General features: G+C 68.4%; 47 protein-coding genes and 13 pseudogenes (2 of these 60 running past the window's edge). 26 read left to right on the top strand and 34 right to left on the bottom strand.

The window, feature by feature from the left end; all coding sequences use genetic code 11:
- From OHO83_RS46080 to OHO83_RS46070, 3 genes are all read left to right on the top strand, one after another.
- Positions 1-631, top strand: the 3' portion of a protein-coding gene (locus tag OHO83_RS46080; protein ID WP_266681740.1) for a type III effector protein. Its footprint begins 11 nt before the window's first position; the window shows 631 of its 642 coding nt (coding positions 12-642); its start codon lies beyond the left edge, outside the window; the stop codon is at positions 629-631.
- A gap of 533 nt (positions 632-1,164) precedes the next feature.
- Positions 1,165-1,992, top strand: a complete 828-nt coding sequence (locus OHO83_RS46075; RefSeq protein WP_266681738.1) for an LLM class F420-dependent oxidoreductase — start codon at positions 1,165-1,167, stop codon at positions 1,990-1,992.
- 42 nt (positions 1,993-2,034) lie between these two features.
- The gene (locus OHO83_RS46070; RefSeq protein ID WP_100597887.1) at positions 2,035-2,460 is read left to right on the top strand and encodes a TIGR03668 family PPOX class F420-dependent oxidoreductase; all 426 of its coding nucleotides are present in this window, start codon (positions 2,035-2,037) and stop codon (positions 2,458-2,460) included.
- A gap of 1,249 nt (positions 2,461-3,709) precedes the next feature.
- On the opposite strand, the pseudogene OHO83_RS46065 reads toward OHO83_RS46070, so the two are convergent.
- Positions 3,710-4,292, bottom strand: a pseudogene (locus OHO83_RS46065) (transposase family protein); the annotation flags it as partial.
- Positions 4,293-4,624: 332 nt separating this feature from the next.
- Between OHO83_RS46065 and OHO83_RS46060 the strand changes: the two are divergent.
- A protein-coding gene (locus OHO83_RS46060; protein ID WP_266681736.1) for an IS5 family transposase occupies positions 4,625-5,475 on the top strand; the annotation gives its coding sequence in 2 pieces (ribosomal slippage) (positions 4,625-4,982 and positions 4,982-5,475; 852 coding nt in all).
- A gap of 35 nt (positions 5,476-5,510) precedes the next feature.
- On the opposite strand, the pseudogene OHO83_RS46055 reads toward OHO83_RS46060, so the two are convergent.
- Positions 5,511-5,695 (bottom strand): annotated as a pseudogene (locus tag OHO83_RS46055) (DJ-1/PfpI family protein); the annotation flags it as partial.
- 265 nt (positions 5,696-5,960) lie between these two features.
- Here OHO83_RS46055 and OHO83_RS46050 point away from each other — a divergent pair.
- Both OHO83_RS46050 and OHO83_RS46045 read left to right on the top strand, forming a co-directional pair.
- Entirely contained in the window at positions 5,961-6,347 is a 387-nt protein-coding gene (locus tag OHO83_RS46050; protein ID WP_266681734.1) for a VOC family protein, read from the top strand.
- Positions 6,348-7,660: 1,313 nt separating this feature from the next.
- A pseudogene (locus OHO83_RS46045) lies at positions 7,661-7,795 on the top strand (TerC family protein); the annotation flags it as partial.
- A gap of 2 nt (positions 7,796-7,797) precedes the next feature.
- Here the strand turns inward: OHO83_RS46045 and OHO83_RS46040 are convergent.
- Positions 7,798-7,968 (bottom strand): annotated as a pseudogene (locus tag OHO83_RS46040) (TerC family protein); the annotation flags it as partial.
- 355 nt (positions 7,969-8,323) lie between these two features.
- Here OHO83_RS46040 and OHO83_RS46035 point away from each other — a divergent pair.
- Positions 8,324-8,704: pseudogene (locus OHO83_RS46035) on the top strand (amidinotransferase); the annotation flags it as partial.
- A gap of 133 nt (positions 8,705-8,837) precedes the next feature.
- On the opposite strand, the gene OHO83_RS46030 reads toward OHO83_RS46035, so the two are convergent.
- Positions 8,838-9,206 (bottom strand): hypothetical protein, encoded by a 369-nt coding sequence (locus tag OHO83_RS46030; protein WP_266681732.1) that lies wholly within the window; start codon positions 9,204-9,206, stop codon positions 8,838-8,840.
- 152 nt (positions 9,207-9,358) lie between these two features.
- Here OHO83_RS46030 and OHO83_RS47210 point away from each other — a divergent pair.
- A pseudogene (locus OHO83_RS47210) lies at positions 9,359-9,942 on the top strand (integrase core domain-containing protein); the annotation flags it as partial.
- A gap of 438 nt (positions 9,943-10,380) precedes the next feature.
- On the opposite strand, the gene OHO83_RS46020 reads toward OHO83_RS47210, so the two are convergent.
- Positions 10,381-11,361 (bottom strand): LysR family transcriptional regulator, encoded by a 981-nt coding sequence (locus OHO83_RS46020; RefSeq protein WP_266681728.1) that lies wholly within the window; start codon positions 11,359-11,361, stop codon positions 10,381-10,383.
- A 127-nt stretch (positions 11,362-11,488) separates the two neighbouring features.
- Here OHO83_RS46020 and OHO83_RS46015 point away from each other — a divergent pair, with 127 nt between their 5' ends.
- Together OHO83_RS46015 and OHO83_RS46010 are read left to right on the top strand one after the other, a co-directional pair.
- Positions 11,489-12,631 carry a PrpF domain-containing protein gene (locus OHO83_RS46015; protein ID WP_266681726.1) on the top strand — a complete coding sequence of 381 codons (1,143 nt, stop codon included), beginning with the start codon at positions 11,489-11,491 and terminating at the stop codon, positions 12,629-12,631.
- A 153-nt stretch (positions 12,632-12,784) separates the two neighbouring features.
- A complete protein-coding gene (locus tag OHO83_RS46010) occupies positions 12,785-14,041 on the top strand; it encodes an SLC13 family permease (protein WP_389574652.1) in 1,257 nt (418 codons plus the stop codon).
- Between the two features lie 111 nt (positions 14,042-14,152).
- Here OHO83_RS46010 and OHO83_RS46005 read toward each other — a convergent pair.
- Positions 14,153-14,374, bottom strand: a pseudogene (locus tag OHO83_RS46005) (IS110 family transposase); the annotation flags it as partial.
- A gap of 363 nt (positions 14,375-14,737) precedes the next feature.
- Here OHO83_RS46005 and OHO83_RS46000 point away from each other — a divergent pair.
- From OHO83_RS46000 to OHO83_RS45990, 3 genes are all read left to right on the top strand, one after another.
- The gene (locus tag OHO83_RS46000) at positions 14,738-15,430 is read left to right on the top strand and encodes an IS110 family transposase (RefSeq protein ID WP_266681722.1); all 693 of its coding nucleotides are present in this window, start codon (positions 14,738-14,740) and stop codon (positions 15,428-15,430) included.
- A complete protein-coding gene (locus OHO83_RS45995; RefSeq protein WP_266681720.1) occupies positions 15,394-15,798 on the top strand; it encodes an IS110 family transposase in 405 nt (134 codons plus the stop codon). The genes OHO83_RS46000 and OHO83_RS45995 overlap by 37 nt, the downstream gene beginning before the upstream one ends.
- Before the next feature lie 625 nt (positions 15,799-16,423).
- Positions 16,424-17,425: a GNAT family N-acetyltransferase gene (locus tag OHO83_RS45990; protein ID WP_266681718.1), complete on the top strand. Its 1,002-nt coding sequence runs from the start codon at positions 16,424-16,426 to the stop codon at positions 17,423-17,425.
- A 53-nt stretch (positions 17,426-17,478) separates the two neighbouring features.
- Here the strand turns inward: OHO83_RS45990 and OHO83_RS45985 are convergent.
- From OHO83_RS45985 to OHO83_RS45960, 6 genes and pseudogenes are all read right to left on the bottom strand, one after another.
- Positions 17,479-17,695: pseudogene (locus tag OHO83_RS45985) on the bottom strand (M4 family metallopeptidase); the annotation flags it as partial.
- Positions 17,696-18,119: 424 nt separating this feature from the next.
- Entirely contained in the window at positions 18,120-18,926 is an 807-nt protein-coding gene (locus OHO83_RS45980) for a SigB/SigF/SigG family RNA polymerase sigma factor (protein WP_266681716.1), read from the bottom strand.
- Between the two features lie 183 nt (positions 18,927-19,109).
- Positions 19,110-19,379 carry a DUF5133 domain-containing protein gene (locus OHO83_RS45975; RefSeq protein WP_266681714.1) on the bottom strand — a complete coding sequence of 90 codons (270 nt, stop codon included), beginning with the start codon at positions 19,377-19,379 and terminating at the stop codon, positions 19,110-19,112.
- 276 nt (positions 19,380-19,655) lie between these two features.
- Positions 19,656-20,147 carry a DUF2267 domain-containing protein gene (locus tag OHO83_RS45970; protein WP_389574948.1) on the bottom strand — a complete coding sequence of 164 codons (492 nt, stop codon included), beginning with the start codon at positions 20,145-20,147 and terminating at the stop codon, positions 19,656-19,658.
- Positions 20,148-20,194: 47 nt separating this feature from the next.
- Entirely contained in the window at positions 20,195-20,584 is a 390-nt protein-coding gene (locus OHO83_RS45965; RefSeq protein WP_405638151.1) for a DUF2267 domain-containing protein, read from the bottom strand.
- A 116-nt stretch (positions 20,585-20,700) separates the two neighbouring features.
- Complete coding sequence (locus tag OHO83_RS45960; RefSeq protein WP_266681708.1) at positions 20,701-21,135, bottom strand: Hsp20/alpha crystallin family protein; 435 nt, start codon at positions 21,133-21,135, stop codon at positions 20,701-20,703.
- A gap of 127 nt (positions 21,136-21,262) precedes the next feature.
- Here OHO83_RS45960 and OHO83_RS45955 point away from each other — a divergent pair, with 127 nt between their 5' ends.
- Positions 21,263-21,910, top strand: coding sequence for a type III effector protein (locus tag OHO83_RS45955; protein ID WP_266681706.1), 648 nt, complete (start codon positions 21,263-21,265; stop codon positions 21,908-21,910).
- A 403-nt stretch (positions 21,911-22,313) separates the two neighbouring features.
- Here OHO83_RS45955 and OHO83_RS45950 read toward each other — a convergent pair whose 3' ends face one another.
- From OHO83_RS45950 to OHO83_RS45940, 3 genes are all read right to left on the bottom strand, one after another.
- Positions 22,314-22,517, bottom strand: a complete 204-nt coding sequence (locus tag OHO83_RS45950; RefSeq protein WP_266681704.1) for a cold-shock protein — start codon at positions 22,515-22,517, stop codon at positions 22,314-22,316.
- Positions 22,518-22,765: 248 nt separating this feature from the next.
- The gene (locus OHO83_RS45945) at positions 22,766-23,101 is read right to left on the bottom strand and encodes a MerR family transcriptional regulator (RefSeq protein WP_227291612.1); all 336 of its coding nucleotides are present in this window, start codon (positions 23,099-23,101) and stop codon (positions 22,766-22,768) included.
- 1,084 nt (positions 23,102-24,185) lie between these two features.
- Entirely contained in the window at positions 24,186-25,097 is a 912-nt protein-coding gene (locus OHO83_RS45940) for a LysR family transcriptional regulator (protein WP_266681698.1), read from the bottom strand.
- Between the two features lie 70 nt (positions 25,098-25,167).
- On the opposite strand from OHO83_RS45940, the gene OHO83_RS45935 reads away from it, so the two are divergent.
- The 3 genes from OHO83_RS45935 to OHO83_RS45925 all read left to right on the top strand — a co-directional run bounded on the left by OHO83_RS45935 (position 25,168) and on the right by OHO83_RS45925 (position 28,006).
- Positions 25,168-26,106, top strand: coding sequence for an NAD-dependent epimerase/dehydratase family protein (locus tag OHO83_RS45935; protein WP_266681696.1), 939 nt, complete (start codon positions 25,168-25,170; stop codon positions 26,104-26,106).
- A gap of 14 nt (positions 26,107-26,120) precedes the next feature.
- Entirely contained in the window at positions 26,121-27,005 is an 885-nt protein-coding gene (locus OHO83_RS45930; RefSeq protein WP_266681694.1) for an aldo/keto reductase, read from the top strand.
- A 518-nt stretch (positions 27,006-27,523) separates the two neighbouring features.
- A complete protein-coding gene (locus OHO83_RS45925) occupies positions 27,524-28,006 on the top strand; it encodes an SAM-dependent methyltransferase (RefSeq protein ID WP_330280690.1) in 483 nt (160 codons plus the stop codon).
- Here the strand turns inward: OHO83_RS45925 and OHO83_RS45920 are convergent.
- The 8 genes from OHO83_RS45920 to OHO83_RS45885 all read right to left on the bottom strand — a co-directional run bounded on the left by OHO83_RS45920 (position 27,999) and on the right by OHO83_RS45885 (position 40,329).
- Complete coding sequence (locus OHO83_RS45920; RefSeq protein ID WP_266681690.1) at positions 27,999-29,957, bottom strand: acyl-CoA dehydrogenase family protein; 1,959 nt, start codon at positions 29,955-29,957, stop codon at positions 27,999-28,001. The two genes, OHO83_RS45925 and OHO83_RS45920, sit on opposite strands and share 8 nt — an antisense overlap.
- Positions 29,958-29,986: 29 nt before the next feature.
- Entirely contained in the window at positions 29,987-30,313 is a 327-nt protein-coding gene (locus OHO83_RS45915) for a substrate-binding domain-containing protein (protein ID WP_266681688.1), read from the bottom strand.
- 120 nt (positions 30,314-30,433) lie between these two features.
- Complete coding sequence (locus OHO83_RS45910) at positions 30,434-31,798, bottom strand: glutamate decarboxylase (RefSeq protein ID WP_266681686.1); 1,365 nt, start codon at positions 31,796-31,798, stop codon at positions 30,434-30,436.
- Positions 31,799-32,885: 1,087 nt separating this feature from the next.
- Positions 32,886-34,910 (bottom strand): RICIN domain-containing protein, encoded by a 2,025-nt coding sequence (locus OHO83_RS45905; protein WP_266681684.1) that lies wholly within the window; start codon positions 34,908-34,910, stop codon positions 32,886-32,888.
- Between the two features lie 68 nt (positions 34,911-34,978).
- Positions 34,979-37,027: a beta-galactosidase gene (locus OHO83_RS45900; protein WP_266681682.1), complete on the bottom strand. Its 2,049-nt coding sequence runs from the start codon at positions 37,025-37,027 to the stop codon at positions 34,979-34,981.
- A gap of 39 nt (positions 37,028-37,066) precedes the next feature.
- On the bottom strand, positions 37,067-38,404 hold the full coding sequence (locus tag OHO83_RS45895; protein ID WP_266681680.1) for an ABC transporter substrate-binding protein: 1,338 nt from the start codon (positions 38,402-38,404) through the stop codon (positions 37,067-37,069).
- A gap of 90 nt (positions 38,405-38,494) precedes the next feature.
- Positions 38,495-39,427, bottom strand: coding sequence for a carbohydrate ABC transporter permease (locus OHO83_RS45890; RefSeq protein ID WP_266681678.1), 933 nt, complete (start codon positions 39,425-39,427; stop codon positions 38,495-38,497).
- Between the two features lie 5 nt (positions 39,428-39,432).
- Positions 39,433-40,329 (bottom strand): carbohydrate ABC transporter permease, encoded by an 897-nt coding sequence (locus tag OHO83_RS45885; protein ID WP_266681677.1) that lies wholly within the window; start codon positions 40,327-40,329, stop codon positions 39,433-39,435.
- A gap of 214 nt (positions 40,330-40,543) precedes the next feature.
- On the opposite strand from OHO83_RS45885, the gene OHO83_RS45880 reads away from it, so the two are divergent.
- The 3 genes from OHO83_RS45880 (at position 40,544) to OHO83_RS45870 (ending at position 45,907) form a co-directional block, all read left to right on the top strand.
- A complete protein-coding gene (locus OHO83_RS45880) occupies positions 40,544-41,548 on the top strand; it encodes a LacI family DNA-binding transcriptional regulator (RefSeq protein ID WP_266681827.1) in 1,005 nt (334 codons plus the stop codon).
- A gap of 326 nt (positions 41,549-41,874) precedes the next feature.
- Positions 41,875-44,718 carry a family 43 glycosylhydrolase gene (locus OHO83_RS45875; protein ID WP_266681676.1) on the top strand — a complete coding sequence of 948 codons (2,844 nt, stop codon included), beginning with the start codon at positions 41,875-41,877 and terminating at the stop codon, positions 44,716-44,718.
- Between the two features lie 403 nt (positions 44,719-45,121).
- The gene (locus OHO83_RS45870) at positions 45,122-45,907 is read left to right on the top strand and encodes a GNAT family N-acetyltransferase (RefSeq protein WP_266681675.1); all 786 of its coding nucleotides are present in this window, start codon (positions 45,122-45,124) and stop codon (positions 45,905-45,907) included.
- 36 nt (positions 45,908-45,943) lie between these two features.
- Here OHO83_RS45870 and OHO83_RS45865 read toward each other — a convergent pair.
- Positions 45,944-46,081 (bottom strand): annotated as a pseudogene (locus OHO83_RS45865) (ATP-binding protein); the annotation flags it as partial.
- 34 nt (positions 46,082-46,115) lie between these two features.
- A pseudogene (locus OHO83_RS45860) lies at positions 46,116-46,510 on the bottom strand (IS21 family transposase); the annotation flags it as partial.
- Between the two features lie 141 nt (positions 46,511-46,651).
- Here OHO83_RS45860 and OHO83_RS45855 point away from each other — a divergent pair.
- Together OHO83_RS45855 and OHO83_RS45850 are read left to right on the top strand one after the other, a co-directional pair.
- Positions 46,652-46,858 (top strand): hypothetical protein, encoded by a 207-nt coding sequence (locus OHO83_RS45855; protein WP_266681674.1) that lies wholly within the window; start codon positions 46,652-46,654, stop codon positions 46,856-46,858.
- A gap of 230 nt (positions 46,859-47,088) precedes the next feature.
- A pseudogene (locus tag OHO83_RS45850) lies at positions 47,089-47,451 on the top strand (SUKH-4 family immunity protein); the annotation flags it as partial.
- Positions 47,452-47,504: 53 nt separating this feature from the next.
- Here the strand turns inward: OHO83_RS45850 and OHO83_RS45845 are convergent.
- Together OHO83_RS45845 and OHO83_RS45840 are read right to left on the bottom strand one after the other, a co-directional pair.
- Positions 47,505-47,834 (bottom strand): annotated as a pseudogene (locus OHO83_RS45845) (transposase); the annotation flags it as partial.
- 353 nt (positions 47,835-48,187) lie between these two features.
- Positions 48,188-48,331, bottom strand: a pseudogene (locus tag OHO83_RS45840) (IS701 family transposase); the annotation flags it as partial.
- 304 nt (positions 48,332-48,635) lie between these two features.
- Here OHO83_RS45840 and OHO83_RS45835 point away from each other — a divergent pair.
- Positions 48,636-49,190, top strand: coding sequence for a DUF5994 family protein (locus OHO83_RS45835; protein WP_266681673.1), 555 nt, complete (start codon positions 48,636-48,638; stop codon positions 49,188-49,190).
- 211 nt (positions 49,191-49,401) lie between these two features.
- Here the strand turns inward: OHO83_RS45835 and OHO83_RS45830 are convergent, their stop codons facing one another.
- Complete coding sequence (locus OHO83_RS45830) at positions 49,402-49,650, bottom strand: hypothetical protein (protein WP_266569722.1); 249 nt, start codon at positions 49,648-49,650, stop codon at positions 49,402-49,404.
- Positions 49,651-49,738: 88 nt separating this feature from the next.
- Positions 49,739-50,944, bottom strand: a complete 1,206-nt coding sequence (locus OHO83_RS45825) for a PP2C family protein-serine/threonine phosphatase (RefSeq protein WP_443066090.1) — start codon at positions 50,942-50,944, stop codon at positions 49,739-49,741.
- 290 nt (positions 50,945-51,234) lie between these two features.
- Between OHO83_RS45825 and OHO83_RS45820 the strand changes: the two genes are divergently transcribed.
- On the top strand, positions 51,235-51,423 hold the full coding sequence (locus tag OHO83_RS45820; protein WP_266681669.1) for a hypothetical protein: 189 nt from the start codon (positions 51,235-51,237) through the stop codon (positions 51,421-51,423).
- A gap of 193 nt (positions 51,424-51,616) precedes the next feature.
- Here the strand turns inward: OHO83_RS45820 and OHO83_RS45815 are convergent, their stop codons facing one another.
- The 3 genes from OHO83_RS45815 to OHO83_RS45805 all read right to left on the bottom strand — a co-directional run bounded on the left by OHO83_RS45815 (position 51,617) and on the right by OHO83_RS45805 (position 53,530).
- Entirely contained in the window at positions 51,617-51,763 is a 147-nt protein-coding gene (locus OHO83_RS45815; RefSeq protein ID WP_330280689.1) for a hypothetical protein, read from the bottom strand.
- Positions 51,764-51,980: 217 nt separating this feature from the next.
- Positions 51,981-52,439: a hypothetical protein gene (locus OHO83_RS45810; RefSeq protein ID WP_323187171.1), complete on the bottom strand. Its 459-nt coding sequence runs from the start codon at positions 52,437-52,439 to the stop codon at positions 51,981-51,983.
- Positions 52,440-52,933: 494 nt separating this feature from the next.
- Positions 52,934-53,530, bottom strand: a complete 597-nt coding sequence (locus OHO83_RS45805) for a TetR/AcrR family transcriptional regulator (protein ID WP_266681663.1) — start codon at positions 53,528-53,530, stop codon at positions 52,934-52,936.
- 223 nt (positions 53,531-53,753) lie between these two features.
- On the opposite strand from OHO83_RS45805, the gene OHO83_RS45800 reads away from it, so the two are divergent.
- Positions 53,754-54,371, top strand: coding sequence for an ATP-binding protein (locus OHO83_RS45800; RefSeq protein WP_266681661.1), 618 nt, complete (start codon positions 53,754-53,756; stop codon positions 54,369-54,371).
- Between the two features lie 254 nt (positions 54,372-54,625).
- Here OHO83_RS45800 and OHO83_RS45795 read toward each other — a convergent pair whose 3' ends face one another.
- Positions 54,626-54,811, bottom strand: coding sequence for a DUF6381 family protein (locus tag OHO83_RS45795; protein ID WP_266681659.1), 186 nt, complete (start codon positions 54,809-54,811; stop codon positions 54,626-54,628).
- Positions 54,812-55,625: 814 nt separating this feature from the next.
- On the opposite strand from OHO83_RS45795, the gene OHO83_RS45790 reads away from it, so the two are divergent.
- Positions 55,626-55,898, top strand: a complete 273-nt coding sequence (locus OHO83_RS45790; protein ID WP_116501785.1) for an HPr family phosphocarrier protein — start codon at positions 55,626-55,628, stop codon at positions 55,896-55,898.
- 154 nt (positions 55,899-56,052) lie between these two features.
- Here OHO83_RS45790 and OHO83_RS45785 read toward each other — a convergent pair whose 3' ends face one another.
- Positions 56,053-56,060: the 3' end of a TetR/AcrR family transcriptional regulator gene (locus tag OHO83_RS45785; protein ID WP_266681654.1), read on the bottom strand. The gene runs 478 nt beyond the window's last position; only the last 8 of its 486 coding nucleotides appear in the window; its start codon lies beyond the right edge, outside the window; its stop codon occupies positions 56,053-56,055.

Here is a 56,060-nt window from a genome sequence, read left to right as displayed (position 1 = left end):
TCCCAAGCGCCGTGCCCCCACCTCGTTCCCCGCCGCCGCGGAAGCGCTGAGCACGATCGATACAGCCGTCCGCGCCGCCCAGACCGGCAAACACCCGCAGGACGGGCAAGCCAGTGCGGACCAGGCCCTGGCCGCGCTCCTCCTCCTGCGCGAACTGCGCGACCAGCTCGCCGGATGGGAACCCGGGCTGATCGAGGCAGCCCGGGCAGCAGGATCCAGCTGGGCCGACCTCGCACACCCCCTGGGCGTCGCCAGCCGCCAGGCCGCGGAGCGGCGCTACCTGCGCGTACGCCCCGGAGCTCCCGGCGCCACCGGTGAACAACGCGTACAAGCCACCCGCAGCCGCCGCGCCGCCGACCGCACGATCGCCACCTGGGCCCGGACCAACGCCGCCGAACTACGCCAGCTCGCCGGCCAGATCACCGCCCTCACCGACCTCCCCGCCCAGGCCCACGCCCCCCTGGCCCGCCTCACCGAAGCCCTCGCCGACAACGACGCCGCCAACCTCCTCAACCCACTCGCCGACACCCACACCCACCTCAGAGCCAACCACCCTGACCTCGCAGCGCGCATCGACACCATCAACCGCAAGGACGACCGACCTCGCCAGGCCGGCAGCGATCACGGCTGAACCACACGCCCCCCAGACAGCACGCTGATCCCCACAGCGCCGGGGAAGTCACCTCGCGCTCCCGACCGTTGGCAAGCGCACTGCCTCGGCTGTGCTGCCGCTCCGCCTTCTTCCGCTGGTCCCCGAGGACGCGGACGCCTGTCCTGATGACGGTCGACGAGCGGCGCAGCGTGTGCGGAGGCCGGCTCTGTGAGGAACTGCGCAACGTCGAGGACCAGGTGGCCGCCACCGGCCGCGCCCGGGCCACCATCCAGCTGGTGCTGGGGCAGGTGCCACACGGTCGCGAGGGCCGGGCGCGGATGCTCGACATCGTCTACGAGCTCCGTGACGACCCGCGTGCGATCGCCGGCGTTCTCGCCTCACCACTGCGGCGCTGCGCGAGGTGGCCCTGCAGCGGCCGGCGGACGCGTGGGTCGGGCAGTGACGGTGGGCATAGGGTCCGGACGCCACGCCGCGGGAGGTCATGCCCGACGAGGAGCGACCGACCGCGTCACACTGACAGCAGGTGCGCCGACGAGACGAGGTGGTCGCGGATGAAGTTCGGAGTATCGACTTTTGTCACCGATGAGGGCATCGGCCCCAAGGCGTTGGGACCCGCCCTGGAGGAGCGTGGGTTCGACTCCCTGCTGCTGGCCGAGCACTCGCACATTCCGGTCAAGCGGGAGTCCCCGTACCCGGGGGGCGGTGAGCTGCCGCGGATCTACTACCGGACGCTCGACCCGTTCGTGGCGCTCGCCGCGGCCGCCTCGGTGACCCGTGACCTGCTCCTGGGCACCGGCATCGCTCTGGTGATCCAGCGCGATCCGATCCACACCGCGAAGGAGGTCGCCTCCCTCGATCTGATCTCCGGCGGCCGGGCCGTGTTCGGGGTCGGCGCGGGCTGGAACCGCGAGGAGATGCGCAACCACGGGACGGATCCGGCCGTCCGCGGGCGGCTCATGGACGAACGCATCCGCGCGATGATCGAGCTGTGGACGAAGGAGGAGGCCGAGTTCCATGGCGACTTCGTCGACTTCGATCCCGTCTACGCCTGGCCCAAGCCGGTCCAGAAGCCCCATCCGCCCATCTGGGTCGGGGGCGACAGCGAGCGCGCATTCGAACGCGTCGCCGCGTACGGTGCGGCGTGGATGCCGAGCGCCCTGCCGCTCGAGAAGCTGGGTGAACGCATCGCGCGTATGCGGCGGACGGCCGGTGACCGTCCGTCCGTCGTGGTGTACGCGGGCCTGCACGACCGGAAGGCGCTCGACACCTACGCCGAACTCGGCGTCGAACGCGTCCTGCTGTATCTGCCGACCCTGCCGGAGAACGAGACGCTGCGCACCCTGGACGAACTGGCCGAGGCCACGTCCGGCCACCGGTGACAGCTCGCGGCTGCCGCTGAATAGGAGCTGACCGTGGCGGACATGGCCGGGGACGAGGCGCGTCGCCGGTTCATGACCGCGCGGGTGGCGCGCCTGGCGACGGTGGACGCGGGCCTGCGCCCGCATCTGGTGCCGGTCGTCTTCGCGGCCCACGGCGAGGAGATCGTCACCGCCGTCGACTGGAAGCCGAAGCGGTCGCAGCAGCTGAAACGGTTGGACAACATCGCGGCCCACCCGGCTGTCTGCCTGCTCGTCGACGCGTACGACGAGGACTGGGAGCGGCTGTGGTGGGTCCGCGCGGACGGTGACGCGCGCGTGCTGCCGCCCGGCACCCAGGGCGAGTACCCGGCGGCCGTCGCCCTGTTGCGGGAGAAGTACGCGCCGTACCGGCAGCGACCGCCGACCGGTCCGGCGCTCGTGATCGCCGTCCGCCGGTGGCACGGCTGGCGTGCCGCGTCGGGGGGGTGACCGTAGGGCAGGAGACACGCCGCCCCCGGCATCACCAGTACCGGCACCATCGCGGCTCGTCGTCACCGTTATTCGACTACCCGACACCGCCGTTGCCCCGGAGGAGCTGGGTGCCCATCCGCCCGCCGTCCCGACACCGCTCGTCTCCCCCGGCGCGCGGCGAACGCCGCAGCTCAGCCAGGCCCGCTCGTGCTGCTCCGTCTCACCTACCTGACCGCTGCTCACCTCTTCGCCGCTCTGGGCCTGCCGCGCACGAGTGACCACGCCAAGCCCGCAGAAATCCTCGCCCTACGCCACCAGCTCTCTCTCCTCGAGCGCCAACTCGACTCGCAGAAAGTAAAGTTCAGCCCCCGTAGACCGGGTCGTCCTCGCCGCGCTCCTGGCCCCGCTCCCCCGTGCGGTGCTGCGCGGCTACTGCTACTCGTCCCTCCGGACACCATCTTGCGAAGGCATCACGACCTGCTCCGGCGGCGCCACGCGAGAGCCTCCTGCAACAAGCAGCCCGGGCGCCCCGCACCGTCCGCTCCATCCGAGCCCTCGTCCTGCACCTGGCCCGCGAGACACGAGATTGGGCAGCGGATGTTCAGTTACTCGGGAGTCGCCGAGTAACTGGCGTGTTCGATGTTCACGAGATTGGGTTCTGGCTCAACTTCTGTGAAGCGACGCCATGTGGTCGTCATCGCTGCCGTGTTCGCCCTCTTCCACGGCAGCGCCGAGGCGCCGCGGACAACACGGGTCCAACCTCCTGACGCGGCGGTTTCTGCGTCATCACGCACCGAGCCAAGCCGACGACCACGGCCATATCGAGCCGCGAGACCCGGCGAGCTCTGCATGTCAACTGGAGACTGAGGTTTTCTCAGCGGTGATCTTCGTGCCGCACGACCCGGGGAGCCCGGACAAGCTGTAGCCCGTCCGTCCGCGGCTGTCCGCACAGCCGGGGCTGACCCAACCCCCAGCCCACACACACCCCGGACGGCGTACTCATGCTGCCCGGGGTGCGATGTTTTGTCAGTGGCCCACTGCGAGGGCATGACCGTGATCCCCGCGTTCGACGCCGAACTGCACGACCGGGTACTGCGCGATCAAAGCGCAGCCGGACGCTCGGACGTTCTCCGGCCACGCCTGGTTCGGATAGGCGACGTTCTCCGGCGTGGCCTCGTTTTGCTGGGCGACGTTCGAGACGGCCTCGCGGCTGGGTCCTCTCGTTTGCCAGGGATTCCTCAGCCTGTCCGGCACACAGTGAACTCATTCAAAGTTGCCGCTCCAGGGTGAGTACGGCCGCGGCGATTGACGACATTCGATTCAGTCTGCACCGGGCTATGCGGAAGACCCGCCAGGACTTCGGCGGGCCACTCCGCTCCACCGGTGCCCGCGCCCCCGAGAGAGCGCGGTTGATCGTTCGATGGGTTGGCGTGAGGTCGCGGCCCGGCTGGCGTCTGAGGGGTGTCATCCCCCACGGGCCAGTTGCCATGTAGGCGCGGTCGGCGAGGACGGGGACACCGTGGCGTTCGCAGATCCGGATGATCCGGTGGGTCGGGCCGCGGTCAGGTCGTGGGCACGGCTGGGCAGTTCAGGCGAGATCCAAGGCAGCCGCTTGGCAGGATCGCTCACTACCTGCACGTTCTCCCCGTGCCGATGATGCTTTTGGGAGTAGTCGGCCCGGCCGTCACCAGGGCGGTCGCCCTCCGCCAGGTGGTCGATCAGGACCTAGTCCTGCTCGGATTCGCGCAGGGCACGCAGGAGGCCGGGCGCACGGTGGCGAGCAGGTCGACGACGGCTGCCGCGTACGCGTGGGCGGTGCCGACGGAGATACCGAAGCCGGCAGCGAGTTGGCGGACACCGATCCCCTCACCCGATCAGTGGCCACGCTGAAAGAGCTCAGTGGTAGCGCCATGCAACTCGGCGCATCAGCCCGACACATCGCTGGTTGTGGTCGCAGAAAGTCAGCATCGCCAGCTTGCCACGGACCGGGCTTGACGGACGGGGTCTGGCGAAGCTGGTCGATTCGCCAGTGGACGGCGTGATCTGGATCAGAATGTGACGCCCCTGCGGCCCCCGGAGCACCAGGCCAGCCAGCGGCGGTGCAGCCCCCCGGACGGGGCGTCGGGCAGCCAGCCCGCTAGGGCCTGTCTTCAAAGGGAGTTGATGGGGCATCATGTAGTGCATGGTGCGGCGGCATGAGCTCTCGGATGAGGAGTGGGATGTGCTGTCGAGGCTGCTTCCGAGGGCGGAGACGGGGCGGCCTCGGCGGGATGACCGGGTGGTGCTGAACGGGATCGTATGGAAGCTGCGGACCGGTTCGGCCTGGCGTGATGTGCCCGAGAGGTATGGGTCCTGGCGGACGTTGTACACGCGTTTCCGCAGGTGGGCGTTGGATGGGACCTTCTCGCGGATGCTGGAGGCGGCCCAGGCCCGCAAGGATGCAGTCGGGGACATCGACTGGCTGGTGTCGGTGGATTCCACGATTGCCCGCGCTCACCAACACGCGGCAGGTGCTCGTAAAAAAGGGCGGCCCCAGCAGAATCGGCACACTCTCACGCCCTCGGACGATCCCGTGGCGGACTGACCACGAAAATCCACCTCGCCTGCGACGGCCGCGGACGCCCGCTCGGCTTCCTCGTCACGGGTGGCAACGTCAACGATTGCACCCAGTTCGAGCAAGTACTCGCGCGGATCAAAGTCCGGCGCACGGGACCGGGACGACCGCGTACTCGGCCCGAACATCTCCTGGGCGACAAGGGATACAGCACGCGACACATACGCAGCTACCTGCGGAAACACGGAATCCCGCACACCATTCCCGAACGTTCGGACCAGCAGGTCAACCGCCGCCGACGCGGCAGCAACGGCGGTAGACCACCTGCCTTCGACAAGGAACGCTACAAACAGCGCAACGTCGTCGAGCGTTGCTTCAACGCGTTGAAGCAGTACCGGGCCATCGCCACCCGCTACGACAAGACCCGTGAATCGTATGAGGCAGCCCTCACCATCGCATCACTCCTGATGTGGATCTGACTCCTTTGAAGACAGGCTCTAGGCCCGGCACAGCACTAGCGTGACGACCCGGTCTTGGCGAACTGGTCGACGATGGCCCGGCAGAAGGCTGGCAGGTCCGCCGGCGAGCGGCTGGAGATGAATTGTCCGTCGATGACGACTTCCCGTCGACGACCTCGGCCCCGGCGTTGCGCAGGTCAGTGCGCACACTGGACCAGGAGGCGAGTCGGCGTCCGCGCACATGAGCAGCCTTTGCACCTTGGCGAGATCAGCGGCGGGCGGGACGGCCAGGACGACCATGCCGAACCGTTCTATGCCCTCGCCGTTGACTCCGAGTCCTGAAACGCGTTGATCACGTACTGAGGTGCAGCGCCAGGAAGGGCCCTCGCCCTCCTAGTTCTCGGTCGTAGGTCGGAGCTGGACCGGACCAGAGACCGATGGCGCCGGCCCGAACGGTTGCTAGCGTGGAAAGCAGTTCCGGCAGCCAGGGGGAAGGAGGCCGACCGATGGCAGTCGAACTCAACCACACGATCGTCGCCGCGCACGACACGATGGCGTCCGCACGGTTCCTCGCGGATCTGCTGGGTTTGGAGGTGGCACCTGAGTACGGTCCGTTCGTCCCGGTGCAGATGCCGAACGGCGTGACGCTGGACTACATGGACACGGCCGAGGCGATCAGCCCACAGCACTATGCGTTCCTTGTCTCCGAGGACGACTTCGACGCGATCTTCGCCCGTATCGGCGAGGCGGGCTTGACCTACTGGGCGGACCCGTCCCACCACCACCCCGGCGAGATCAACCACAACGATGGCGGCCGCGGGGCGTACTTCGACGACCCCAACGGACACAACCTCGAGATTCTGACCAGGCCGTACGGCAGTGGCGAGGACTGATACCCCGGAACCTGCCGTGAGCCGGAGCCCCCTCGGCGACCGTGTGCCCAGGCGACTGGCCGGGGGACGGCAGCAGGCTCTGGTGGCTGACGGTCGGGGCCCGGCGCCAGGGGCGTATTAGGAGCGCGGCGGCGGTGAGGGGCAGCGTCAGCCAGGCGCCGTCGCCGGGGCGCATCGCGGTGACGAACGCCACGGCGGCACCTGCGAGGAGCAGGGCCCGGTGCCCTGCCGGGGTACCCCGGCAGGGCGGTGCCACCGCCCGAAGGAACCAGCCCGTCGCGGCCAGCGCGCCCAGCGCGCACCACAGGTTGGGCATCGCACGGGGGCCGTAGTAGAGGGTGATCCAGAGTCTGGCGAAGAGCAGGCCCGCGCAGCCGAGGACGGCCGGCGGAAGGAGGCCTCGCCAGGCGCGCAGGGCGATCAGCAGGCCGAGCCCGGACAGGAGGGCGAGGTAGGTCCGCAGGACGGCGGGGTGGGCGGCGGATCCGGCGAGCGCGGCGGCCGGGGCGGCGAGCCAGCTGACGCCACGGGCGCGGGGCGCGGAGAAGTACGCGGTGGGGGTGCCCGGTTCGACCTGGCTGACGTACACGATCTCGTCCCAGCCCAGGCCGGTCCCCGGGATCACCAGCAGAAGCTGGGCCAGGACGAACGCGCCGGCCGCCGCGGCGGGCGCGTACCTGCAGCCCGCCCGCAGCCGGCCGGCAGCCGTGGCCGGCTCGGTCGCCGGGGCGCCGCCCCCTCGCTGGGGGCCGAGCCGCTGTCCCATGCCGCTCCCGGCCGCTGCCGCGTCCCGCCCGTCGCGGCCCGCTCTTCCGCCACCCTCCGCCGGGGGAGCACGCCCCGCCGTCGGAGGGGGCCGTTCAGGGCAACCGGTGAGGGGGTGTGCGGTCTCGGAGAAGGCACGAACGGCGGCACGGGCCGCCGCCAGGAAGAGGCGGGGAGGGGTGGGCGGCTCCACCGTCTGCGGGCTGCCCACCCGGCGTTGCCGCACCAGACTGCCGGGCCGGTCATACGAGCAGAGTGGGCTTCGGTGCGAACCGGCGGAACGTCGTCGGCCGGAGCCTGTGACCCTTGCTCGGGGTCAGTGGTGGGCCAAGCCGGCGAGAGTACGCCAAGCGGCGCCGCGTACGGAGTCGACGGTCACCTGCTCGGGCACGTACTTCTCGCAGTCAGGGTTGTGGCAGGGCCCCGCCGTCCAGTGGGGAACGTAGACGCCACGGTTCCCGGGATGCGGCGAATCCCCCCAGTCCTTTTGACGAAAGAGATGCTGCGTTCGAGGCGTGCAGGTGCCGCATTACTGGGCGTAGGGCGGGTCGGTGGACAACCTGTTCGTCTTCGCCCTGATCTTCGGCTACTTCCGGGTGCCGCGCGCCTACCAGCATCGGGTGCTCTTCCTCGGCGTCCTCGGCGGCGTCGTCTATCTGGTCGTCGGCATCGACGCCGGCGTCGAGTACACCACCGCGTGGCTGTTGGAGGCCAGCCCGACCCAGACGCCGCTCCAGGCGGCGGCCTCGCGGAACCCGATCACGTGCGCCTGCCGGTGCGCGAGCAGGTCCACCGCCAGCGACGCGATCACGGTGACGGCGAACACCAGCCACAACCACAGCGGAACGTCGTGCACGGCCTGACCTCGCAGACGCGATCGACCGGAACTCCTCCTTCGAGTCTGCGGGACGCGGCGGTGCCTGTCCCCCGCGCCAGGCGCCACGGGGCGGTTCGAAGGCGAGATCGCCGAGGAAACGCGGCGACGCCCCCGCCGGCGTACGAGCAGGGCGGACGGACCGGCTCCACGGGGAATGAGAGCCGGGCCGACCGCACGGCGAAAGTCCCACACGGCGCGGCGTGCGTCGGCAGCGCGGCCCTGTTTTCTACCTGGGCCTGGGGGAACCCGGGCCGTACCCGGCAGGACGGGACAGAGCGGGTACCGGTCGTCCGCCGACCGGACGAAGGACGCCGCGATCACCGCGCATCCGACCCTGCCCGAGCCGGAAGAAACGGCCACCCGCACCCCCGTCGTGTGGTCGCACACCGAATGGGATCCGCTGGAGAAGATCGTCGTGGGCCGCCTCTACGGGGCGGCGATCCCGCCCCGCCCATCCGGTGGTCACCTGCAACATCCCCCGCTGGGCCGCCCGCCTCCAGCACCTGACCGCCGGCCGCCGTTACCCCCGCGCCCTCCTCGACCCAGCCCGGCAGGAACTGGAAGGCCTCATCGCCCTTCTGCGCTCCCTCGGCATCACGGTCACCCGCCCCGACCGGATCGACCACCGCCGACGGTTCGCCACACCCGAGTGGCCCTCCCGCGGCTTCTGCAACACCTGCCCCGGGACAGCCTCCTGATCGTCGGCGACGAGATCACTGGATGCCGATGCGACGTCGTATCCGTGCCGTTGTCCCGCAGCCCGCCGACCAGATCGACCACCGCTTGCGGCGAGGCCGCGCCGGAGCAGGTCACGTTCCTCGATGACGGATGTCCGTGACGCAGCCCCGTTACTGCTTCTCCTCCATGCGGATGACACGCCGTAGCTCGTCGGCCGCTGTATGGCTCGCGCCCTCGCGCTGCTCCAGTATTGCCGCCGCGATGGCGTCCAGCTTGCGCTGAACCGCGTGCGCGTCACGCCGTTCGGTGTTCGTCAGCACAGCGAGCAAGAGCAGGTTGACGGCCGCCACGACATCTCCCGCGAAGATCAGCCAGGGCAGCGGCAGGTGCGCAAGGTGTATGGCGACCATGCCGAGGACCAGGAGCACGCACAGGGCGGAGAACAGCGGCGAGCTGGTGACGTTCGATGCCCGGTCGGAGAAGGCGGCGAACACGTCGCGCCCGGTGCCGCCCCGCTCGGCGGGATGCTCAGTGGTCATGACCTCCATCCTCCCTGCCCGGCACCCCCCGGTACGGGACCCTGGCCGGACTTCCCGACGAAGCCAAGGCACAGATCGAGGCGGCGCAGACGCAGCTCGGGGCAGCTCGGCGTGATGCCGGTCAGGCGGTGACGTCCAGCGCCACCTCGAAGAATCTCAACCGGCTGCCGCCCTCCCAGCGCTACAAGCGCCGATCCACTCGCTGGAAGCGGTACGAGAAGCAGCGCTCCGGCCACCAGCTGCAGGTCGACGTCAGGTTCATCGAGCCCCTCGGCCAGAGGGGCCGCAAGAAGCGCTACTACCAGTACACCGCCATCGAGACTGCACCCGGCCCCGGGTCCTGCGTGCCTACCCGCGCAACGACCAGAAGACGGCGATCCAGTTCATCGACCACGTGCTGGCCAAGCTGCCCTTCGCCGTCGAGCAGGTCCAGACCGACAAAGGCCAGGAATTCGGCTCAGCCTTCCACTGGCGCCTGCTCGACAAGGGGATCGGCCACGTGCACATCAAGCCCCGCACGCCGCGGTTGAACGGCAAGGTCGAACGGTCCCACCGCATCGATTCCGAGGAGTTCTACCGGCTACTGGAGGGCCAAGTCATCGACGACGTCCGCCTCTTCAGCACCAAGCTCCAGGAGTGGGAGGACTACTACAGCCACCATCGCCCCCACGGCGCACTCACCGGCCAGACACCCTACGAACGACTTCGGCAGAAAGCTCAGAACCCACTGTCATAGGCGTCCGTCAGCTGCACAGACCGACATGGCCCGTAGCGAGGACGAGCCCCAGGGACGCCCCGTTCTCTCGTACGGCCCGCCTGTCCACGACGCGATCGCCACCAACGGGAGCCGGTGAAGGCAGTCGCCGAGGCTGCCAGAAAGGCCCTCTACGGGGTAGATTTCACACCTCACAGTGGAGCAGTACGACGAGGTGAAGGGCCGGCCGCCTCCGTGCCGTCGGCCGCGCCGTACCCCTGTTCCCCGACGCGGCCCGCCGGCTCGCAGAGCACACCGCCGCCAGCCCCGGCCATCCATGGACCGGCGCGAAGTTCTCCTCGGCATGCGGCACTCGCGACGTCCTCGACACAATCCTGGTCCGCCCCGACCTCGTCGCGGAGATCAGCGCCGACACCGCCTCTCCCGGCGGAGAGTCGAGTTCGGGTGCGTGCCGACGGTTCAGCTCGACGCGAGTGTGCGCGTTCGCACCGCACCCAGTTGAGAGCGGTCGAGGCCCGGGTCCGTGAAGCCCCGCGCGACAGTGTGCAGCACACGGGCCATCGCCTGGGCCGCCGGCGTGCTGGCGCGCTGGACGGGCCTGGCCAGGAGGATACGGCGGACCGGGGCGCTGTCGCTGGCCGACTGCTCGCTGGACAGGGAGAGAAGGCGTACATCACTTCTCCGGTTGGTCAGAGCCAGCCGAGGGGCAAGGGCCAGGCCGAGGCCGGCGGCGACCATGGCCTGGGCCTCCTGGTAATCATGCGAGGCGTAGGCGATACGCGGTTCGAACCCCGCCTGGCGACAGGCGCGGCGCAACACGTCCGCGACAGGATGGTTCTCCGCGCGGATGATCCACTCCTGGTCCGCCAGGTCGGACAGCCTTACGTGATCGGAGCTGACCAGTGGGGAACTGGTGGGCACGACCAGCACCGTCGGGTCCTCGAGGAGCGGCGTGAGGATCAACTGATCGTCGTCGACACGGTTCCAGTCGTAGTCCCAGAGCAGTGAAAGTTCCACCTCGCCTGTGTGCAGCATCTCCCGCAGCTGAGCGAGGACTCCGGCGCGCACGACCGTACGCACCTGCGGGTGCGCCCGGCGGAAGCGGGTCAGGGCCAGCGGTAGCAGCGAGGCACTGGCCGTCGGGAAGGAGCCGAGGGTCACGACCCCGCGGTCCAGGTGTCCGAAGGCCTCCAGGTCGGCTTCCGCAGCCTGGAGTTCACGGCGGATGGCACGGCCTCGCTCGGCCAGCGCGGCGCCCGCGGCGGTCGTGCGCGCGCCCCGGGGCAGCCGCTCGATCAGTGGCTGTCCGGCCTCGCGCTCGAGCAGGGACATCTGTTGGGAGGCAGCCGAGGTCGTCATGGACAGCGCCTCGGCGGCAGCAGTCAGCGAGCCGCGCTCGGCAACCTCGGCGAGCAGCAACAGTCGGCGAACATTGAGCATGCAGTGAGTTTAGCTCAGCTAAACCCTACTCAAGGAAAGAGACATTGTGCTCAATCCACCGGCTCTGCGAGAGTCGGCGCGACGTAGCGGCCCCGCACCCGTTGTGCTGAGAGAAAGACGCTCTGACATGCACGTTCCCGCAACACTGGTACGAGGTGGGACCAGCAAGTGCTGGCTCTTCCCCCAGGTGCACATGCCTACCGACCGCGACCGGATCGAGCGCATTCTGGTCGACGCGTACGGCGCGGCAGACCCCGTTCAGCTCGACGGAGTCGGCGGCGCCACCCCCACCACGTCCAAGGCGGCCGTGGTGGGGGCCAGTGCCCGCGAGGGCGTCGACATCGACTACCTCTTCGCCCAGGTCGGCATCGGCACCGGCACGGTCGAGTGGGGCAGCAACTGCGGCAACTGCGCGACGGCCATCGCCCTTTACGCCGTGGCCGAGGGCTTGGTGCCGCTCAAGGGCGACCGCACTCCGGTGGTCATGCGCAACATCAACACGGGCGCTGTGCTGGAGGCCGAGGTGGACACGCCGGGCGGCCGGGTCCAGGAGTTCGGTGACCGTACGGTCCCGGGCACGCTGGCCGGCGGCGTACCGGTGGGACTCGCATTCCGCGACCCGGCGGGGGCGACGACGGGCCACTTGCTGCCCACTGGCCTGCCTGCCCAGGAACTACCGGTCGGTGAACTTGCGGGCGGTGTCAGGATCCCGAACTCCGGGGCACCGCTCATCGTGAGCATGGTGGACGCCGGTGCGCCGGTCGTCCTGGTGGACGCTGTGCGAGCCGGCCGGACCGGGGCCGAGACGCTGGACCAGATGCGTGCCGAGGCGTCCTGGCTGCGCGCGACGCGCCATGCCACCGCCGTCCACATGGGGTTGGTACAGCCCCGAGCCGAGCCGGGCGACGCCGTTCCCAAGACGGGCCTCATCGGCCCTCCCGTCGCCTACACGACGACCTTGGGCGAGCATGTGGCCGCGCACGAGTACGACGTGTCGGCACGAATGCTGTCCATGAACTCCCCCCACCCAGCCATCGGCCTCACCTCCGCGGTCGCCGTGGCCGCGGCCAACCTTGTCGAGGGCACCGTGGTGGCCAACGCCTCCACCGCACCCGGCGGCCGCGTCCTGCGCATTGGCACCCCGGCGGGTGTCCTGGCCGTCGAGTCCTCGGGAGCCGGGCCCGAGCGGGTCACCGTCGCCCGGGCCGCACGCATCCTGTGCCAGGCCCGCATCCTCGTACGTGACCTGGCCCTCCCGGCAGCCGCCTGACCCTGCCGCCCCCGGTGAGCCGCATACAGCGGACCCCCGCAGTGTCCCTTCGGGACTGTTCTTCACCATGTTTGTCGTGCTTCCCCATCTGGCACGCCTCAGCCGATCTGGCCCCTGCCCAACTCCCCCTCCCGCAGGACAAAGAGGACAATGATGTCTCCTGAGCTGATCTCCGTCGGCGCGCTGCTCGTCATGTTCGTCGTCGGCACCGTCCTGCCGATCAACATCGGCATCCTGGCCTTCGTTGCGTGCTTCGCGGTCGGTACGACCGCGCTGAACATGACCGAGGACCAGATATTCGAGGGCTTCCCCGTGGAGCTCTTCCTCACCATCGTCGGCGTCACCTATCTGTTCGCCGTGGCCCGCCGCAACGGTACGGTCGATCTGCTGGTCGCCGCCGGAGTCCGCCTGGTGAGGGGGCGGACCGCCCTGATCCCCTGGGTGCTCTTCCTCCTGGCCGGGGTGCTGACCTCGCTGGGCACCTTCACCCCCGCTGCCGTGGCGATCCTGGTGCCCATCGGGATGAACTTCGCCTTCCGCCACAACATCAACCCGCTCATGACCGGGATGATGGTGATCAGCGGCGCCCATGCCGGGGCGTTCTCTCCCGTGGCCGTCTCGGGCGCGCTGGTGCTCGGCATGGTCGACGACACCGATCTGTCCGTCGCGCCGGCGACACTCTTCTTCGCCAGCTTCGCCGTCAATCTCCTGCTGTCCCTGCTCACCTTCGCCGCCCTGCGACGCCGCACGATGGCGGCGGACTCCTCCGCGCAGCCCGAGCAGGAGGCAACGGACGGCGAGACGGGCACGGAGCGAGCCACCTGGCACCAGTGGGCCACGCTGGCCGCCCTCGCCGCACTGGTGGTGTGTGCCCTCGGATTCCAGATGCAGATCGGCGTTCTCGCCCTGGCCGCCGGTGCGCTGCTGGCCCTCCTGGACATGAAGCGCCAGGAGAAGGCGGTGGACGGCATCAGCTGGCACACCCTTCTGCTGGTCGGCGGCATGATGACCTACATCGCGATGCTGGAGCACGCCGGGATCATCGAGAAGATCTCCGAGCACGCGGCCGGTTTCGGCACCCCACTCGTTGTGGCTCTCCTCCTGTGTTTCACGGTCGCCGTCACCTCCGCTTTCGCCTCCTCGACCGCGATCCTCACTGCGATCATCCCGATCGCCGTTCCGCTGCTGCTGTCCAGCCACCTCAGCTCGACCGGCCTGATAGCCGCTCTCGCCGTCTCCACCACGATCGTCGACGTCTCACCGTTCTCCACCAACGGGGCGCTGGTCCTGAGCAACGCGCGGGGCGTGGAGCGCCGCGGCTTCTACCGCCAGGTCCTCGGCTACACCTGCGGCATCGTCGCCGCGGGCCCCGTGGTGGCCTGGGGCGCTCTCGTCCTGCCCTGGTCCTGAGGGGGCACACCCTCGCCCCGACGAATGATCACTCTGAACCAGAGCGTGGTCGATGCGAAGGGCACTCTGTCGAAAGGTGGCTCGGAGGACGGACGATGCTGCGATTCCTGCAGTGAGTTCGCTCTCACCTGGCAGGCGGCGCTGGTCCACGATGACCAGGACGGTGCCGAACTTTTCGCGGAGCTTGTCGAAGACCTGCCGCAACTTCGGTTCGGTGTTGGGCAGTTGCTTGTCGAAGGCCTTCTTGCCGGCAGGGGTGAGTCCATTGCCGTGGTGGGCGCTCTTGCCGACGTCCAGGCCGAGGAAGACGCCTATCTCGACGCTGTCGTTCAAGCCGTCCTCCCGAACGGATTGGTGCGGTGCTGGCCGGGGCGTTGGCGTCGTGCGCGCATCCACGTTATGCAGACCTGCCGCCCACCAGGTGCCGGGCATTACGCTCGGCGGGGCGGTAGTCGGACCTCTGACTTGTTGAATCGGACCCAGACGCGCGGTCTGCAGCCGTAGCGTCCAGGGTGCCGACCGGCACGGGCTCGCGTGACCTCATGCCGCCTCAATTTCGGGCTGGCTCATGATGAGTTTGCCGCCGTCGGTCGGCACCCGCGCGGTGTGGCTCGACAGAGGCGTGACCAATGGACGCTGAGACGTCAAGTCAGAGTGCCCACCGCACCTGTCCCATTCCTCTCCGACCTGGTCAGGGTGCACGTGATCACTATCGGCATCGATCCCCACAAGTCCTCCCACACTGCCGTCGCCGTGGACGCGGCCGGCCACCAGCTTGCCCAGCAACGCTTCGTCGTGAACGCAGGGACCGTCCGGCAGCTGATGCGCTGGTGTGAGCAGTGGCCCGAGCGCCGTTTCGCCGTTGAAGGGGCCAAAGGTCTCGGCCGCAGCCTCGCCCAGCAGCTGGCCCCCGCCGACGAACACGTCGTGGACGTGCCCGACACTCTCTCCGCCCGAGCCCGACTCCTGGCCACCGGCGGGGACCGCAAGACCGACGAAGCCGACGCCCTCCACGTCGCCCAGGTCGCCCTCTTCCGGCACGGCCTGCGCAGGGTGGAGACGGAAGACCAGTCCACGATCCTGCGACTGCTGACCGAACGGCACGATGACCTGGTCAACGAACGCACCCGCATCATCAACCGACTCCTTGCCGTGCTCCGGGACCTGCTGCCGGGCGGCGCCCCTACCCGCTTGTCCGCGGAAAAGGCCGCAGTCCTGATGAAGGGCATCCGCTTTGCAACGGCCACCGACTGCTGCCGCCGTGATCTCTCTCGAGACCTTCTCGCCGACTTCGAGACCTTCTCGCCGACCTGCGACGCGTCGACCGGCAAGTCCGCGACAACGAAGCCCAGATGCGCGACGCGCTGGCAGCCGCCCGCACTGCGCTGACCGAGCTCCCCGGCCTGGGCACCGTGCTCGCTGCCAAACTCCTCGGGCACGTTGGAGACGTCGCACGCTTCCCCACTGAGCACCATTTCGCCAGCTACACCGGCACAGCGCCCCTGGACGCCTCCAGCGGCAAGAACACCCGCCACCGCCTCAACACCGGAGGCAACCGGGCGCTGAACTCCGTGCTGCACATCATCGCCGTCTGCCAAATCCGCGACGGAGGTCGCGGCCAGGACTACTACCTGCGGAAGATCACCGAAGGCAAGACCCCGTCCGAGGCCCGTCGTGCGCTGAAACGACGCCTGTCGAACGTCGTCTACCGCACCCTGAAACGCGACCGCCACACGCCGCTCGCTGCTGTCACTTGACACACAGAGGCACTCATCAGCGTCTCCAACGGCGCCTCTCGAGCCCAGTGGCACCACCCCCCAGGCCATGCCCTCGACAGGGGGGAACAGCCATGCCGGCCCCGGAGGCCAGCGGCCCTCTTGCAGGACCGCGGAAAGCATAACGAGGGGGTTGGTGTTCTCCTCGTTGGTTGGTGGCCTCGGTGCGGGCTGACGGCGGCACCGCCCGCTCTCTGACTGCTCAAAGAGAGCGTTGACCAAGCCCTGGCCGTTGAGATCGAGCGTCAGCGTGCGGGGAGTTCTGTCTGCGGGTAGGCCAGGCCGCCCTGGGCGTGGGCGTAGACCCGGCAGCGGTGTACGGCGAGTTTGCCCGGCTGCAGTCGTCGAGCGCGGCGGACATGCGGCCAGAAGAGAGCCGTATCGACCTTGCGGCCAAGCTGCGCGCCTGCACCTCGAAGAAGGCAGCACTCAGTGCTGTACCGCGAACGGATCAAGACGGAGGCACACGAGTTCGCGCACCCGAAGCACGGCTACCCGCTCCAGGTGCACGAGATCGACCTCCCGGAATACGAAGGCTGATCCACTCGCGGACAACTTCCTTACGCAGAAGGTAACTTGGCCTCACGTCCAGCAACGGAGGCCAGGCATGTCCACGGCGGGAACCGCCACCATCGAGATCGTCCGGGCCGGCGAGGCCCACCTCCAGAGCATCGTCGAACTCGCCGCGGACCGGCGGCTCGACGTCACCGATCCGCAGCGGGCCGGACGCGAAGGATTCCTGGTGTCGAACTACACCCTGGCCGACTACCGGGCGCGGCTCACCACGGCCGAGCACTTCTGGGTGGCCGTCAAGGGCACCGAGGTGCTCGGCTATCTGATGGCGTACAGCGACGGGCAGATCGAGCCCGACGAATGGCTGAACCACCGGATCAAGTCGACGCTCGGCGCGTTCCTCGTCATCAAGCAGATCTGCGTCTCGCGCCGGGCCGCCCGCAGCGGGGTGGCGTCCCGGCTGTACCACCACGTGCTGGAGCAATGGTCGACCAGTCCGGTGATCGCGGCCGTCGTCAGCGAGCCGTACAACGAGGCGTCCACCCTCTTCCACCGCAAGCTCGGCTTCGAGGAGCTGACCCGGCTCACGCCGCCCGACGGCAAGCAGCGGATGGTCTGGGTGTGGCGCAAGCCGCGCGAGGCGATGCTGCAGGCCCAGTACGCAGTGGCCATCGACCTCTACAAGCACGAGGACACCACCAACTGGCACAAGCTGAACAACTTCTTCTACATCACCGCGGGCCTGGCGGCGGCGCTCGGCTTCACTCTCGGCAAGGAGGGCGAGCCGACCCGGTCCATGGAGGAGATCTCGCAGAGCCTCGCGATGGTCATCTGCGTCATCGGGCTCGGCTCCGCGCTCGCCTTCTCGCAGATGCTGCGTTACGGCCGCCGCTACCTCGGTGCCCGTAAGCGCGCCGCGATGGAGCTGGAGGAGTACATGGCCTGGCACGGCGGGCAGCGGATAGTGGGCCGCGAGACCCAGGCCGACGGCAATGCCTGGCTGAAACAGTCGCCGACCGGACTCATCATGATGCTGCTTCCGGTCCTTGTCGCCCTGTGCTGGGCGGCGATGATCGGCATACTGATCGTGAACTGAGAAGTGGCGGCGGCACCCCAAGGTACCGCCCCACAACTACGGTGCTTCAGACGTCACTTGACGTTGACCGCGGCCCACGCCCGGTCGACCGCCTTGCACTCCGCCGAGTCGGCGCCGTACAGATCGGCCGCCGCGCTCAGCGTGCCCTTGCGGGCACTGGCGTAGTCCGTGTTCGTCGTGAAGTACGACGTCAGGGGCCTTGAACCAGATCTGCTCGGCCTTGTCGCGGCCGATGCCTGTGGCCGGCTGGCCCTCCGCGGCCTGGGAGTCGATGCCGGGGCAGACCCCCGGATCAGGCCGAACCCGTACACCACTTCCCTGGACGCAACCCCAGAGTCAGCCAGCCCTCCAGGACGTCCACCCGGCGTCTGAGTTGGTTGTGTCGCCACCGCCAGGTCACCGAGCGACTCTTGACCATCGGTCGACACCCCCTCGTGCATGCCGACGGATAACGCTCGCAGAGCTTGCCAGGTCATTGACGGGGCCTCGACAGGCGCGGCGTCCTGCACGGGGCGTCGGCGTGGCCGCTCAGCGCGCGCTCACGATGTGAAGTTGAGGTGCCTCCGCCCCCGTGCAGATGGAAGCGGAGGCCGGTGGTTCCTCCCGCCCACCGGCGGGAGGAACCTGACCGCTCATGCGTCGGGTGCCCGGCAACGCCGGCCGCAAACGACAGGGCTGCAGGGGCGCCAGAGCTCTAGGCTGCGCGCGTCTTCTCGAACCGCCCCCAGTCGCAGGTGGCGTCGCGTACGCGCCTGCAGCTCTCGCGGATGATGCGCGAGACATGCACCTGGGAGATGCCGAATTTCTCCGCAATCCGGCTCTGCGTCATGTCTTCGAAGAACCGCATGTAGAGGATGGCGCGCTCGCGATCCGAGAGATGCCCAAGGCCGGCCTTGGCTGCTTCGCGGTCGGTGACGACGTCGTAGGCGCCCTCGGTTGCGCCGAGCCCGTCGATGAGGAAGGCGTCCTCGCAGGGCAGCAGCCCTGCGTCGAGGGAGAGCGCGTTGTAGCCGTCGATGGCCTGCAGGCCGTCCCGGACCTCGTCCTCGGTCAGACCGGCGCGCTCCGCGATGCCACCGATGCTGGGTTCGGGCCCGGCCCCGGGCTGCTGGCTAAGGTCGCGGCGGGCGCGTCGCACCCTGTTGCGCAGGTCCTGGACCCGTCGCGGGACGTGTACGTCCCAGGTGTGGTCGCGGAAGTGCCGGCGCAGTTCGCCCCTGATGGTGGGGACGGCGTAGGGCTCGAACGGCCCGCGCTGCGGATCGTAGTTGTTGACGGCCTTGACGAGCCCCATGGCCGCAATCTGCTTGAGGTCTTCAAGGCTTTCGCCCTTGTCGCGGAAGCGTCCGGCGATCCGATGCGCCATCGGCAGCCACGCCTTCACGGCCTCCTCACAAAGAAGGTCCCGCTCGGGTCCTTCCCCCAGGCCGGCGAGGCGGGCGAAGACGGCCGACGTGTCGGGACTGTCGTCAGCGGCCGTACGCTCACAGTCGCAGAGCATGTGAAATCGCTCCTCCACGATCTGCCTGCGGTTCTGTCCGCGAGGAGCGCAGTGCCCGGACGGTCATCGACCAGGGAGCGTTACACCGCTCGCGGGTTGATGCCACTGGTCCGAAGCGAAGGTATGACTTTCCTCCCTGAATTATCTGCCAGAGCAACGAAGACTTCGAGTCGGGCCCGCGGCTCAGGTCGTGTGGTGCGCGGGACGTGCTCGCGTGCCTGCTGAACGCGGGGCGGCGCGCGTAGGCTGCGGAGTTCGTGGGCGCAGATAATTCTCCGCCGTGTCAGCGGCCTCGCGGCCACAGCGCGTGCCCATCAGGACGCACAGTGTGTAGGCGGCGTCCTCGAACCGTTCCCGAGCCCGCAGATCCGCAGGCACCGCGAGCAACCGACGCTCCCACGCCCGGTACGAGGCCAGGTGGCGTGCCACGTCAGTTTCTCTCGGCTTCAACATCGCGCCGAGCTTTCCCCTCTGAGCAGAGCAGCTCGACGGCGTCGGCCTCTCCGTGGAGGCTGCGCGCCAGTCCGAACTCGAGTACTACCGCCTCGTCTGGACCAGTCGGAAGTGAGGCGGACCTTCCGCGAGCAGGTCCCCGGAGGGATACCAGCACCGCACGACCGTCTGGCTGGCCAACTGTGCTCTGTGGTCAAAGAGTTGGCAGGCCGGGCGGGCGCTTCTCGCTCTGTCTCGTCGTCGCGATCCGATTTCGTCCTGACGCGGGCGACACCGCTATGTCACCAACCCGACCGACGCCGAGACCGGTGTGCGGATCGACGTACTGGCCGACTGCTGGGTGAGTTCGGCGCGGCCGAAAAGGAGTGCGTATCCGGGCGGGAGCTGGGTGAGGATGCGGTCCAGGAGGCTGCGACCGGCGAGGTCGCCGATAGTGGTGAGGACGGTTCCGGTGTCCCAACGGGCGGTCGCGGGAGTCGCCTCTGTGCGGGTGGCCAGGTCCTTGACGAAGCCCCAGCCGGTGAGTGGCCGGCGGTCGGGGATCTGGCCGGCGAAGATCCGTGCGGCCTCCGTGGGGAGGCAGGCGGCGAGATCGACGCGCTCGTCGCCGGTGAGCTGACGGCCCAGCGCCGCCAGGACGTCACGTGTGACCTCCTCGGCCCGCTCCCGGGTGGGATAGGCGCCGTCGTAGCGGATTCTTTCCAGCATCTGGTGAAACGTCACGCCGGGCCGGGCAGCGGCCGGCGCCGGTTCACGCAGCGGGAGCATCGGGTGGTTGCCTTTCGTGTCCAAAGGGGGTTGTCGCTCTTTAGGGCTCAGGTGTGCTCGGGACGGCCGAAGAGGAGGTCGTAGCCCGGGGGCAGTTGGAGCAGGATGCGCCGGGTGAGTTCTTCGCCCGCCGCATCGGCGGCCACGCTCAGCACGGCGCTGACGTCCCAGGCCGCGGTCCGTTCGGTGGCTCCCTCGATCCACGCCGCGGTCGCCCGCAGGAACCGCTCCGGCGAGAGGGGCTCGGTGGCCTGCAACGGGTTGAGCAAAATCACCGCGAAGGTCTCCGGAAGCCGGGCGGCCAGCTCGGCCCGGACCTCACCCACCAGATGCGCGCCCAGCAGGGCCAAGACGGTACGCGCGGCCCGCTCGGCTTCCTGGGGTGTGCCGTACTCGCCGCGTTCCTGCACGTTGTCGAGGAATGCTTCCCAACGCATGGCCACCACGGCCCCTTCTGCATCGTGGCGCGAAGGACGGATGGCGGAGGACAGGGCCGGAAGGGGAGATGGATGCCCGCCCTCCGCCGCGTCGTCGCGGTCGAGAAACCGGCTTGTCAGCCGCTGATCTGCTTGTGCTCGGACTCTCCGCCGATCGCGATCTTGCGGGGCTTGGCACGCTCGGCGATCGGGATGCGCAGGGTCAGCACCCCTGCTTCGTAGTCGGCCGTGATGCGCTCGGTGTCCAGGGTGTCGGCCAGCACCAGCTGGCGGGAGAAGACCCCCAGGGGCCGCTCAGAGAGCTCCATCTGCACGTCGTCCGCCTTCGCGGCCGGGCGGCGCTCGGCCCTGACGGTGAGCATGTTCCGCTCGACATCAATGTCGATCGCGTCCTTCGCGACACCGGGCAGGTCGAGGGCGATCACGTAGTCCTCGCCCTCGCGGTAGGCGTCCATCGGCATCGCCGAGGGCCTGGACCAGGTACCGGACACCCCCGTCAGCTGCTGGGCGAGCCGGTCGAGTTCACGGAACGGGTCAGTGCGCATCAACATCGCGAAACACCTCCACAAGTCTGGCAGGAAACTGCCAATGCGCTTCACCTGACACCGTTGTAACATGTCATCCAAACGATGACAAGTGATGCGTCATCCAACGGGTGACAGTCCTGAGGGGATCTGAATGAACGCTTCCTCCGCGCCCCGTGGCCCCACGTCGTTCTTGGCCGCCGCGCAAGCGCTGAACACGATCGACGAAGCCGTCCGCACCGCCCAGACCCCGCAGGCCGAGAACCGCCCGCAGGACGCACAAGCAGGCGCGGACCAGGCTCTGGCCGCCCTCCTTCTCTTGCGCGAACTGCGCGACCAGCTCGCCGGATGGGAACCTGGGCTGATCGAGGCAGCCCGCACAGCGGGCTCCAGCTGGGCCGACCTCGCCCACCCCCTGGGCGTGGCCAGCCGCCAGGCCGCGGAGCGGCGCTACCTGCGCGTACGCCCCGGAGCCCCCGGCACCACAAGGGAACAACGCGTACAAGCCACCCGCAGCCGCCGCGCCGCCGACCGCACGATCGCCACCTGGGCCCGGACCAACGCCGCCCATCTGCGACAGCTTGCCGGGCAGATCACCGCCCTCACCGACCTCCCCGCCCAGGCCCAGCAGCCGCTGGCCCGCCTCACCGAGGCCCTCGCCGACAACGACGCCGCCAATCTCATCGACCCGCTCGCCGACACCCACAGCCATCTCATGGCCAGCCACCCCGACCTCGCAGCGCGCATCGACCTCGTCACCCGTAACACCGCCCGCCTGCACAACGGCAGCACCCACGGCTGACAGCACGTCGTGGGCGGTGTCCGAGGCAGCAGCACTGCTGCCACGGCAAAGTTCAAGCAGGAGCTTCAGGACGCCGCCCGGACGGTTTGCCCGGCCTCTAGCCAGAGCAGCGGGCCAGGCCGTACCTGCCGACGAAGCAGAAGCCCCGCACCCGCCCGCGCCGAGCCCCCAGACGCTCGGAAAGGACAAGTGCAGGGCTTCTGCCGAACCCAACCCAGACGGCCCAACTACCGGACCTGTCGGCAGGTTACGCGCCCCGCTCGAGAATGCTTCGGCCACGGGTGCGCGCAGCCTCGCAAGAAGGCGGGGACGCAGACGACAGCGCTGGCGAGGGCTCACAGCGACTGGCGGCAGGCCAGCCGCTGCGGGACCGACTCCGCGATGATGGGCTCGAGTGGGGCGGTCAGGCCAGGTTGATGTTCTCCGCCTGGGGGCCCTTCTGGCCCTGGGTGACGTCGAATGTCACGCTCTGACCCTCCTGGAGCTCACGGAAGCCCGTGGAGTTGATCGCCGAGTAGTGGGCGAAGACGTCGGGGCCGCCGGCGTCCTGGGCGATGAAACCGAAGCCCTTGTCCGCGTTGAACCACTTCACAGTTCCCGTAGCCATGTCTCATGCCTTCCAGTCACAAACGCCTCCCGCACCATGCGGAAGGCGGAGGTGATCGTCCTGGTTCCTGCGGCACAGCACAGCAGAACGCCCACGCCGAAGCGCGGGCAAAAGAGAACTTCCGAACCACGACAGCTGACCCAAACGCTACACGCCCTCACACGCTGTCACCATCAGAAACGGCCCACACGCCGCGTCCCCGGCAGGTGCGTGCGGGATCTGCCGGCGCGCGATGGCCCAATGTCACCTCAGCCCGCGGGCGGTGAACCCGACTCGGCGGCGCGACGGTATTCGGCGTTGATGCGCTGGGCCTCTTCGAGCTGGTCCTCGAGGACGATGATGCGGCAGGCCGCCTCGATGGGAGTGCCCTGGTCGACGAGTTCCCGAGCGCGGGCGGCGATGCGCAGCTGGTAGCGGGAGTAGCGGCGGTGGCCGCCCTCGGAGCGCAGCGGGGTGATGAGGCGGGCTTCGCCGATGGCGCGGAGGAAGCCCTGGGTGGTGCCGAGCATCTCGGCGGCCCTGCCCATCGTGTAGGCGGGGTAGTCCTCGTCCTCGAGACGGTCGAACGAGTCGTCTGCTGTCATTTGCACCTCTCTGTGGAACACGCTCGAGGGGCCCTGGTGCCATATGGCACCAGGGCCCCGAAGGAACATCTACACCATCTGCCGGCCCTGGAACTGCGCCGGCCTTCTGTGTCCGCCGACCCGACCTGGGAGTTGTCGGGGGTGCGGGGATCGCGGTTGCTTGACCGGAGACCACCTCACTATCGATGTCCTGCGGTACCCGGGCTCAACACTCCGCCCGGGCGATCCTGATGGCGCTCGTTCCTCCGTTCTTCCCTCGGTGATCAACCACTTACAAAACGGGGGGACTACATACTGCTGGCACTGCTCTACTGCGTACTGCTGGTGATGCGAACTGCTCAGTGACCTGTGACAGCGCCACCTTTCCGGCAGCCAGCCCCGTCGCCCATCGTGCATCTGCTCTGGCTTAGAACCCCACTGCCGAACCTCCCGGTGCGCGCGCCAGCAGCCGACGCCTTCACCGAGGTACTGCTCACCGATTCACTGCTGGGTACCGCGAACTGCACTCACGGGAACCGCCCCTGCTGACCGCGGCCCCGCCGGCGGCCCCTGATCACTGCGGGCCACCCGGTCCGGTCGTCAGCCCCGTCGCCGTCCTGCAACAACCCTGGCTTCGGAACTCCACCACCGCACCGCCCTGCGAACTGCAACTTCCGCACCACGACCCGGCAGTTCGTGTCTGCCTGGCCTTGCTGACTTCTGACTACGACAAAAACCGTAACCGCGCCGCCACCCAATGTCTACTCTGGCCGACAGAGATTTTCGCGTGTTCGCCGGTGAGGTAATCGGCCTCGAACAGCCACGGCGTATTCCGAAGCCGTCCATGCGGGCCATGCCGACTTCGCGGTTCTCCAGACGGTCGGCATCCTGGCCCGCGGCGCGCCCAGCTCGCCGTCCGTCGGGCCCCCGAGGGACGGGCCACCCCCAGGGAGGTGATGGCCGTGGCCTTCGAAGAGTTCTCTCTGATGCTGGACGCCGACCAGGCACGCGCCGCCCTGCGGGACTCCACACTGGGGTAACCCGGCGCGACCACCTATGAAACGCCGGTCCGGTCGGCGTCCGGCCGGGGCTACCCGTGGCGGGATCAACGCCCCTTGTGCTGCTGCATCGCCTGCTCGCGGAGGGCGTGGATGAGCGTCGTGACGTGGGGCCGGTCGCTACGGTTGATTGCGGCGACGCCGATGTACCGGATCGGCCCCGGCGACTTGATCGGGACGGTGCACTGGCCAGGGACCTCCGGGGTGAGCGCGATGGAGGGGATCAGGGAGATTCCCACGCCGGCGGCGACGAGCGAGCGGGCGAAGAAGTAGTCGGTGGTGGTCCCGCGCACGTCCGGATCGAAGCCGGCGCGCTCGGCGTAGCGGCGCAGGTATGCCTCGGTCTTCAGGCAGCCGAGCACCCAGGGTTCGGCTGCCAGCTCGGCGAGGTCGAGCGCATGGCGGTTGGCGAGTCGGTGCCCTTGCGGCAGGACGACGTGCAGGGGGTCTTCCAGGAGCGGCGTCCACTCCACGCTGGAGCTGGGGCCCGGCCCGACGGGGAGCGGGCCGTCGAAGTGGTAGGCGAGAGCGAGGTCCACGGCGCCCTGGCGGACGAGCGGCAGGGTGTCCTCGGGTTCGCCCTCCCTGATGTGGAGCACGGTGCGGGGATGGGCTGCCATGAGCCGGGTGAGAGCAGCGGGCATCAGGAGCCTGCCGCCGCTGGTGAAGGTGGCGACGGTGAGTTGCGTACGGCCGGTGCTGAGCTGGGCGACCTGCTGTTGTGCGTGTTCGAGCTCCGCGGCGACGGATTCGGCGGCGCCGACCATGATCTGTCCGGCCTGGGTGAGGGTGACGCCGCGGGTGCTGCGGGCGACGACCTCAGCTCCGAGGCTGCGCTCCAGGGCGGCCACCTGCTGGGAGACAGCCGAGGGGGTGAGGCGGAGAGCCGTGGCCGCCTGGTTGAAGCTGCCGTGCTCCGCCACTGCCCGCAGGACGCGGAGCCGCTGCACATCGATCAACAGTTGTCCTTAATACGTATCCAGCAAGTCGGGACTTCTGCTGATGACGATAGGTCTCCAGGATGGGGGCATGCAAAGGATCTGCGTCATCGGCGGAAGCCGGTACTTCGGAAAGCTCCTGGTGAAGCGCCTGCAGGCTGCGGGCCACCAGGTCACTGTGATCAACCGCGGCTCGACCCCGCCGCCCGCCGGGGTCGAGCACCTCGTTGTCGACCGAAACGACGAGGCCGCCCTGACGGCCGCGCTCGGCTCCCGCACCTTCGACGTCGTGGTGGACCAGGTCTGCTACACCCCGGTGCAGGCTGCTGTCGCCGCCCGCGCCTTTGCCGGCCGCACCCGGCGCTATGTCATGACCTCCACGATCGAGGTCTACGACCCCGCGACCGCCGCGATGGCGGCTGTGCCCCCAGGTACGCCGGTGCCGGAGGAGATCGTGGACCCGGCCACCTGGCTGGTGGCCATGGACCTTCCCTGGCACGACGAGGCGTACCTAGAGGCGCACTACGCCGAGGGCAAGCGCCAGGCGGAGGCCGTCTTCACCCGCGCCGGCAGCTTCGAGTTCGCCAGTGTGCGCTGCGCCCATGTGCTCGGCGGCGGCGCGCAGGAGTTCACCGGCCGGCTGGCGCACTACGCCGGGCGCATCGCCGCGGGCGTGGAGATCACTGTGCACGCGAAGGCGCTGCCCACGGTCTTCATCCACTACGAGGAGCTGGCGGACCTGCTGCTGTGGGCGACCACAGCCGACTTCACCGGTCCGGTCAACGCCTGTTCCGATGGCCCGCTCGACGTACACGGCCTCGCCGCGATCATCGCCGCGCAGACCGGCCGGGAGCCCGTCTACCGGATTGTCCCGGCGGGCGAGGAGGCTTCGGCGTTCTCCTTCGACCGCCACTACGCCATGCACAACGCCCGTGCGAAGGAGCTGGGTTATTCCTTCTCCCGCACCACGGACTGGCTGCCCGGCGCCGTCTCCGAAGCCCTCACCATCGAACCCTCACCCTCCGCCTGAGGAAGAGAGCCACCATGCAGTACCGCACCATCGCCCGCACCACCGTCAGCGCCATCGGCCTGGGCGCCATGCCGCTGTCCATCGAGCACCGCCCGGACGAGACGCGGGCCATCGCCACCGTCCACGCCGCCCTCGACGCCGGCGTCACACTCATCGACACCGCCGACAGCTACCACTGGCACCCCGGCGAGGTCGGCCACAACGAGCTACTGATCGCCCGGGCCCTGTCCCGCTACGGCGGCGACACCTCCGGCGTCCTGGTGGCCACCAAAGGCGGCCGTGGCCGCCCCGGCGACGGCACATGGACAGTCACCGCCACCCCCGCCCACCTGAAGCAAGCTGCCGAGGCCTCCGCCAAGCGCCTGGGCGTCGACGCGATCGGCCTGTACCAGCTGCACAAGCCGGACCCGGCCGTGCCCTGGGCGGAGTCCGTCGGCGCGCTGCGCGAGCTGCTCGACGCCGGCACGATCCGCGCCGCGGGAATCTCCAACGTCACCACCGCCCAGATCCGCCAGGCGCATCAGATCCTCGGCGAGGGACTCGTCTCCGTGCAAAACCAGTACTCGCCCGCCTTCCGCGACAGCGAGCCCGAGCTGCGGCTGAGCGCCCAGCTGGGTCTGGCCTTTCTGCCCTGGAGCCCCCTTGGCGGCATCTCCCGCAGCTCCCTCGACGGCCCCTGCGGCCCCACCTCCGTCGCCACTGCCTTCCACCGCATCGCAGCCGAGCGCGGCGTCAGCCCGCAGCAGATCGCCCTGGCCTGGCTGCTCGCCCGTTCCCCGGCAGTGATCCCGGTACCGGGAGCCAGCCGCCCGCCCTCCATCACCGACTCGGCCACGGCCGCGGATCTCACGCTGAGCACGCTGGAGCTGGCGCGGCTCGAGGACGCTCTACCGGGCTGAGGCAGGTCACGGGTCGCTTGCCGACCTTTGAGCCCCGGCGGCAGCAAGCAGTCGAGTCGGTCATCCCTCCATGACGGGCCGAAGAGCCGGAAGCGCTCCCGCTCATCCTTCTTCCCCGCGCTCCGTGCGTCAGCGGACGGAGGAACATGAGCCAACCCGCAGGACTGCTATCAAGCAGACGGTGCTGACCTGCGAGGACAGCATCACCCAGCATGAACCAGCACCCCCGATCGGGCATTCGGTCCCGCTCGGGGGTTTGGGTGGCCGGTAGAAGGTCAGGGCCTTCCCCCTTGGTCCTGGGCATCAGGTCGAAGTCCAGTCGGCCGGCCAGGGTGGGCACGTTGCTCAAAGTGGGCGCAAGAGCGGAGCGCCGAACCTCGCTCATGGTCAGGTTCGCCGCCGATCGAGCGGGTTGCAGAGCGTGGCCCGGTGTGTGGCCGAAGGTTCTGCCTTCGAACCCAGTTACCTGGAGCGATGGTCTGCGCTGGCCGACTGACCTTCGTCGCCGAAATGGACTGGTGGGCACTGTGGGACACGAATCGAAGACGAGATCCGCCTACAAGGGCACCTCGTCGAAGGCGATCCTTCATCAATACGATTTCCTGGGTGACTTCTACCTGATCCTGGGGCCCGAGCTCGTCTTTTCCTACGGTATGTGGGAGGAGGGCGACACACTCGACTCGGCTCAGATCAGGAAGCTCGATTACCACGCCGAGGCGGCACACGCCGTGGGCGCGGACCGTGTGCTCGACATCGGCTGCGGATACGGCAGCCTCCTGCACCGCCTGGTGCAAGCCCACCACGTCAAGCACGCGGTAGGGATCACCATGAGCCCCTGCCAGGTCGCGTGGGCCCGTGACCAGCACTGGCCAGGCTGCGAGGTCCGGGCCGAGAACTGGTTCGACCATTCGGCTACACCTCGGGCACCACCGGTCTGCCCAAGGCGCTCGGCGGCGACCAGCTCCTGTGTGTCGGGCGGGAAGTCGGCCAGGGCTACTTGATCAGGTCCGGGGAGCGGAGCATCTCCGGCGGGATTCCCCAGGCGTCGACGAGGTCGCCCGCGAGCGGGCGCACCTTGCGGCAGAGGTCGTTCACCTCACGGGTGATCGCCTTGGAACGCTGCACCGTCAGCCGACCGTGCTCCATGAACCAGGCGCGGTCCGCCTCGATCGTCGAGAGGGCGAAGAGGTCGCACAGCAGCCCCAGCGCGACCTTGTCGTCCCCCTCGGGCAACGTGCCCAGCTTGTCGACGAACGCTTCGAGCACGAGTCGCTCAACGTGCGCGCGGGCCACCGCGATGACGTGGTCCTGCACCCGGGAGAAGACGGCGCCGGGGCTGCCGTTCTTCTCGACGCCGCGCTTGAGTCGCCGGGCTACACCGGCGACCATGTGCTCCTCGCGGAAGCGCAGCATGGCCAGGTGGTACTCCGAGTCGAGCAGACCCGCCTCCTGGTCCCACGCGTCGCCGCCCGGCAGCAGGTCGCGCACGCGCTCCAGCAGTTTGTGGGCCGATGTCTTCTCGATGACGGTCTCGACGGCGAGGCCGGTGACGAAGCGGACCATGCCGAGCTGGTCGAGGTCCTCGAACTCGCTCGCGTACCCCGTGAGCAGGCCCTTGGCCACCAGCTGGAGCAGGACGTGGTTGTCGCCCTCGAACGTCGTGAAGATGTCGCTGTCGGCCTTGAGCGCGGCGAACCGGTTCTCGGCGAGGTAGCCGGCGCCCCCGCACGCCTCGCGGCACTCCTGGATCACCCGGGTCGCGTGCCAGGTGCCGAGCGCCTTGGTGCCCGCCGCCCGCGCCTCCAGTTCCCGGCGCTCCTGCTCGTCGTCCTTGATCCCCGAGAGGACCTCGTGCAGGTCCGTGCGCACCACGTCCTGGGCGAAGTGCAGCGCGTAGGTGCGCGCGAGGAGCGGAAGGAGACGGCGCTGGTGCATGCCGTAGTCGAGCAGCAGTTGCTCCTCGGTGTCCGACGTCGCCTCGAACTGCCGTCGGCGCAGCGCGTACTTCGTCGCGATCGCCAGTGCCACCTTGGCGGCATTGATGGCGCCGCCGCCGACACTGACCCGTCCCTGGACCAGGGTGCCGAGCATGGTGAAGAAGCGGCGGCCGGGGTTCTCGATCGGGCTCTCGTACTCGCCCTGCGGGGTGACGTCGGCGAACCGGTTGAGGAGGGCCTCGCGCGGCACGCGTACGCCGTCGAACCAGAGGCGGCCGTTGTCGACACCGTTGAGACCCATCTTGCGGCCGTCGTCCTCGATCCGGACGCCCGGCGCCGGTGCACCGTCGACGCGGATCGGGACGACGAAGGCGTGCACGCCCTCAGACGCGCCGCCCACCCGCAACTGGGCGAAGACGACGGCCAGTTCGGCGTGCCGGGCCGCGTTGCCGATGTAGTCTTTGCGGGCCTCGTCACCGCTCGTGGTGATGACGAACTCCTGGGTGTCGACGTCGTACGTCGCCACCGTGCCGAGTGCCTGGACGTTGGACCCGTGGCCGGTCTCGGTCATCGCGAAACAGCCCATCAGCTTCCCGGTGATCAGGTCCGGCAGGTAGGCCTCGTGGTGACGTTCGGTACCGAGCTGCAGGATCGCGCCGCCGAAGAGACCGAACTGCACACCGACCTTCACCAGCACCGAAAGGTCGCCGAAGGCGAGCGTCTCGAACGCGGCGATGGAGGCGCCGATGTCGCCGCCACCGCCGTACTCCCTCGGAAATCCCATCCCGGTCTGGCCGGTCGCCGCCAGCTCGACGACGAGCCCCCGCACGCGTTCGCGGAAGTCGTCGATGCCGAGCTCTTCGGCCTCGTCGAGAACGGAGGCGTGCGCGACGAGATTGGTGCGGACGAGATCGCGGATCTGCGCGTATTCGCCGTCGAGCACGGTGCGCAGGGCACATACGTCGACGTCGGGCTGCACGTAGCCGTCCTGGTGCGTGAAGGAGTCAGTGACCATGGTGCCCTGCTACCCCGACTCCGAAGTGATCAAGCGATGTGCGGTGCGGGTGTCCCGCCGGTGGCGCAACTCGTCACTTTCTCCCCGGTACCAATCCCCCGAATGCGCCCGTGCTGGCGCAGACCACCAGGCGGGTGGCGAGTTCGCCGCGGGGCAGGTTGACGCTCGCCGTCGATGAGCCGCAGCAGCGTTCCGGCTGCCATCGCGGCCATCTCCCGGAGCGGCTGGCGCACCGTGGTCAGCACCGGATCGCTCCAGCGGGTCACCGGCACGTCGTCGAAGCCGATCCCACTGACATCGTCCGGGATGCGCAGCCCTCGTTCGTGCAGTGCGGTGTTCGCGCCGGAGGCCTGCAAGCGCGCCAGCTCGGGAACAAGCTGGGGATCGGAGTCACAGGACTTGAGGTTTGTGCACCACTGCTCATCAGGCCAACGGTCGACGATCCCGCGCTCTGCCGGCTCAGCCGGCTGCGAGCGTCAGTAGCCGGTGCCGCGCTTGATCTGGGCTCGCTCGACGTCGGTGGTCCCACCCTTGTGGTCCAAGGTGTCGCACGCATCGGCGATGTCCCGAGCCAGACGCTCGATCTGCTCGCGGCTCAGGGTCTCCTTGACCAGGGCCCGAAGGATCTTCACCCGCTCCGCATTGGGCGGGAGCGTATACGCCGGCACCATCCAGCCGCGCTCGGCCGAGAGCTGCCAAGCAATGTCGGACTCGTCATAGGCGTGCTTGCCGGCGAGACGGAAAGCTACCAGCGGCAGCTGCTCGAGGTCGCTGCCGATCACTTCGAAGCGGCCGCTGCTCTGCAGGTTGTCCGCCAACGCGTGGGCGTTCTTCTGCATCGTCTCCATGACGTAGGTATAGCCCTGACGACCGAGCCGCACGAAGTTGTAGTACTGGGCGAGCACCATCGACGCACCGGTCGAGAAGTTCAGCGTGAACGTCGCGTCGGTCTTGCCCAGGTAATTTTCGTAGAACACGAGTTCCTCGGCCAAGTCGGACTCCTGACGGAAGACCAGCCAGCCGATTCCAGGGTAGACCAGGCCGTATTTGTGTCCCGATACGTTGATCGAGCGGACCTGCTCGAGCCGGAAGTCCCATTTCGAGTCCGGATAGAGGAAAGGCCACACGAAGCCGCCGCTGGCGCCGTCGACGTGGATCGGGATGTCGAGGTCCCGCTCCTTGCGGACGTCCCGGAGGAGCTTGTCGATCCCGGCCACGTCGTCCTTGTGGCCGGTGAACGTGGTGCCGACGACGGCGACGACACCGATCGTGTTCTCGTCGATGTGAGGTTCCACGTCCTCCGGGCCGATCGTGTACTTGTCCTCGGCAAGCGGTACGATCCGCGGCTCGACGTCGAAGTAGCGGCAGAACTTCTCCCACACGACGTGGACGTCGCCGCCGAAGACCAGGTTGGGCCGGTCGACCGACAAATTGGCCGCCTGGCGTCGCTGCCGCCACTTCCACTTCAGCGACAGGGCGCCGAGCATGATCGCCTCGGACGATCCCTGGGTCCGGCATCCGGCGGTCTTGCCCGGGGCATGGAAGAGGTTCGCCAGCATGCGCACGCAGCGCTGCTCGATCTCGGCGGAGATGGGGTACTCCGCGTGGTCGATGAAGTTGCGGTGGAGGTTCTCGGCGATGATCCGTTGCGCCTCCGGCTCCATCCATGTGGTCACGAACGTGGCGAGGTTGCGCTGCGGGTCACCCTCCATGACGAGGTCCTCATCCAGCAACCTCATGGCGTCCGTCGCGGTCATGCCCTCCTCGGGGAAAGTCTCCGAGGGAGCGGGCTCGGTCAGGAAGCGGTTTCCGAACAGGGCCGCGGCGTCTGTCTTGGTCATGCCGACGATTCAACCGGTTCCCGGACGAGAGCCCTTCTCAGGAACACGGGCCGGTCTTGGGATTCACGAGAACGGCGCACTCTGATGTCCTCTCAACGCGACCACTCCCATGCCCGCATCCGGGAGCAGCGCGCCGCTACGAACAGAGGCTCGATCTGGTCACAAAAGAAAGTGGGCGACACACCGGATAGCGACCGCCGACAGGACCGTTCCGGTGGTGGTCCTGGGCCGCCATCAAAAGGTCACCGCACGGCCCTCCTCGATCGTCGCAGGAGAGACCCGGGCGGGGAAGACCACCACGCTGCTCCACGTCGGCCGCGCCTGCCACCCGATCCACAGCCGGCGCCGCGGCGACGCAGCCGGGCAGGCATCGGTCACCGACGCGCTGGTCCCGCCCGCCCCCAGATCGAGGACCCTGCCCCTCGAACTCGCCCGCTACCTCGACGCACCCGCCACGACCTTCAACCCGACCGGGCCGGACGGAACATCCATACCCGCCTCGCCTCGGCCTCCCACACCCCACCGTCCGCAGGCGGCCGGGCATCCCACACCTGCACCGACAAAGCCGGGGCGTGAGTGTGTCCACCGCAGCGCAGCCAGACCCGCAGGCCAGGAAACTGTTCCTTCACCGCGGCAGCCGTGGAATCCAGCAGTTCACGGCCCGCCTGGCAGACACGCTGCACGCTCTCCATCGAGAAGTAGAGGCCTTGGGCGTCCGTGTCAGCCCCGTACACGATGTGGAGCGGGCGTTCGCGGCGTGCGGCCTCGGCCGCTGCCGACGGAACCAGTTGCTCTGCTTGCGCGTTCGCGTGGCAGGACTTTGAGGGGAGCGAGCCTTGTCGAGTTTGAGCTACCCGCCGGCACGGGCGGTCTGACGCGGGGCAGCCTGTTACCGCGGGGCCCGTGGCCGCGATCCGCACGGGACAAAGAAATGGAACAACTCGCCATCTACGCGTTGGAGGGGCGGTCCGAGGGGACCGCCCCTTACGCACAGTCAGCCACCTGTACTCCGGACGATGCCTCTGGCCAGGCCAGATAGGGAACTGCTGCTGGAGTACTCGGCCGTGGGGCGCATCTACGCAGATCCTTAGGACGTCACGTCTGTGATCTTCCACCGTTGGTTGGCCCCGGAGTTGGGCTGCCAGGTGCCGACGGGCGCGCCCTCGTGCGTGGCCTGTCCACCGACCTCGAGGAGGCGGCCCGTGTCGGCGTTGACGAGCGTGTATGTGCCGTCGCCCGTGGTCGACAGGATCCACTGGGCGGCGGCGTCGCGCTCGCCCGTGTCGGGTTCGACGACCGCCGCGCCGTCGCGGACGGCGAGCCGCTTCCCGTCCGCGGCGCTGGTGAAGACGTGCCGCCTGCGGTTCGCCGGTCGGTCGCCGCTGATCTGCGCGAGCCGCCACCGCTGACCAGCCGCGCCCTCACCGGACTTGATGACGAGGGTGCCGTCGGCGACGGTGAGGTCCTTGCCGCTCTGCACTCCTGCCAGCTCGTACGTGCGTCCCCGGCGCAGCGTCGCGGCGTCCTTCGCCACCCCGGACACGCCCTCGATCACGAAGGTGGTGACCGACTGCGCGGGGACCGTGAACGTGGCGGTGCGGCCCTTCACGGCGACCGGTGCCTGCTCGGCGAGCTTGCCGTCCTCGCTGGTCACGACGGGGGTGACGGTCGCGCCTCGGCGTACGGTCGCGAACTTCGTCAGGTCGAGCGTCACCGTGCGGGTGCTCGTGGTGCTGTTGACGTGCACGACGGTGGCGCCGTTGCCGCCGCGGGCGACGGCCGCGGTGCTGCTGGTGTCGTCGACCTTGATGAGGTGGTCGCCGGGCCGGATGTAGTGGGTGAAGTTCCGGGCGGTGTCGAACTTCGTGTTCGTGAAGACCGGGCAGGTCTCCAGGGTGTCGTCGGGGCCTGCGCTGAAGGAGACCTGGACCTCGCCCCAGTTGCCGCCCTTGGCGGACTCGCCGCCCGGCTTCATGTTGTCCCAGTCCTCGACGGGCTGCCAGAACACCCAGGCGCTGGGCTCCAGTTCGCGCAGGTCGTCGACGATGTGCTGGGCGAGCCCGAGGCCGGGGCGCATGTCGGTGAAGGACTGGCCGTCGCCCCAGTCGCCCTCGACCTCGCTCATCCACAGCGGTTTGCCGTCGGCCTTGGCGAGGTCGCGGACGGAGGTGCGCCCGCCGGTGCCGTACGTGTGGACGTTCATCTGGGCGACACGGCGTTTCACGTCGGCCGGGTAACTGGTCCAGTTCGTGACGAAAGTCGTCGGGTTGGTCTCGTCCATCGCCGAGACGACCGCGGTGGTCCGCGCCTTGCGCAGGGCGGTGTCGAGCGCGGGCACGATCTTCTGCTGGAGGCCGGGGCCGATGTGGCAGCCCTCCTGTCGGCCGCCGGTCGGATTACCGTCGGCGCCCAACTTGGATCCCCAGTAATTGGTGTTGGGCTCGTTGCACGGGTCGACGGTCTTGACCTTGATGCCGTGCGCCTTCTCCAGGCGCTGTGTCACCTGGGCCAGATAGGTGGCGAAGTCGTCGACGGACGCCTCCTTCAGCTGGTCCTTCGACGCGTCGAGGCCACCGGAGACATAGCCGCTGACCGTCATGAAGTACGGCGGGGAGTTGGAGAACGTCTCCCAGTGGGTGATGTCCTTCTTGATCCGGTCGACCCACCAGCGCTGGGTGGCGTCGGCGTCCTCGTTCCAGTGGCCCGGGTCGTCCGGGTCCCACCAGTCGGTGTCGGTGCGGGTGGTGCCCTCGGGCGCCTTCCACCAGCCCTCGACGGCGCCGCCCGCCCTCAGGTAGTCGGGCACGTCGGGGGCGTTGCCGCCGCCGATGTTGTAGCGGGCAATGTTCAGGGCGAGGCCGTCCCGTCCGAAGACCAGCTCGGCTATCCGTTCGCGGATCTCGTCCGGGTAGTGCCCCGTGGCGTTCGCGAACCAGACGAGGCTGGTGCCCCACCCCTCGAACCGGTCGTGCAGGTACGAGGGGTCGGGGGTGACCGTGACCGTCGCCGCGGTGGCCGCGGTGACGAGTGAAGCGGCGGAGATCTGGGTTCCCGCGGCCGCCGCCGTGGCGGCGGCGATGCCGATGAACCGTCTGCGGGTCAAGCGTGCCAACGTGTGCTCCCGACGTCGTGGTGTGAGTGGGGTGTTGGTGGTGCCGAACGGTGGGGTACGTGGTGGTGCTAGGCGGCGGCGACGGGCTGCCGCAGGACGGCGACCTGGCGGGGCGCCAGGACGAGGTCTTCGTCGGCCGGGCCGACGAGGACGTCGCCCGTGAGGCCCGGCAGCGCCACCCGCTCATCGCTCCGGTTGACCAGGAAGACGTAGCGGTGCCCGGCGTCGCGTCGCACGACCTGCTCGACCCGCCCCCGCGCCTGCTCCGGGAGTTCGCTGCGCACCCCGGCGGGTGCGAGCAGCTCGGGCAGCAGCATGGTGAGGCCGTCGACGCCGAGGCGGGTGGAGACGTACGAGGCCGAGCCGCGGCCGGTGCCGCGCCGGGTGACGGCGGGGCGGGACGCGTACGTGCCTGTGCGGTACCCGGCGAGGACCTCGACGTCCGTGCCGGTGACGGAGATCCGGTCGGTCCACAGGCTGCCGGTGGTGCCGTTGTCCAGGTGGACGGTGTCGCCGTCCAGGAGCGGGCCGAACTCCTCGATGCGGATGCCGAGGACGTCGCGCAGCGCTCCGGGGTAGCCGCCGAGCCAGACGTGGTCGTTCTCGTCGACGATCGCGGAGAAGTACGTGGTGACGAGGTGGCCGCCGCCCTCGACGTACCGGGTGAGTTCCTTGGCGAGGGGCTGCGGCACCACGTGCAGGACGGACGCGATGACGACGTCGTACGCGGACAGGTCGGTGCCGTGCGCGGGCACCACGTCAGCCCGGATCCCGAGGCGCAGCAGCGCCGAGTACCAGTCGAGGGCCTCGCGGTGGTAGTCGAGGCGGGAGGTGGGGTGGGAGTCCTGCTCGCTGGTCCACCACGAGTCCCAGTCGAAGAGGATCGCGACGCGGGCGGGTTCGCGCCCGCTGCCCGCGATCGGGGCGAGCTGGTCGAGGGTGCGGCCCAGTTCGACCACCGAGCGGAAGAGCTCGCTGTCGGCTCCGGCGTGCGGCAGCATCGCCGAGTGGTACTTCTCGGCGCCCGCGGCCGACTGGCGCCACTGGAAGAAGCAGACGGCGTCGGCGCCGTGCGCCACGTGCAGCAGCGAGTCCCGGGCCAACTCCCCCGGTTTCTTGGCGAGGTTGACGGGCTGCCAGTTCACTGCGCTGGTCGAATGTTCCATCAGGAACCAGGGCCGGTGCCCGGCGATGCCGCTGGTGAGGTTGGCGGAGAAGGAGAGTTCGTCGCGGTCCTGCGGGCCGGGGACGACGTAATGGTCGTTGGCGACGAAGTCCACCTCGCCCGCCCAGTCCGCGTAGTCCATGCCCTTGGTGCCGCCCATCACCATGAAGTTGGTGGTGACGGGAATGTCCGGGGTGAGCTCGCGCAGGATCGCGCGCTCGGCGAGCAGATGGTCCTTGAGCGCGTCCGAGGAGAACCGCTTGAAGTCGAGCTGCTGCGTCGGGTTGGGGTGCGAGGCGGCGAGCCGCGGCGGCAGGAGCTGCCCCCAGTCGCTGTACCTCTGCGACCAGAAGGCCGTTCCCCAGGCGTCGTTGAGGGCGTCGAGCGTGGTGTGGCGGCGGCGCAGCCAGGTACGGAAGGCGCGGGCGGCGTCGTCGGAGTGGTCGTAGACGTTGTGGCAGCCCAGTTCGTTGTTGACGTGCCAGGCGACGAGGGCCGGGTGGTCCGCGTAGCGGGACGCGAGCTTGCGCACCAGGTGCAGGGCGTGCTCGCGGAAGACGGGCGACGTGGGCCGCCAGTGCTGGCGGGCGCCGGGCCACATCGTCTCGCCGTTCGCGGTCACCGGCAGGATCTCGGGGTGCGCGGTGGTCAGCCACGGCGGCGGAGACGCGGTGGCGGTGGCCAGGTCGACGCCGATGCCGCCGGCGTGCAGCAGGTCCATGATCTCGTCGAGCCAGCCGAAGTCCCAGGTGTCGGCGGTGGGCTGGAGCCGCGCCCAGGAGAAGATGGCGAGGGAGACGACGTTCACGCCGGCCTCGCGCATCAGCCGGATGTCGTCCGCCCACACCTCCCGTGACCATTGCTCGGGGTTGTAGTCGGCGCCGTAGCCGAGGCGCCGGGTGCCGTCCGAGCTCTTCGCGTACGGGAAGCGGGAGGCGAGGGGGGTGGTCATGAACGTCCTTCCAGGAATGCGGAGGCGAAGCGGTGTGCGCTACTTCTCGACGGTGAAGCCCTGCTCGGTGCCGTACTTGACGGAGGCGTCCTGCCAGGACTGGAGCCCGGCGGTGAGCTTGGTCGAGGAGACGTACGCCTTGCCGACGGTGTCGTTGAAGATCGAGTTGGCGTACACCTGGTACGGCAGGTACTTCCAGTCGGTGGGCACGTTCTTCGCGGACTCGGCAAAGATCTTGTTGGCCTTCTGGCCGCCGAAGTACGGGAACTCGGTGTTCTGGAACGACGAGGAGTTCAGGTCCTTCGTCGTCGCGGGGAACGCGCCGTTCTTGATGCGGGTCTGTACGCCCGCGCCGGAGTTGGCGTACTCGACGAACGCGTAGGCGAGCTCCTTGTTCTTGCCGAGCTCGGGCAGCGCGAGCGAGCTGCCGCCGTTCTCGGAGCTGCTGTTCGCGCCCTTCTCCCACTGCGGCATGGGGGCGACGCGCCAGTCGCCGGAGGCGCCCTTCACGCCGGAGGCGAAGTTGGCGGGCATCCAGGCGCCGGTGGGCAGCGTGGCGATGGTTCCGTCGCCGAGGCCCTTGTACCAGTCGTCGGTCCAGCCGGTGACGGGCGCGACGAGCTTCTCATCGATGAGCTTCTGCCAGGTGTCGCTGTACTTCTTCGCGCCCGCGTCGGTGAAGTCGATGCCGACCTTGGTGCCGTCGACCTTGTACGGGTGCGAACCGGCCTGCCACAGCAGGCTGGTGGTCAGGCCCGCGTCGCCGGTGTCACTGGTGATGTACGTCTTCGGGTCGGCCTTGTGCAGCTTGCGGGCGGCCTCGACGTACTCGTCCCAGGTGGTCGGGACGGCGATCTTGTACTTGTCGAAGACCTTCTTGTTGTAGAAGAGCGCCATCGGGCCGGAGTCCATGGGCAGTCCGTACACGCCGTCACCGGACTTCACCGAGTTCCACGGGCCCGGCGAGTACGAGTCCGCCAGCTTCTCGGCGCCGTACGCCTTGAGGTCCGTGATCTGCTTCGTCAGCGCGTACTGGCCGAGCGCGTAGTACTCGATCTGCGCGACGTCCGGGACGCCCTTCTTCGCCGAGATCGCGTTGGACAGCGCCTTGTACTGATCGTTGCCGGTGCCGGCGTTGACCAGCTTGACGTCGACCTTCGGGTACTTCTTCTCGAAGTCGGTGGCGACCTGCTTCAACGTGGGCTCCCATGCCCACACCGTGACGGTGCCGCCCTTCTTCAACGTGGACTGTATGTCGGACGCGCTTACCTGCTTCTGTCCGGAGCTGTCGTCGGATCCGCCGCAGGCGGTCGCCCCGAGGGCGAGTACAGCGACGATTCCCATGCCGCGCAGCAGGCTGCGGGAGTACTTGGACATGACGGTTCTTCCACTTCGTCGTGGTTCAACAGGGAGGGTGGACGAAAGAGAGGACGGGGAGCGCCACTGATATGCCGCTCCTGACTGGTGCTATTCCTTGACGCTTCCGGCGGAGAGTCCGGACTGCCAGTACTTCTGGAGCAGCAGGAAGGCGGCGATCAGCGGCACGATGGTGAGCAGGGAGCCGGTGAGCACCAGATGGGGTATGGCCTCGCCGCCGGCCGTCTGTGCCTGTTTGTTCCAGGAGTCGAGGCCGAGGGTGAGCGGGTACCAGTCGGGGTCCTTCAGCATGATCAACGGCAGGAAGTAGTTGTTCCAGGTCGCGACCGTGGTGAAGAGCAGGACGGTGACGGTGCCGGGCGCGAGCAACGGCAGGGCGACCTGGAAGAAAGTGCGCAGCTCGCTCGCGCCGTCGATGCGGGCGGCCTCCATCAGCTCGGTGGGAATCGCCTCCGTGGCGAAGACCCACATCAGATACAGGCCGAACGGTGAGATCAGCGACGGGATGATGACGGCCCACGGGGTGTCGGTGAGCCCCATCTTGCTGAACATCAGGAACGTGGGGACGGCGAGCGCCGTGCCCGGTACCGCGACCGCCCCGATGACGACGGCGAACACGGCACGCTTGCCCGGGAAGGCGAACTTGGCGAGCGCGTAGCCGCCGAGGACCGCGAGGAAGGTGGCGCCGCCGGCGCCCACCACCACGTACAGGAGGGTGTTGAGGAGCCAGCGTCCGAAGACGCCGTCCTGGTAGGTGAAGGTCTCGGCGATGTTGTGCCAGAGGTCGAAGTCCGAGTCGAACCAGAGGCCGAACGAACGGGCCAGGCCCTGCTGGGACTTGGTGGCGCTGATCAGGAGCCAGACCAGCGGCAGCAGGCTGTAGACGAGGACGACTCCGGTGAGCACGGTCAGCGGGACGCTGCGCCGTGGGCGCCCCGATGTCCGGCGGCGCGGTGAACGCAGGTGCAGGGCCGAGGACTTGACCGGAGTGGTCGACCGTACGGGTCCTGTGGTCGTGGTCATCGCGCTCACGCTCCCTTGCGCATGCCGCGCAGCTGGACCACGTAGGCGACGATCATCGTGATCACGCCCATGACGATGGCGACCGTCGCGGAGTAGTTCTGCTGCTGGCCGGCGAAGGACAGCGAGTACGTGTAGTAGTTCGGGGTGTAGTCGGTGGTGATCGCGTTCGGCGCGAGCTTCTGGAGGATGGCGGGCTCGTTGAAGAGCTGGAAGCTGCCGATGATCGAGAAGATCGTGGCGATGACGAGGGCGCCGCGGATCGCCGGGAGCTTGATGGCGGTGATGACGCGCCACTGCCCGGCGCCGTCGATCTCGGCCGCCTCGTACAGGGAGTGCGGTACGACGCGCAGCGCGGCGAAGAAGATCAGCATGTTGTAGCCGACGAACTCCCAGGTCACGATGTTGCCGAGGGAGGCGAGGACCAGGTCGGCGGAGAGCGGGTTGGGCAGTGTGGTGCCGAACGCATCGTTGAGGTCGCCGACCAGCCCGTAGCGCGTGCCGTACATGAAGCCCCACATGAGGGTGGCGACGACGGCGGGGACCGCGTAGGGCAGGAAGACGGTGATCCGGAAGAAGTCCTTGCCGTAGAGGCGGCCGCTGTCGATCGCGAGGGCGACGAGCAGGGCGATGCCCAGCATGATCGGCACCTGGATCAGCAGGAACAGGCCGACGCGAAGGACTCCCTCCCAGAACTGGCTGTCCTGCAAGGCCTGTTGATAGTTGTCCAGGCCCACGAAAGTGGTGCCGCCGATGAGTTGGGTGCGGAACAGGCTCAGGTAGACCGAGTAGGCGAGCGGCGCCAGGAAGACCAGGGCGAAGACGAGGGCGAAGGGGCCGATGAACCCCCATCCCGTCCACGAGCGGCGCCGCCTCACGGCGACCGGCGATTGCAGCGTGGTCATCTCGCGTCCCTCACTCGTCCGTGCGTCACAGGCCTCGATGTTTGCGTAAACACTCTTGGGCGCGAAGGGCCCGCGGCTGTTATGTTTACGTAAACAATCGGTGGCGGCATGTCTACACTGCCCCGAGGACGACGGTCAAGGGTCGGTGAGGGACACGGTGACAACCAAGGAGAGCGCCCCGCAGCGCGGCAGGCGCCGTACACAGAACGCGTCGATGGCCGACGTCGCCCGGGTCGCGGGCGTCTCGTCCCAGACGGTCTCCCGCGTCTCGAACGGCTTCCCCGGCGTCAACGAGGAGACGCGCGAGCGGGTGCTCGCCGCGATGAAGGAACTGGGCTACCGGCCCAACAGCGCGGCGCGGGCGCTGAAGCGGGGCGACTTCCACACGATCGGCGTGATCACGTTCACGCTGTCGACGACGGGCAACATGCGCACGCTGGAGGCCATCGCCACCTCGGCCGCACAGGAGGGCTATGCGGTCACGCTGCTCCCGGTCGCGGTGCCCACGCAGGACGAGGTGCGCGGTGCGTTCTCACGCCTGGGTGAGCTGGCTGTGGACGCGGTCATCGTCATCATGGAGGTCCACCTTCTCGACTCGGCGAGGCTTTCGCTGCCGCCGCACGTGAAGGTGGTGGTCGCGGACTCGGACGCCGGCGACCGCTACGCGGTGGTGGACACGGACCAGGCGGGCGGCACCCGCGACGCGGTGCGCCACCTCCTCGACCTCGGTCACCGCACGGTCTGGCACCTGGCAGGACCCTCTGACTCGTACGCCGCCCAGCGCCGAACGGACGCCTGGCGCACGGCACTTGAAGCCGCGGGCCGCGCCGTCCCGCCGCTTGTACGGGGCAACTGGTCGGCCGAGTCGGGCTACCGTGCGGGCCTGCGCCTGGCCGAACAGGCCGACTGCACCGCGGTGTTCGCGGCGAACGACCAGATGGCGCTCGGGCTGCTGCGGGCGCTGGCCGAGCGCGGCCGTAAGGTCCCGCAGGACGTCTCGGTCATCGGTTTCGACGACATCCCCGACTCGGGCTCGTTCCAGCCCCCGCTCACCACGGTCCATCAGGACTTCGCCGACGTCGGCCGACGCTGCGTTCAGAGCGCGCTGCGCCAGGTGCGGGAGAACGAGGTGGAACAGGGCACCACGCTGGTGCCGACGCAGCTCGTGGTGAGGGAAAGTACGGGGCGACCACCGTCGAAGGGCAGCGCGCGAGCGTAGCCGATGTCCGCGCGAGTCAACGATGCAGAGTCTCTCAGCCCTGGTGAGGGGCGAATACGGCAGCTGCAGGGTCGGGCGACAGGTTTGGCCAGCGGGGCGACCCCTTCGGCGGTCGCGGGGGCTTCATTTCTGGCGGGGGCGAGTTGGCGTGATCCCCGGCCACACCGGAGCGGCCGCACCGGATCCCCCGATGAGCCCGCGGCAAGCCCGTTCATCCACCCTCACCCTATTTTGTCGTTCGAGACTCCGAACGGCATTCGGTTTTTCGGACCAATCTGTGTCCAGGATCTTGACCGGGTCCGGCCCGGACTTCTTCACTGGCCCGCATGTCGCCCCGTAACGGAATGTCCCGCCGCCATGTCCTCGTCGCCGGAGCCCTCACTCTGGGGGCCACCGCCCTCGCCTCTCCAGCCCGTGCAAGCACCCTCACCAAGAGCGGTAAGAGCGCCGCCTACGAGGGCTATCTGTTCGTCTATTTCACCGGGGAGGGCACCGCCGACGGTGAGCAGATCCACCTCGCGCTCAGCAAGGGCAACGACCCGTTGCACTGGCGGGAGCTGAACGGCGGGCAGCCCGTGCTGACCTCCACGCTCGGCGACAAGGGCGTGCGCGACCCCTTCGTCATCCGGTCGCCCGAAGGGGACAAGTTCTTCCTCATCGCCACCGACCTGAAGATCTACGGCGGGGCGAGCTGGGACGAGGTCCAGCGGCACGGCAGCCGATCCATCATCGTGTGGGAGTCCGCCGACCTCGTGAGCTGGTCCGAGCCGCGGTCCGTGCGGGTGTCGCCCGAGACGGCCGGCAACACGTGGGCTCCGGAGGCGTGCTGGAGCGAGGATCTCGGCGCGTACGTCGTCTTCTGGGCGTCGAAGCTGTACGCCGCCAACGACCCCGGCCACACCGGGGACACCTACAACCGGATGCTGTACGCGACGACCAAGGACTTCGTCACGTTCAGCGAGGCGAAGGTGTGGAACGACCCCGGATACTCGGTCATCGACTCGACCGTCATCGCGCACGACGGGACGTACTACCGGTTCACGAAGGACGAGCGGTCGGCTTCGCAGTCGCCGTACGGGAAGTTCATCCTGGAGGAGAAGTCCACCCATCTGCTCTCGACCTCGTGGACGACTGTCTCCGAGGGCATCGGCATGGGCACCATGGCGCAGGGCGAGGGGCCGTTGGTCTTCAAGTCGAACACCGAGGACAAGTGGTACCTGTTCATCGACGACTACACCGCCACCGGCTACATGCCCTTCGAGAGCACCGATCTCGCGGGAGGGACCTGGACCAAGCCTGCCGAGTACCGGCTGCCGTCGGCGCCGCGCCACGGCACCGTACTCCCGGTCACCGCCGAGGAGTTCGGCCGGATCGAGAAGAAGTGGGGCGTCGCCCCCGTGCTCGCCGACAAGGACGGACTCGTCGCGCACTGGCCTCTGGACGGCAGCGCCGACGACACCTCCGGGCACAAGTACCACGGCACCGTCAGCGGCGACACGAGCTGGGCGGACGGCGCGCTGGTACTCGGCGGGGCGAGCGGGCACGTGAAGCTGCCCGACAACCTGCTCTCCGGGGTGGACTCGGTGACCGTGGCCACCGATGTCTGGGTGGACGCCGATCAGAAGACGCCGTACTTCCTCTACGGGTTCGGGAACACCGGGTCCGACGGGAACGGGAACGGGTACTTGTTCGCGACCGGCGGCAGCGCCGACAACGGCTTCCGTGCCGCTCTCTCCGACGGCAACTGGAGCAAGGAGCAGGAGGCGAAGGCCAACAGTGGTCTTGGGCACGGGCGTTGGGCGAACGTCACGTACACCGTTGACGGCGACACCGCCCTCCTCTACCTCGACGGCAGAGTCGTCGCCCGCAACACCGCCGTCAGTATCCAGCCCTCCGACATCGGCGGCGGCCGCACCACGGCCAACTACCTGGGCCGGTCCCAGTACACCTCCGACCACACCCTGAAGGGCCGCCTGCGCGAGGTGCGGCTCTACAACCGGGCCCTGTCCGCCGACGAGATCGCAGCCCTGCCGTCCAACGCGACCCGCATCCGGGACGTCGAACTGGCGCCACTGAAGGTGCCCGCCGTGATCGAAGGCGACGGCGGCACCGTCGTCCTGCCGGTGAAGCCGGGGACCGATCTCCGGCGCCTGCGCCCGGAGTTCACCCTCGCGCCTGGCGCCCGGATCAGCCCGGCGAACGGGAAGAAGACGGATCTGCGCGAGCCGGTGACGTACACCGTCACGGCGGCGGACGGCGCGCGGCGCACGTGGAAGGTGTCGGCCGTGGAGATGAACACGCCCGTGCTGCCGGGGTTGCACGCCGACCCCAACATCGTGGCCTTCGGCGGGACATACTACCTCTACACGACCACAGACGGGTTCGACGGCTGGAGCGGTACGAAGTTCAGCGTCTGGTCGTCGAAAAACCTCGTCGACTGGACCGACCGGGGTGTCATCCTCGACCTCGGCAAGGACGTGAGCTGGGCCGAGTCGCGGGCCTGGGCGCCGACGATCGCCGAGCGCGACGGAAAGTACTTCTTCTACTACTGCGCCGAGGCGAAGATCGGCGTCGCGACCGCCGACTCCCCCACCGGGCCGTTCACCGACAGCGGCAAGGTGCTGATCGCGGCCAACCCAAACGGCAGCGGGCAGGCCATCGACCCGGCCGTGTTCACGGACGACGACGGGCAGGCGTACCTGTACTGGGGCAACGGCTCGGCGTGGGTGGTGCCGCTGGGTGAGGACATGGTGTCGTACGAAGCGTCAAAGGCCCGGCAGATCCAAGGGCTTGACGACTTCAGGGAGGGCTTGTTCGTCGTGCGACGCAAGGGCGTCTACCACCTGATGTACTCCATCGACGACACCGGCAGTACGAACTACCGCGTCGGATACGCCACTTCAGACTCACCGTACGGACCGTTCACCTCCCGCGGTGTCGTCCTGAAGAAGGACCCGTCGCAGGGCATCCTCGGCACCGGGCACAACTCCCTGCTCCGGGTGCCCGGCACCGATGACTGGTACATCGCCTACCACCGGTTCGCGATCCCCGGCGGGGACGGCACGCACCGCGAAACCACGATCGACCGGGCCGAGTTCGGGCGGGACGGGCTGCTGCGGCCGGTCACTCCGACGCTGAGCGGGGTGCGGCCGCGCCGCATCCCCCGATAGCGGCAGCCGCTCCAACTGTGTCCTACATCGGTCGCGGTCGTCACGGACGACGACCCGACGGCTGACTTCGTTCTCGCTGAGCAGCATGGCCGGGGTGTCCCGACCGTCCAGCTCGACAGCGGTCACTTCCCCGCCACTCCGTCGTGCTCCGCCCACATCGGCGGCTGGCTTCGTTGATCTCCAAGGACAGCATTTGTCGACGGTTTCCGGAGGCAGTTGGTGATCAACCGGCTCTGGAATGTGGATGAGAAATGACGGCACTGTGTGGATGTGAACGTGGGGCCGGCCAGCCGCCCGCAGGCTGGCCGGCGAGGCAGGTAGCGGCAGTAAGAGAGTGCAGCCCTGATGTTCGCGCGGTTTCGACCGGCGTTTAATCACTTGACCCGGTCCATACGGTGTTCGGGTGAAGGACACTCTGATCAACGAACTCCGCACCGCGTACGACGCCCAACTCCGTGGTGTCACCCCGCCTGGCGGCAGCGCTCGTATCGAAAAGGACGGCCTGTTGACCCGTGTCGTCGGGTGGCACCGTGGCTTCGTCACGGGCCCACGCGACCTCGGCGTGCGCGGGGCAGAACTCGACACGCTCATAGCGCGGCAGCGTGACTTCTATGCTGCCCGTGGTGAGGCGGTCGAATGGAAGACTCGCGCTCACGATCTCCCTGCCGACCTCACCGACCGACTCACGGCGGCCGGGTTCGTCGCCGAGGACAGCGAGACCGTGCTCATCGGGCAGTCCACCGACCTTGCCGCAGACCCCGTCCTTCCCGACGGCGTGACCCTCCGCCGTGTCACCGCCAGATCAGACCTTCAGCGCATCGCCGCTATGGAGAGCACTGTCTGGGGCGAGGACTGGAGTTGGCTCGCCGGCGACCTGGCCGCACGGATCGAGAACGCCCCGGAGAACACCATCGTCCTCGTCGCCGAGGCACGCACCGAAGTCGTCTGCGCAGCCTGGCTGGTGTTCAAGGACGGCGTCGACTTCGGCGGCCTCTGGGGTGGCTCAACGCTCAAGGAATGGCGCGGACAGGGAATCTACCGGGCCATGGTCGCCCACCGAGCCCAACTCGCTGCCGTCCGCGATGTGCCCTACGTCTACGTCGACGCCTCAGCTGACAGCGCCCCGATCCTCACCCGCCTTGGACTGCACGCGGTCACCACGACGACGCCGTATGTGTGGTCGCCCTGAGCTCAGCCGGCCTTGGCGCTCCTCGGCTCGTGCACGCGTACTGGCGAGGCGGTAGGAGTCGGTGCCGGTTTCGATGATGGTGCCGTTGAAGGTGAGGCGGTCGACGATGGCCGCGCAGAGGCGGGGGTCGGTGAAGGTCTTGGTCCAGCCGCCGAAGGACTCGTTGGCCAACAGTCACATGATCAACAGCTTTTGTTAGAGCCAGTTAGCCGAGCGGGATGTCCGCCTCGGGAAACCACAGGTCGCACTGGGCCAGCTCGCCCGGCTGATAGCTCGTGCGCGAGACCGGATCGACCGGAACGTAGGCGGGACGCAGTTCTCGCACTCGTTCCCTGAGGACCGTCAGCCCGCGTTCCCACCCGATCCGCTCCGCGATCACCGTGGCGGGCATCGTCGGGGTCTCCCGCAGCAGCTCACGGATCTGCACCTCGACCGCGTCGACCGCCGAGCCCTGGCCGGCCGCTCGTACTTCGGCGGCCGGTCACTGGCCGGTGCCCGCTTCACCGTGTTCTTCGAGATGCCCAGATGCCGGGCGATCGCCCGGATCGGTGTATCCGCAGCCCTGGCGCCCGGGTCCTGGTCGGTCTCGAAGGACCCGTACAGCGGGGAGTAGCCAGGCTGGTCGTATGCCTGCCAGGCCCGTTTCAGCCTCGCGCAGCCGTTTTGGACAGTACGGATTTTGTCTGGCAAGGTCGCCTGTCCGATCCCCGATGACACCTAAAGGCGGTGCGGAACATGACCGAGGTGAGCACGCGTAGCGTCCGGGACGCTGCTGTCGCCACGCACCTGCGCAGGACGACCACCCTCGACGTGCCCGAGGAGTTCGAGACGTGGTCCGTCGCGGACCTGGCGGACTGGCTCCACGACACGGAGGACGACCCGCAGGTGTCCGACGAGGACTTCTACCAGGCCCGCAAGGCCGTACAGATGCTGGGAGTCGAGGACGTCTGACCGGTGGGCATGTCCCCGCGGGCTCGCAGGGATGGTCCGGAGTTCTCGATCCGTGCGATCGACGGCTCCAAGTCGCCCCTGCGTCTGCGGGGATGGTCCGTTCCCGACGGCCCCGGGGGGTGGCGTGGTCGGTGGAGTTGGAGACGGGCGGTCGGTGAGGTAGCGGCCTGAGGTCGAGCACAGAGGCACTATGGATCACACGCCATCGCCCAGCAACGCAAAGGCTTAGCATGAACTTCGCCGTGACACCGGACGAGGTACGCACCGTGTTCGGCTTGTCAGGTGTCGTCTTCTTCCCCCGCTGTAACGCAATGCACAGCCGGATGAACGACCGAACCGCGCTCCTCTTGAGCAGCGTCGGGCTTCCTGACACCGAGTGGTTCATGTCCAAGGCCAGCCTCAGCGCAACCGACTCCATCAACGTCGCCCAGTGGTACAGCAATCGGGGCACAGTCCCCAAGGAGTGCCACGACTGGCTCGTGCTGGGCCTCTTCGCCGACACCACTCTCGCGCTCGCCCCGGACACCGGGATGATCTACGCGCTGGGCGACGGAGAAGACGAGTTGGTCTACACGCCGATTCACCGCGACGTCGAATCCCTCACCTACGCACTGACCAAGTTCGCGGCGCTCCGCCAGGAGCTTGGGGGCCGCAGCCAGCAGGTGACATCGATGGCCAGGACCAGCCGGCCGTCAGCAGCCCGCGGCAGTGGCACTTCGGCCAGTGCCCGCCGCAGTCGGCCGGCATCGATGCGTCCACGGGCCACCGCCGCGTAAAGCCCTCCATGTCCGCGGCGGTGTTCGCCGACCAGCGACAGCTCGGCCAGTGACCTCACCGGCCCGTCGCCGCACAGAACGGCATCAGCCAGCTCGAACAACGCGTCCGAACGGGCGGTCAGGCAGGAGTAGAACTCGCCCCGGAAGCATGACAGTTGGGCCAATGCCTCCGACCGGGCGTCGTGATGCAGCAGACTCATTCTCACGGCCTTCGTGCTGGACGTGTGTGTTCCTTGGGCGGAGCACATGTTCAGCCGAAGGCCGCTTCCGCGTACGCCAGTTACCGAACCGAGTGATCAAGTTCGACCCGTCATTCGACGACGGACGTTAAAGACCAAGTTTAGTGACTGTTTGAGTTACTCGGCAGGCGAGGTCAGGGAGGTGTGGGGCATGGTTGCAGTTCTGGTTAAGCAGCCCGGTGAGTGTTGATCGGCTGCTCTCCGTTTGTGTCTAGTAGGACTCCGTTAAGTTGCTCTGGCTCTTGGGTTCTGGCTGGTGACGGATGTTCTGGGCAGGGGACGGTGGCAGGTGGTGCAGGTCCCGGTCCAGCAGTTCAGCAGGTCTTGGATGGCGCCGAGGGTCTGGTAGAGGGTGAGTCCGCTGTATCGGCTTTTGGGGCCAGTCGCTGCTCGGTGAGGAACGCGTGGGCGGCGGTGACCAGGGTGACGTGGTGGTGCCAGCCGGTCCAGGAACGGCCGTTCTGCGCCGAGAACAGAAATGATCAGGTATGGCCACGGGTGCTTTGCAATCGGACGCTGACAACCACCACGACTCTCACCATCGTGACGACAGGTCAGCACCTCCAGCCGAGTGCACCGCCCAATTCGAAGTCCCGTCAAAACGTCCTGATATCCGTCGCCCCGAAACCGTCCGGCGGGCTGTATCCGAGAGTACCCTGGAATTACCGAGGATATTTCGCATAAGAGTTTCTAAGCTTCTGTCGTTCTCGGCGATTCACAACACCGGGCCGGTGTACACCGGCCCGGGGACAGGTTCGCGTCATGACCGCGACCATTCTGTATACGTCGGCGGTCGAGGAGCGGACCTTTTCGCTGCCGCCGCCGCTGCGTCTCGCGCTCGCCTCAACGGACACCACTGGTGCTCTTCTGGACGGTGCCTGGTGGCCCCGCTCCCGCGACCTGGCGGCGGAACTTCCTGCGCTGACAGCGGCGCTGGACCCCCTTTGGGGACGCATCACTCATGTCACGGTGAACCCGACCCTATGGCCGGTCATCCCACGGAAGGTGCCCGTTGATGGGCACGTGGTGAGCGTCGGCTGGTTCAAGGCCGAGCAAGACCCCCACAAGCTGTTGCTGCTCTCCTACACCGTCGGCCGCTGGGACTTGCTGGTGATTCCGCCGCAGACGGATCCGGCCATCGCCGCCTGGCTGATGACCGCGGCTACCGGTCCGCTGCGCAGCCACACAGCGAGTGATCTGCTGGAAAGGGCCGAATTCCAACGGATCGTGACAGAAGCCGACCAGGTCCGAGAAGCGGTCTGGGACTCCGAGGGCGGCCATGGCGCCCGTGTGACCGCGCCGGCACGCTCAGCGTGAACCTCGAAACGGCCCCGGTGAAACCGCCGGGGCCGTCCTTTCAGGCGCAACACGTGAGAGTGCGCAACCCACAATTCACGGTACACCTGCAGGGAGTTTCCGACGTGATTTTGAAGTCTGTCGCGAAGCGTTAGCACATTCTGCTCGGACCTCAAGCACCGACGACCGGGCTCAGCAGCCGGCACGCGCCCGGCCGCCGGCAGAGTGCTTGCTATTCCGCGTTACCGCGGCATTGCCCCTGGACACGGAACCAGAGTCCGGGAGCGTAGATCGATTCGACGACAGCGGCTTCGCCTTTGGTCATCCTGAGGATCCGCAATGCGCCGCTCGGAAGGAGGTCGTACTCGTACGTGGCGGGCGACTCACCCTCGGTGATGTCGTCGTAGGAGATATCTGCAGCTGCCAGCGCCGCGTATTCCTTGGGGGGCCGGTTCTCCACCAGCTTGATGAACACGCTCATACCTTGACGATAGATCCCTCGCGGTTTTCTCGCGTGACATGCCAGGTCTCACCGCCAACGGCCGCACCACCAGTCGGGCGGTATCGGCTCATTCCAGGGTGGCAAGGTGGTCGGCGGTGCCCCCGCGCCACTCGATCAGGAAGAGGGTCGCGTCGTCGCTGGTGATCCCGCCCCGCTCCTGGATCAGAGTGTGGGAGAGGGAGCGCACGACCGCCCGAACCCCTTCCTCGGCGTGCTCGATGCGGTTGACGCAGGCGATGAGTTGCTCCTCGCCGAACTGCCCGCCGCGGGCATCGTGCTCCTCGATCAGGCCGTCGGTGAAGCACAGCACCCGGTCGCCGACCTGGAGCGTCCGCTCGCTGAGCTGGGGCTCGTCGCCGCCGAAGCCGACCGGCAAGGTGGTGGGGCTGTGCAGTTGCCGGACGACCTGTTGGTTGCGAATCAGCAGCGGCGCGGGGTGGCCGGCGTTGACCCATTGCAGGTGGCCTGTGGCGACGTTCAGGCGCATCATCTGTGCGGTGACGAAGTGCTCGGGCCCGAACTGCCCGGCGATGGCCCGGTCCATGAACGCGTAGATCCCGGACAGCCCGACCTCGGTGCGTCGGGCGTGCCGGTAGGCGCCGATGGCGACGGTCGCCATGGTGGCGGCGTCCAGGCCGTGGCCCATCGCGTCGACCGTGGCGACGTGCAGGATGTCGCCGTTGAGGGAGTAGTCGAAGCTGTCGCCGGCGACCTCGTAGGCGGGTTCGAGGATGCCGGCCACCGCGACCTGCGGGGTGGACATCGACAGCGGGGGCAGGAGGGACCACTGGATCTCCGCGGCCACGCTCATCGGCTCGCGCCGTCGGGTCTGGGTGAACTGGTCGGTGTAGCTGTTCTTGGTGACCAGCATGTGGGCGGCCAGGTCAGCCAGTCGATGCAGCAGCCGCCGGTCGTCGTCGCCGACGGTGTCCAGGGTGAGCGCCAGCACCCCCACCTGGTCGCTGCCGTCCAGCAACGGCAGGTACATCCGCACACCGTCTGCCTGCGGCACCTCAACGGGGGCCCCGCTCCGGAAAGCCGTGCCGGCGGGGGAGCCATCGATCGGCGCGCGCTCACCGACGGTCAGCCGCCTGCCCGGCAGCGGCACCAGCATCAGCTGTTCGTAGTCCTGCAGGAGGACCGAGACGTCACGGCCCCCGACCCGGCCCACCACTTCCACGATCAGCGGGGCGATCAGATGCGGTGGCATCTCGTGGGCCCGCTCCAGCAGCACCCCCAGCAGCCGCTCACCGAATCCTTCCGACCGGTCCACCTCACCCTTTTCGGGCTGCGACTCCCCTGCCGTCACAGCCGCACCCGCCTTTGACGGATCCGCTCGACGACCCAATCACGTGATCGGTACACACGGGCTCCTGATACGACTGTCAATCCGCACAGCCTGACGCGGCCAACCGGCCCAACGAGCCGATTACGCCAACGGCAGCATGCCACACCAGGTCAGGAGACGTGGCTCTCAATTCCGGTGTCCAAACAGCGGCTCCCGATCTCGCTGCCCGAGTGGCTCCGAAACACCCTGTCGAAAACACTCGCCCCAAGGTCACCGTGACCGCGTGGCAAACGACGACCTGGGGCGCGCGCGTCAGTGCCACCCCCGCAGTCCACCGCCAACTCCTCGCCCACTGCCAGAGCCTCGACGGCACCCCGGGGACCTCGGCGATCCCGGCCCCGCGCAAGGCCCGCCGCGAGTACGGGAACCGCCTCAACACACTCGTGGCTGACCATCAGCGCTGAGTAGCCAGCGCGAGCCCTCCAAGATCATCCCGTGGCGGGTTTCTGGCGTATTTGGGGCATGCCCCAACCCGCTGTGTGTCGAGTGCCTCGCTCCGGTGCGTGCCCGGGAGCAGAAGCCCGCCGCCGGGCACTGACGAAGCCTGGTCATCGACGCCGCGTGGCGGGCTCCCGCCGCCGGGCACGGCCTTGGGGATCAATCGCGCAGCGGATGGCGCTTAAGCAGCTCGCGGTCTTCGGGGTCATCGATGCCGGTCTCCTGGATCACCAGGTCCAGCGCATGCCCCGAGGAACACGAGATCCCGACCTGCAGTTCCCCGCCGTACGTCCGCGACGCCTCCATGAGAGAGCCGAGCGCTGCCGAGGGCGTGCGCCGCTTCCGGCGGGCGGAAAGGGGGCCGTAGGCCCGCGACGGGGCGAGGGCGGGGCCGCGGGCCCACGGCGCCAGGACTCCGGCTGCGTTGCCGGCAACGAACAGATGCCCCCGGTCCGGGGATTGGGGGCACCACGGGGGCATCTGCCAGCCACTCCAACGGAAACGCTGGGCGGAAGCCGCAGGCTCAGGGCGCGTTCAGCTCGAAGTTCTGACGGCTGTTGTTGCTCGCACCGGGGCCGTCGATGTTGTGGTTGATGCTGATGTTGTTGAACATCAGGATGACACCGCTGAGGTTGATCGGCAGGATCGATCCGCCACCGCCACCGCCATTGCAGATTCCGCCGGTCACGATGGTCGGGTCGTTGTCGGATGCCGGAGCGCTGCCGCCGCCGGAGACCGTGGCGGTGTCGCTGAACGTGCACGGCGCAGTGGCAGTGATGTTGACCGTGACCGTGATCGGCGGGTAGCTGTCGCCTGCGGCGAGGGCGTCCTCGCGCTCGCAGGTAATGGTCTGCCCCGCGGTGTTGCAGGTCCAGCCGGTGCCGGACACGCTCGCCGGCATCACCCCGGTGGGCAGGGTGTCGGTGGCAGTGACAGTGCCGCTGGTCGGACTCGCGGACGCGGCGTTCGACACGGCGATCATGTAGCTGCCGGTACCGCCCTGCGCGAAGTTGCCCGTGCGGGACTTAAGCGTTGTGGATCCGTGCCACCAGCCGGGGCGTGGCACAGGTGCATGAGCGACTGCCCCAAGCGCGGACGGGCCCCATCGTGGTGGTCTCCACGATCTCTGTACGGACGCCCAACAAGCCTCAGCCACCCGCACGAAGCAGCAGCCGTAAACCAGAGTGCCCTGCGGGGCGGCGCCGGGCCGCCGCCGGGCAGCGCTCGCGCGTTCCTCGACGGACGCGTGCCCGATCGTCGTCCCCCTCACCTGGCGTCTGCCCCTGATCAGCAGATCCGCCGTTGATCAGACACTCCCCCTGATCTGCGCCGCACCCGCCGAGAGGTCCTACGTGGCCGTGCCCCTCGCTCTGCGGCCGCGGTTGACCGGCGGGACAAGCAGCGGCGGGCCGGCCGGCCGGCCAAGCGTTCGGTGCCCGGGGCGGCCCGAGCCGGGCCGGAACTCAAAGGCACTGATCAGGTGGCTTGCCAGCCGGGTTCGAGGCGGTCGAGGAGGGCGCGGAAGGCTGCGTCGGCTCGGTCCCACTCGCCGTCGGCCTGGGGTGCGACGACCAGGCCGAAGGCCGCGTCCACCAGGAGCGTGGCCTCTGTGCGGGCCCGGGCCTCGGTCATGCCCAGGTCACCGAACACGGAGGTCAGCAGGCGCGTCCACCCCGTGATCACGTCGTGCATGAGTGGCTGGTACCGGTCGGGGTGGAGCAGGCTGGCGGCCATCACTTCAAGGGAGAGGGGGATCAGGGCGCGCCGGTCGGTGGCGCTGAACAGGCGCCACACTTCCTCCATGAAGCGGCGCAGCCCCGCCGGGTCTGTGGGCCGACCGAGGGTTTCGAGCAGGTCGGGGGCGCGCAGAAGCGGCCGGCTCTCGTCCAGGGCGAGCGCATCGGCGATCATGCGTTCCTTGGTGCCGAAGTAGTACAGCAGCATGCGGTCGCTGGTGCCCAAGGCCCGGGCCAGTGGCCGCAGCGACAGGTCGACCAGGCCGTTGCGGATGACGTACTGGCGGACCTGGTCCAGTAGTTCACGCCGTTTGGCCGGATCGGGCGAGCGCGGCATGAGGGCTCCCTGCTGCAGTCACACGGGGCTACCAGCCCCGTGCCCACTTAGTCCATTTTGCTACGGTCTTTACCGTAGCATCCGCTACGTGTATATTTGATGTGTAGCGATTGCTACATGTATACCGAGCCCGAAACGTGATGCCGGGCCTGCTCAACACGTGCCTACACCGCCCGGGCGCGCGGCCCCTTGCCCGCCAGCGGTCCAGAAAGGAATGATTCCCATGGCCTCGCCAGCCCTCGGCATCGCCGAGGTCCCTCGAAGGGGACGTTTCGCCTGGCCGTGCCGTCGCCGGGATGGGCAGTGGACACCGAACGCCGCAGCAGACCGCAGCGGGGGGCAGAAGAGGCCCCCGCAGGGCGCTCCCACCTCGTGGCTCACTCGGCAGTGGGCCCTGTGGTCGCGCACCCTGCAACCCCTGCGACCGCTCGACGCGCCCCGTGCCCGCCCTACCCTCTGGGATGCTTCCTGGCCCCTGAAACGGGAACTGACCTCGGTCCGCCAGGCCCGGCGATTGGTAACCACGCAACTGAGCGACTGGAATCAAACGGAGACGGCCGACACCGCCGAACTCCTGGTCAGCGAACTTGTCACCAACGCCCTGCGGCACACGCGCGGCCCACTGCGACTCAACCTGCAAATACGCAGCGACCGCCTGCGATGTGAGGTCGAGGACACCAATTCGGCCGGTCCCATACGCCGCACCGTCGACGCCGACGCGGAAGACGGACGCGGCATGGAACTGCTCGACATGCTCGCCGACGCCTGGGGCGGCACCCGCACGGCCACCGGCAAGACCGTATGGTTCGAACTGACAGCGAAACCCCCTGCATCCGCCTGACCACTAGGCATCACCACATGGCCCGGACTGCAACCGGAGGGTCCGACCTCCACGGCTCACATCAACATCGCCGGACGGTGGATCGCGGCGGTCGGGCCGGTTTCACCGAATGCGCCAGAGGTGCCACCGCGGCGTGCCTGCCGGGTCCGCGGGCAACCGAGCGCAGACAGCGGTGACCGGCCGGGGGCCTCTCGCGTGCCACAACGCCACGGAGGCCGGCCACCAGCCGGCGTCTGTACTCGGAACTGCCGGGACTACATCGGGTGGATGTCCGGCTTACCCGTACCGCCGGCCTGCTCGCTCTGCTCCTTGAGGTGGCGTGCCTTGTCCTTCAGGCGCTGACGCTCCTGCGGGTCAGTAGCACGTTCCGCGGCCTGTTCCAGGTCCTGAGCCTTGGCACGGATCTGCCGGGCACGGCCTGACTCGCCTGCAGCGCTCATGATCACTCCTTAGGGGACGAGGAAGAGCGGGCCACATCAGCGAAACAGGCCCCGCCACCCCCTGCACCTCGATCAATCACCCACTGTTATCTGCGCAGTTGGGAACGCTCTCGCGGAACGACTTGCGTGCCGGACCCCGCTCACTGTTGCGGGTGCTCTCGCTCCCCGGTCCCACGGGATCGGGCACGAGACGGTCGGCGTCAGCCGGGGCCGCGGCCATTCACCGGATACATGACCGTCGACCGGGGCCTGGACACCTTTCCCGAGCCCTCCGCGCTGCCGCTTCCTGCGGTGCCTAGACCAGAACTCGACCGGGTACACCGGCGTCGACTGCGGCCGAGACGTCCCCTTTCCCTCCCCCGCAGCCCGCCCCACTGCCGCTGAATCCGGCGATCACCTCCCCGGGCGCCCGCCGGGAGTGGGCCCCATCAGGGACACAGGACGGACCGGACGAGCCGACGGCCCCTCGGGACGCGGCTCAGCAGCTTCTCCAGCCGCTCGGGTACCAGACGCATCCAAAGCCCCTTCCCCGATCCGTGCGGCGCCTCCCGGCGCGTAGACCGCCAGGGTCATCCCGGACGAGATCAGCGGGCAGCCACCACGCACGCCGATGCCGGTCGGCACGGAGCCCGGTCACTTCTGTTTCATGCCCGTATCTGTTTACTTCACCCGCACGATCCCCGTAGCATCCCGGGACAGTGGACATGAAACGGATGTAAACCCACATCCGTCTTCAGGGATCCAAACCAGCAGTCAGCAGTCAGCAGTCAGCAGTCAGCAGTCAGCAGTCAGCAGTCAGAAAGAGGATCAACTAATGCCTCAGCGCACAGTCGTCATCGGTTCGCGTACCGGGCTGCACGCCCGCCCTGCTTCCGTCTTCGTCCGGGCCGCCTCGAAGCAGCCGGTCAAGGTGACGGTGGCCCGCGAGGGGCAGAGCCCGGTCGACGCACGCAGCCTTCTGTCCGTGCTCGCGCTCGCGGTCAAGCACGGCGACTCCGTGGTGCTCGCCGCCGAGGGCGACGGCGCGGATGCCGCGATCGACGAACTGGCCGCGCTCGTCGCCACGGACCTCGACGCCACGGAGTAGCGGTGACGTAAGCGACGGTTGGCATCCCCGCGAACAACCGACAAGGCGGCGGGCTCGGCGTCCACTCCATGAGCTGTGACGCGGGCCCGCCTTCCTGCGGGAGAAGCTCTGCCGCGATGGGTCCGGGCGGCGCGGAACGCTGTCGATGCCCCCGTCAATCGC

The organism is Streptomyces sp. NBC_00569 (genome assembly GCF_036345255.1).
In the GTDB taxonomy this organism is placed as follows: domain Bacteria; phylum Actinomycetota; class Actinomycetes; order Streptomycetales; family Streptomycetaceae; genus Streptomyces.
Note: the sequence above shows the minus strand (reverse complement) of the source record. Positions and strands in the feature narration are given on the sequence as shown.

Coding starts and splice junctions, on each gene's coding strand:
- OHO83_RS45795 (WP_266681659.1), bottom strand. CDS start 54,811: ATGAGCGCTGCAGGCGAGTCAGGCCGTGCCCGGCAGATCCGTGCCAAG.
- OHO83_RS45900 (WP_266681682.1), bottom strand. CDS start 37,027: ATGACCACCCCCCTCGCCTCCCGCTTCCCGTACGCGAAGAGCTCGGAC.
- OHO83_RS45980 (WP_266681716.1), bottom strand. CDS start 18,926: ATGCTCTGCGACTGTGAGCGTACGGCCGCTGACGACAGTCCCGACACG.
- OHO83_RS46010 (WP_389574652.1), top strand. CDS start 12,785: ATGTCTCCTGAGCTGATCTCCGTCGGCGCGCTGCTCGTCATGTTCGTC.
- OHO83_RS45810 (WP_323187171.1), bottom strand. CDS start 52,439: ATGATCGCCGTGTCGAACGCCGCGTCCGCGAGTCCGACCAGCGGCACT.
- OHO83_RS45880 (WP_266681827.1), top strand. CDS start 40,544: ATGGCCGACGTCGCCCGGGTCGCGGGCGTCTCGTCCCAGACGGTCTCC.
- OHO83_RS46020 (WP_266681728.1), bottom strand. CDS start 11,361: ATGCTCAATGTTCGCCGACTGTTGCTGCTCGCCGAGGTTGCCGAGCGC.
- OHO83_RS45815 (WP_330280689.1), bottom strand. CDS start 51,763: ATGGAGGCGTCGCGGACGTACGGCGGGGAACTGCAGGTCGGGATCTCG.
- OHO83_RS45975 (WP_266681714.1), bottom strand. CDS start 19,379: ATGTTGAAGCCGAGAGAAACTGACGTGGCACGCCACCTGGCCTCGTAC.
- OHO83_RS45995 (WP_266681720.1), top strand. CDS start 15,394: ATGCGCGACGCGCTGGCAGCCGCCCGCACTGCGCTGACCGAGCTCCCC.
- OHO83_RS45920 (WP_266681690.1), bottom strand. CDS start 29,957: ATGGTCACTGACTCCTTCACGCACCAGGACGGCTACGTGCAGCCCGAC.
- OHO83_RS45970 (WP_389574948.1), bottom strand. CDS start 20,147: ATGCTCCCGCTGCGTGAACCGGCGCCGGCCGCTGCCCGGCCCGGCGTG.
- OHO83_RS45930 (WP_266681694.1), top strand. CDS start 26,121: ATGCAGTACCGCACCATCGCCCGCACCACCGTCAGCGCCATCGGCCTG.
- OHO83_RS45945 (WP_227291612.1), bottom strand. CDS start 23,101: ATGACAGCAGACGACTCGTTCGACCGTCTCGAGGACGAGGACTACCCC.
- OHO83_RS46030 (WP_266681732.1), bottom strand. CDS start 9,206: ATGACCACTGAGCATCCCGCCGAGCGGGGCGGCACCGGGCGCGACGTG.
- OHO83_RS46015 (WP_266681726.1), top strand. CDS start 11,489: ATGCACGTTCCCGCAACACTGGTACGAGGTGGGACCAGCAAGTGCTGG.
- OHO83_RS45990 (WP_266681718.1), top strand. CDS start 16,424: ATGTCCACGGCGGGAACCGCCACCATCGAGATCGTCCGGGCCGGCGAG.
- OHO83_RS45965 (WP_405638151.1), bottom strand. CDS start 20,584: ATGCGTTGGGAAGCATTCCTCGACAACGTGCAGGAACGCGGCGAGTAC.
- OHO83_RS46075 (WP_266681738.1), top strand. CDS start 1,165: ATGAAGTTCGGAGTATCGACTTTTGTCACCGATGAGGGCATCGGCCCC.
- OHO83_RS45895 (WP_266681680.1), bottom strand. CDS start 38,404: ATGTCCAAGTACTCCCGCAGCCTGCTGCGCGGCATGGGAATCGTCGCT.
- OHO83_RS45890 (WP_266681678.1), bottom strand. CDS start 39,427: ATGACCACGACCACAGGACCCGTACGGTCGACCACTCCGGTCAAGTCC.
- OHO83_RS45910 (WP_266681686.1), bottom strand. CDS start 31,798: ATGACCAAGACAGACGCCGCGGCCCTGTTCGGAAACCGCTTCCTGACC.
- OHO83_RS46070 (WP_100597887.1), top strand. CDS start 2,035: ATGGCCGGGGACGAGGCGCGTCGCCGGTTCATGACCGCGCGGGTGGCG.
- OHO83_RS45790 (WP_116501785.1), top strand. CDS start 55,626: ATGCCTCAGCGCACAGTCGTCATCGGTTCGCGTACCGGGCTGCACGCC.
- OHO83_RS45830 (WP_266569722.1), bottom strand. CDS start 49,650: ATGAGCGTGTTCATCAAGCTGGTGGAGAACCGGCCCCCCAAGGAATAC.
- OHO83_RS45955 (WP_266681706.1), top strand. CDS start 21,263: ATGAACGCTTCCTCCGCGCCCCGTGGCCCCACGTCGTTCTTGGCCGCC.
- OHO83_RS45885 (WP_266681677.1), bottom strand. CDS start 40,329: ATGACCACGCTGCAATCGCCGGTCGCCGTGAGGCGGCGCCGCTCGTGG.
- OHO83_RS45950 (WP_266681704.1), bottom strand. CDS start 22,517: ATGGCTACGGGAACTGTGAAGTGGTTCAACGCGGACAAGGGCTTCGGT.
- OHO83_RS45935 (WP_266681696.1), top strand. CDS start 25,168: ATGCAAAGGATCTGCGTCATCGGCGGAAGCCGGTACTTCGGAAAGCTC.
- OHO83_RS45800 (WP_266681661.1), top strand. CDS start 53,754: ATGGCCTCGCCAGCCCTCGGCATCGCCGAGGTCCCTCGAAGGGGACGT.
- OHO83_RS46050 (WP_266681734.1), top strand. CDS start 5,961: ATGGCAGTCGAACTCAACCACACGATCGTCGCCGCGCACGACACGATG.
- OHO83_RS45875 (WP_266681676.1), top strand. CDS start 41,875: ATGTCGCCCCGTAACGGAATGTCCCGCCGCCATGTCCTCGTCGCCGGA.
- OHO83_RS45835 (WP_266681673.1), top strand. CDS start 48,636: ATGACCGCGACCATTCTGTATACGTCGGCGGTCGAGGAGCGGACCTTT.
- OHO83_RS45805 (WP_266681663.1), bottom strand. CDS start 53,530: ATGCCGCGCTCGCCCGATCCGGCCAAACGGCGTGAACTACTGGACCAG.
- OHO83_RS45960 (WP_266681708.1), bottom strand. CDS start 21,135: ATGTTGATGCGCACTGACCCGTTCCGTGAACTCGACCGGCTCGCCCAG.